This is a genomic window from Conservatibacter flavescens (genome assembly GCF_002795425.1).
Lineage (GTDB): Bacteria > Pseudomonadota > Gammaproteobacteria > Enterobacterales > Pasteurellaceae > Conservatibacter > Conservatibacter flavescens.
The window spans coordinates 1-48179 of the sequence record NZ_PHHA01000032.1 but is presented as its reverse complement, the minus strand read 5'-3'; the positions used below and the strand labels follow the sequence as shown (position 1 = coordinate 48179).

At 37.9% G+C, this 48179-nt stretch carries 43 protein-coding genes and 4 pseudogenes; 26 read left to right on the top strand and 21 right to left on the bottom strand.

Translation table 11 applies throughout. The annotated features are described in order from the left end of the window. Positions 1 to 115 precede the first annotated feature (115 nt). Positions 116 to 880, bottom strand: coding sequence for a DeoR/GlpR family DNA-binding transcription regulator (locus tag CVP05_RS11450; RefSeq protein ID WP_100289698.1), 765 nt, complete (start codon positions 878 to 880; stop codon positions 116 to 118). A gap of 195 nt (positions 881 to 1075) precedes the next feature. Here CVP05_RS11450 and pdxA point away from each other — a divergent pair, with 195 nt between their 5' ends. From pdxA to tkt, 20 genes are all read left to right on the top strand, one after another. Next, positions 1076 to 2086: a 4-hydroxythreonine-4-phosphate dehydrogenase PdxA gene (gene pdxA / locus CVP05_RS11445; protein WP_100289697.1), complete on the top strand. Its 1011-nt coding sequence runs from the start codon at positions 1076 to 1078 to the stop codon at positions 2084 to 2086. Positions 2087 to 2103: 17 nt separating this feature from the next. Next, the gene (locus CVP05_RS11440) at positions 2104 to 3462 is read left to right on the top strand and encodes a four-carbon acid sugar kinase family protein (protein ID WP_100289696.1); all 1359 of its coding nucleotides are present in this window, start codon (positions 2104 to 2106) and stop codon (positions 3460 to 3462) included. Between the two features lie 89 nt (positions 3463 to 3551). Continuing rightward, entirely contained in the window at positions 3552 to 4592 is a 1041-nt protein-coding gene (locus tag CVP05_RS11435) for a 2-keto-3-deoxygluconate permease (protein WP_100289695.1), read from the top strand. Positions 4593 to 4873: 281 nt separating this feature from the next. Further along, the gene (locus CVP05_RS11430) at positions 4874 to 5887 is read left to right on the top strand and encodes a 4-hydroxythreonine-4-phosphate dehydrogenase PdxA (RefSeq protein WP_100289694.1); all 1014 of its coding nucleotides are present in this window, start codon (positions 4874 to 4876) and stop codon (positions 5885 to 5887) included. Between the two features lie 18 nt (positions 5888 to 5905). Continuing rightward, entirely contained in the window at positions 5906 to 6910 is a 1005-nt protein-coding gene (locus CVP05_RS11425) for a dihydroxyacetone kinase subunit DhaK (RefSeq protein ID WP_100289693.1), read from the top strand. 7 nt (positions 6911 to 6917) lie between these two features. Continuing rightward, positions 6918 to 7544 (top strand): dihydroxyacetone kinase subunit DhaL, encoded by a 627-nt coding sequence (gene dhaL / locus CVP05_RS11420; protein ID WP_100289701.1) that lies wholly within the window; start codon positions 6918 to 6920, stop codon positions 7542 to 7544. 182 nt (positions 7545 to 7726) lie between these two features. Continuing rightward, complete coding sequence (locus CVP05_RS11415) at positions 7727 to 8719, top strand: TRAP transporter substrate-binding protein (RefSeq protein WP_100289692.1); 993 nt, start codon at positions 7727 to 7729, stop codon at positions 8717 to 8719. Positions 8720 to 8743: 24 nt separating this feature from the next. Next, entirely contained in the window at positions 8744 to 9304 is a 561-nt protein-coding gene (locus CVP05_RS11410) for a TRAP transporter small permease (protein WP_100289691.1), read from the top strand. Further along, entirely contained in the window at positions 9301 to 10581 is a 1281-nt protein-coding gene (locus tag CVP05_RS11405; RefSeq protein ID WP_100289690.1) for a TRAP transporter large permease, read from the top strand. Before CVP05_RS11410 ends, CVP05_RS11405 begins: the two co-directional genes overlap by 4 nt. A 12-nt stretch (positions 10582 to 10593) precedes the next feature. After that, complete coding sequence (locus CVP05_RS11400) at positions 10594 to 11865, top strand: MFS transporter (RefSeq protein WP_100289689.1); 1272 nt, start codon at positions 10594 to 10596, stop codon at positions 11863 to 11865. A gap of 10 nt (positions 11866 to 11875) precedes the next feature. Beyond that, positions 11876 to 12796: an amidohydrolase family protein gene (locus tag CVP05_RS11395; protein WP_100289688.1), complete on the top strand. Its 921-nt coding sequence runs from the start codon at positions 11876 to 11878 to the stop codon at positions 12794 to 12796. 28 nt (positions 12797 to 12824) lie between these two features. Next, complete coding sequence (locus CVP05_RS11390; protein ID WP_100289687.1) at positions 12825 to 13661, top strand: sugar phosphate isomerase/epimerase family protein; 837 nt, start codon at positions 12825 to 12827, stop codon at positions 13659 to 13661. Positions 13662 to 13679: 18 nt separating this feature from the next. Continuing rightward, on the top strand, positions 13680 to 14633 hold the full coding sequence (locus CVP05_RS11385) for a sugar-binding transcriptional regulator (RefSeq protein WP_243389244.1): 954 nt from the start codon (positions 13680 to 13682) through the stop codon (positions 14631 to 14633). Positions 14634 to 14647: 14 nt separating this feature from the next. After that, positions 14648 to 15100: a ribose 5-phosphate isomerase B gene (gene rpiB, locus CVP05_RS11380; protein WP_100289685.1), complete on the top strand. Its 453-nt coding sequence runs from the start codon at positions 14648 to 14650 to the stop codon at positions 15098 to 15100. Positions 15101 to 15147: 47 nt separating this feature from the next. Next, positions 15148 to 16122, top strand: coding sequence for a TRAP transporter substrate-binding protein (locus CVP05_RS11375; RefSeq protein ID WP_100289684.1), 975 nt, complete (start codon positions 15148 to 15150; stop codon positions 16120 to 16122). 31 nt (positions 16123 to 16153) lie between these two features. Next, positions 16154 to 16630 carry a TRAP transporter small permease gene (locus CVP05_RS11370; RefSeq protein ID WP_100289683.1) on the top strand — a complete coding sequence of 159 codons (477 nt, stop codon included), beginning with the start codon at positions 16154 to 16156 and terminating at the stop codon, positions 16628 to 16630. After that, positions 16630 to 17922, top strand: a complete 1293-nt coding sequence (locus tag CVP05_RS11365) for a TRAP transporter large permease (protein ID WP_100289682.1) — start codon at positions 16630 to 16632, stop codon at positions 17920 to 17922. The genes CVP05_RS11370 and CVP05_RS11365 overlap by 1 nt, the downstream gene beginning before the upstream one ends. A 10-nt stretch (positions 17923 to 17932) precedes the next feature. Next, positions 17933 to 18877, top strand: a complete 945-nt coding sequence (locus tag CVP05_RS12850) for a cyclase family protein (RefSeq protein WP_279324789.1) — start codon at positions 17933 to 17935, stop codon at positions 18875 to 18877. 60 nt (positions 18878 to 18937) lie between these two features. After that, positions 18938 to 19729 (top strand): triose-phosphate isomerase, encoded by a 792-nt coding sequence (gene tpiA, locus CVP05_RS11350; RefSeq protein WP_100289681.1) that lies wholly within the window; start codon positions 18938 to 18940, stop codon positions 19727 to 19729. Between the two features lie 101 nt (positions 19730 to 19830). Next, positions 19831 to 21837, top strand: coding sequence for a transketolase (gene tkt, locus CVP05_RS11345; protein WP_100289680.1), 2007 nt, complete (start codon positions 19831 to 19833; stop codon positions 21835 to 21837). 109 nt (positions 21838 to 21946) lie between these two features. Here tkt and cpdB read toward each other — a convergent pair whose 3' ends face one another. Beyond that, on the bottom strand, positions 21947 to 23920 hold the full coding sequence (cpdB, locus tag CVP05_RS11340) for a 2',3'-cyclic-nucleotide 2'-phosphodiesterase (RefSeq protein ID WP_243389243.1): 1974 nt from the start codon (positions 23918 to 23920) through the stop codon (positions 21947 to 21949). A 142-nt stretch (positions 23921 to 24062) separates the two neighbouring features. Here cpdB and CVP05_RS11335 point away from each other — a divergent pair, with 142 nt between their 5' ends. Beyond that, positions 24063 to 24536: a low molecular weight protein-tyrosine-phosphatase gene (locus tag CVP05_RS11335; RefSeq protein WP_100289679.1), complete on the top strand. Its 474-nt coding sequence runs from the start codon at positions 24063 to 24065 to the stop codon at positions 24534 to 24536. A gap of 23 nt (positions 24537 to 24559) precedes the next feature. Here CVP05_RS11335 and udp read toward each other — a convergent pair whose 3' ends face one another. Beyond that, entirely contained in the window at positions 24560 to 25321 is a 762-nt protein-coding gene (gene udp, locus CVP05_RS11330; protein WP_100289678.1) for a uridine phosphorylase, read from the bottom strand. Between the two features lie 18 nt (positions 25322 to 25339). After that, complete coding sequence (asnC, locus tag CVP05_RS11325; protein ID WP_100289677.1) at positions 25340 to 25792, bottom strand: transcriptional regulator AsnC; 453 nt, start codon at positions 25790 to 25792, stop codon at positions 25340 to 25342. Positions 25793 to 25963: 171 nt separating this feature from the next. Here asnC and asnA point away from each other — a divergent pair, with 171 nt between their 5' ends. Next, positions 25964 to 26956 (top strand): aspartate--ammonia ligase, encoded by a 993-nt coding sequence (asnA, locus tag CVP05_RS11320; protein ID WP_100289676.1) that lies wholly within the window; start codon positions 25964 to 25966, stop codon positions 26954 to 26956. Positions 26957 to 27013: 57 nt separating this feature from the next. On the opposite strand, the gene CVP05_RS11315 is transcribed toward asnA, so the two are convergent. The 12 genes from CVP05_RS11315 to CVP05_RS11260 all read right to left on the bottom strand — a co-directional run bounded on the left by CVP05_RS11315 (position 27014) and on the right by CVP05_RS11260 (position 39020). Then, a complete protein-coding gene (locus CVP05_RS11315; RefSeq protein ID WP_100289675.1) occupies positions 27014 to 27769 on the bottom strand; it encodes a DeoR/GlpR family DNA-binding transcription regulator in 756 nt (251 codons plus the stop codon). Between the two features lie 5 nt (positions 27770 to 27774). Beyond that, on the bottom strand, positions 27775 to 28767 hold the full coding sequence (locus tag CVP05_RS11310) for a nucleotidyl transferase AbiEii/AbiGii toxin family protein (protein ID WP_100289674.1): 993 nt from the start codon (positions 28765 to 28767) through the stop codon (positions 27775 to 27777). Next, positions 28764 to 29492 (bottom strand): type IV toxin-antitoxin system AbiEi family antitoxin domain-containing protein, encoded by a 729-nt coding sequence (locus tag CVP05_RS11305; RefSeq protein WP_100289673.1) that lies wholly within the window; start codon positions 29490 to 29492, stop codon positions 28764 to 28766. The genes CVP05_RS11310 and CVP05_RS11305 overlap by 4 nt, the downstream gene beginning before the upstream one ends. A gap of 152 nt (positions 29493 to 29644) precedes the next feature. Beyond that, on the bottom strand, positions 29645 to 30616 hold the full coding sequence (locus tag CVP05_RS11300) for a calcium/sodium antiporter (RefSeq protein WP_100289672.1): 972 nt from the start codon (positions 30614 to 30616) through the stop codon (positions 29645 to 29647). Positions 30617 to 30716: 100 nt separating this feature from the next. Then, positions 30717 to 31184, bottom strand: a complete 468-nt coding sequence (locus tag CVP05_RS11295) for a NanQ anomerase/TabA/YiaL family protein (protein WP_243389242.1) — start codon at positions 31182 to 31184, stop codon at positions 30717 to 30719. Between the two features lie 46 nt (positions 31185 to 31230). After that, a complete protein-coding gene (locus CVP05_RS11290) occupies positions 31231 to 32418 on the bottom strand; it encodes a sialidase family protein (protein ID WP_100289670.1) in 1188 nt (395 codons plus the stop codon). 13 nt (positions 32419 to 32431) lie between these two features. Continuing rightward, positions 32432 to 33709 (bottom strand): SLC13 family permease, encoded by a 1278-nt coding sequence (locus CVP05_RS11285; RefSeq protein WP_100289669.1) that lies wholly within the window; start codon positions 33707 to 33709, stop codon positions 32432 to 32434. Positions 33710 to 33843: 134 nt separating this feature from the next. After that, positions 33844 to 34827 carry a tripartite tricarboxylate transporter substrate binding protein gene (locus tag CVP05_RS11280; protein WP_100289668.1) on the bottom strand — a complete coding sequence of 328 codons (984 nt, stop codon included), beginning with the start codon at positions 34825 to 34827 and terminating at the stop codon, positions 33844 to 33846. 20 nt (positions 34828 to 34847) lie between these two features. After that, positions 34848 to 36344, bottom strand: a complete 1497-nt coding sequence (locus CVP05_RS11275) for a tripartite tricarboxylate transporter permease (protein WP_100289667.1) — start codon at positions 36342 to 36344, stop codon at positions 34848 to 34850. Between the two features lie 8 nt (positions 36345 to 36352). Continuing rightward, complete coding sequence (locus tag CVP05_RS11270) at positions 36353 to 36829, bottom strand: tripartite tricarboxylate transporter TctB family protein (protein WP_100289666.1); 477 nt, start codon at positions 36827 to 36829, stop codon at positions 36353 to 36355. 31 nt (positions 36830 to 36860) lie between these two features. Beyond that, positions 36861 to 38021, bottom strand: coding sequence for an iron-containing alcohol dehydrogenase (locus CVP05_RS11265; RefSeq protein ID WP_100289665.1), 1161 nt, complete (start codon positions 38019 to 38021; stop codon positions 36861 to 36863). Positions 38022 to 38042: 21 nt separating this feature from the next. Further along, positions 38043 to 39020, bottom strand: a complete 978-nt coding sequence (locus tag CVP05_RS11260) for a hydroxyacid dehydrogenase (RefSeq protein ID WP_100289664.1) — start codon at positions 39018 to 39020, stop codon at positions 38043 to 38045. Positions 39021 to 39163: 143 nt separating this feature from the next. Here CVP05_RS11260 and CVP05_RS11255 point away from each other — a divergent pair, with 143 nt between their 5' ends. Further along, positions 39164 to 39637: a hypothetical protein gene (locus CVP05_RS11255; protein WP_100289663.1), complete on the top strand. Its 474-nt coding sequence runs from the start codon at positions 39164 to 39166 to the stop codon at positions 39635 to 39637. Here the strand turns inward: CVP05_RS11255 and CVP05_RS11250 are convergent. Then, positions 39580 to 40163: pseudogene (locus CVP05_RS11250) on the bottom strand (helix-turn-helix domain-containing protein); the annotation flags it as partial. The gene CVP05_RS11255 and the pseudogene CVP05_RS11250 overlap by 58 nt on opposite strands. 83 nt (positions 40164 to 40246) lie before the next feature. Continuing rightward, positions 40247 to 41361, bottom strand: a pseudogene (gene asd, locus CVP05_RS11245) (aspartate-semialdehyde dehydrogenase). Between the two features lie 78 nt (positions 41362 to 41439). On the opposite strand from asd, the pseudogene CVP05_RS11240 reads away from it, so the two are divergent. The 3 genes and pseudogenes from CVP05_RS11240 to sodC all read left to right on the top strand — a co-directional run bounded on the left by CVP05_RS11240 (position 41440) and on the right by sodC (position 43569). Next, positions 41440 to 42066: pseudogene (locus tag CVP05_RS11240) on the top strand (IS1595 family transposase). Positions 42067 to 42193: 127 nt separating this feature from the next. Next, positions 42194 to 42854 (top strand): annotated as a pseudogene (locus tag CVP05_RS11235) (IS5 family transposase). A 151-nt stretch (positions 42855 to 43005) separates the two neighbouring features. Then, entirely contained in the window at positions 43006 to 43569 is a 564-nt protein-coding gene (gene sodC / locus CVP05_RS11230) for a superoxide dismutase family protein (RefSeq protein WP_100289661.1), read from the top strand. A gap of 150 nt (positions 43570 to 43719) precedes the next feature. On the opposite strand, the gene CVP05_RS11225 is transcribed toward sodC, so the two are convergent. The 3 genes from CVP05_RS11225 to CVP05_RS11215 form a co-directional block, all read right to left on the bottom strand. Next, positions 43720 to 44226 (bottom strand): hypothetical protein, encoded by a 507-nt coding sequence (locus CVP05_RS11225; RefSeq protein ID WP_100289660.1) that lies wholly within the window; start codon positions 44224 to 44226, stop codon positions 43720 to 43722. 53 nt (positions 44227 to 44279) lie between these two features. Then, positions 44280 to 45320 carry an IS1595 family transposase gene (locus tag CVP05_RS11220; RefSeq protein WP_100289659.1) on the bottom strand — a complete coding sequence of 347 codons (1041 nt, stop codon included), beginning with the start codon at positions 45318 to 45320 and terminating at the stop codon, positions 44280 to 44282. 356 nt (positions 45321 to 45676) lie between these two features. Next, positions 45677 to 48109: an N-6 DNA methylase gene (locus CVP05_RS11215; RefSeq protein WP_100289658.1), complete on the bottom strand. Its 2433-nt coding sequence runs from the start codon at positions 48107 to 48109 to the stop codon at positions 45677 to 45679. Between the last annotated feature and the right edge of the window lie 70 nt (positions 48110 to 48179).

The following is a 48179-nucleotide window of genomic DNA, read 5'->3' as shown; positions in this document are numbered from 1 at the left end:
ATGCCGATGGTAGTGTGGGGTTTCCCCATGTGAGAGTAGGTCACCGCCAGGTTATTATTTAGGAGCCCTGACTTTGGTCGGGGCTTTTTTGTTTTTGTAGGATTGAGATTTTCATTTACACTGTCTCAATGAATGTTTTATTTTGTAGTTCCCTTTTATATTCAGGAAGTAGTTTTTTATCTGTAATAACTTTATAGATACTCGATATAGGTGTAGAAACGAGTAAATGGCTGTGGCTAAATTTGTTGCTACAGGCTAGAACAAATACTTTTTGAGTAATTTCAAAAATTAATTTTTTAATTTGCATTTGGCTATTGCCAATGGAAGTAATCCCCACTTCTGGATTGATGCCGTGAACACCAATAAATGCTTTATTCGCTTTAAACTTGGCTAGCATTTCTGTTGCGTAGTCTCCCATTGTCGAAGAAGGTGACCCACTCAATAACCCCCCAATCATAATGACTGTAACGGTATGGCAATGGCTTAATTCTGCTGCAGCAACGAGAGAAGTGGTGATGACAGTGATGTCTTTTTTATCATATTTTTTTATGATTGTAGCAAGGTAAAAACTATTTGAAGAATCATCAAGAATAATAGTATCTCTATCATCGATTTCTTTATAGGCTTTTTCAGCTATTCGTATTTTATCTTTATGACTTTTAAAAATATTGCCGGATTTCAGCATGACGCTAATGCTACTGGTTGGATTTTTTACTCCTCCGTGAGTTCTGAGTAGCATGCCTTTCTTTTCTAAATTAGTGACCGTACTTCTGACAGTAACTAAGGAGCAGCCGAGTGAGGAGCTTAATGTGACATTATCGATATAATCTTGCTTTTTTAGCATATCAATAATTTTTTGTTCTTTTTCATTGAAGTTCATACATATCCATATTTCTAGGTGAATAGTATAAATATTATATACAAATTTAGAGAAGTTCTTTTATTTCTTAATGGAAAATGATCATTATTTTGTGATCTTTCTCTCATAATCAGAAATTTAATGTAGACATTCAAAATAAAACTCATATTATTAATTTCGATTTATTTCAAACGAAGAAAAACGAAAGGTTATTTTATGAGAAAACAACCTATCATTGCTTTAACACTAGGTGATCCAGCAGGTATTGGGCCTGAAATTACAATTGACACAATGTTGTCAAAAGAAATTAATGAAATATGTAAACCCTTTGTTATCGGAAGCATTGCAATTCTTGAACGGGCAGCAAAGGTTCGAGGTGTTTCCCCAAAATTTAATCGCATTGAGGATCCTGCTGAGGCTCGATATGAGTTTGGTGTAATTGATGTGCTTGAAACCGATGAATATGATACAGACTCTATTCAATGGGGAGAGGTTCAGGCATTAGCTGGACAAATGGCTTATGACTGGATTATTAAATCTATAGAATTGGGCATGGCTAAAAAAATAGATGCCGTTTCTACTGCACCAATTCATAAAGGCGCAATCAAATTAATTGGTGTTCAAGAACCGGGACATACTGAAATCTATCAGAATAAAACCCATTCGCCTTATGGGTTAACAATGTTTAATTGTCATAAATTGCGGGTGTTTTTTGTTAGCCGCCATATGTCAGTGATTGATGCCTGCAAATATGCTACAAAAGAACGGGTGCTAGAAGACGTTAAAAATATTGATCGTGAATTACGTAATATTGGTATTGAAAATCCATTAATAGCAGTTGCAGCATTGAACCCACATGGCGGTGATAATGGATTATTTGGTCGAGAAGAGATAGATGAGTTAATTCCTGCTGTGGAGGCCGCGAAAGCTTTGGGTATTAATGTGACGGGCCCTGTACCAGCTGATTCAGTATTTCATATAGGAAAATCAGGTAAATATGACGCTATTTTGTCGCTATATCATGATCAAGGACATATAGCTTGTAAAACTTATGATTTTGAAAAATCGGTAACAATCACCTTTGGTTTACCATTTATGCGAGGCTCCGTTGATCATGGAACTGCATTTGATATAGCCGGTAAAAATTTAGCCAATGGGATCAGTATGATTGAATCAACTAAAGTATTAGCTGAGTACACATCAAAATATGTCAATAAGCAAGCGTAATTATCAGGAGGTATTCTATGCCTTTAATTGGAGTTGTTGCAGATGATTTAACGGGAGCGACCACAATGGGAGTGTTATTGGCTCGCTCAGGTTCAAAAACGACGGTGTGTTTTCATACTGAAGCTGCTCAAAAATTGGAATTAGAGAATAGTTCTGAATCTTTATTAATTAGTACGAGTAGCCGGCCACTATTAAAACATGAGGCTTATAGTCAAGTTGAAAAAGCGACTAAGGCGTTGAAAAGCATGGGAGTGCAATATTTTACTAAACGTATTGATACAACCATGCGTGGTGGGATTGGTGTAGAAATTGACGCGATGCTTGATCAGCTCTCCGAAAACACAATAGCGATAGTTGTTCCTGCGATGCCACAATCTAAGCGTATTTTAGTTGGAGGTTATTCCATGATAGATGGTGTGGCGTTAACGAATACCCCTGTAGCACAAGATGTTAGAACGCCAGTTAAGGAGGTTTATATTCCTAAATTGTTACAGAGTCAAACTCATCGTGCGGTCGGAACGGTTAGTTTAGGTGATGTAATGCTAGGCATTTATGATATTAAAGTTGCACTTCTAGAGCAAATTAAGCAAGGAAAACAAGTTATCGTGGTTGATGCCGTGACTCTGGAAGATGTATCTAATATTGCTCATGCCTGCTTATTATTGGAAAACAATATATTAGCAGTCGATCCAGGTCCTTTTACTGCAGCATTAGGCTTTCATAGAGGCATTATTCACAAGGAAGAATCAAATGTTCCTCGAGGGAATGATGATTGCGCCAAAAATAAAACAGCTCTAGTGATAGCTGGTAGTGCAACACCAATTACTAAATTACAAATGGATGTGTTATGTCGAGATGAACGTAACGAACATATATCTGTTGATCCATTACTATTAATTCAGGGGGGAGAAATTGCCGATAAGGAAGCGAAGCGTGTAGTTAATCGAGTAAAAGATTTTATGAGTCGTAAAATTCGACCTAGAGCGATTTTATTAGAAACTGCTTTACATGGCCCTTTATTAGATTTGAATGAACAGGATGAAAAACGTGGTTACATTCATGGGGAAAGTGCGGAGCGAATTAATGCTGGATTAGGCATGATTGTGGCAGATATTTTTGCTCAGATTGGATCCGAAAATATTGCAGGTATTTATGCAACAGGTGGAGACACGATGGTTAATGTGTGTAATCAACTGAATGTTGCAGCGATTGAAGTAATTGATTATGTGATTCCTCAAGCTGATGTTGGGCGTTTAGTGGGTAATTATGATGGAATGCCAATTATAGGAAAAGGTGGGTTAACAGGAGATGAAAACACGGCATGTAAAATAGTGGACAGGTTATTTTTAGAAGTTTGTCGTGAAGTTAACCATTAATAAAGAAAGGGTTAAGTAAGCATTTTTGATGAAAATATCACCCAAAATGATATTGCTTGTAACTAGGATTTTTATGTGGAGATAGATGTATGATGAAATTTAAACGCACAACAGATGGCCATATCGATCTCGGTTTAATGGATAAAATGATGAAAATTCCAGGTGGGTTAGTGATTATCCCCTTATTATTAGCCGTTGGAATTAAGACATTTTTCCCCTCTTTTTTTGAAATAGGCGGATTTACTTCAGGCTTGTTTAAAAATGGGCAGCCAGCACTTATGGGGCTTTTTCTTATTCTATGCGGAGCATCTATTAATGTAAGACAAGTTGGTATGCCACTATATAAAGGAGTCGTATTAACAAGCTCGAAGTTTTTTCTTGGTGTTGCAATTGGTTTGGCTGTTGGAACGTATTTTGGACCAGAAGGCATATGGGGCTTATCTCCAATCGTATTAATTGCAGCAATTACAAATTCTAATAGTTCATTATATATCTCTCTATCTTCTCAATTTGGTAATTCAACTGACACAGGTGCTATTTCAATTTTATCGTTAAATGATGGACCATTTTTTACACTAGTTGCTTTAGGTGCCAGCGGTCTAGCAAATGTTCCATTCATGGCTGTAGTGGCGACCTTAATTCCGCTATTAATCGGATTTATTTGGGGGAATCTGGACAGCACATTCCGCAAATTGTGCAGCAAAGCTCAACCAGTGATTATTTTTATTATGACTATTGCTATCGGTTCAAATACGAATATTGATACTATCTTAGTGGCAGGGGCTTCCGGTATTATCTTAGGGTTGTTATCTACCCTAACAGCAGCAGTGTTTTTCTATATATTTAATATTTTTTTACCGAAACGTGAACGTAACGCAATGGGAGCCGCAATCGGTACTACGGCATTAAATTCAGCTATGACACCAGCAGCAGTAGCCGATGCAGATCCTACATTTGCACCACATGTTCCGTTAGCAACAGCACAATGCGCAACCGCGTCTATTATCACTTTATTCTTATGCCCATTTATTGTCGCTTTTTTTGATAGACAAATGCGTAAAAACAAATTAGGCATTTATTCACCTGAAGGCTGGGCGGGTCAAAAGCTTGCTGCCGAACAGCGAAGTTAATCATATATTAGCTACTCAAATACCCTCATCATAACTAATAGGTGGTGAGGGTATTTTTTTACCCCTAAATAATTAACTCGTAGGTTGTAATTTTATGGAATTGAATTTTGATATAGATACATATAACTGTGATAGTGATCACAGAATAGAAAAAAATTATTAACAATTTTTTAAACCGTGATCTTGGTCACATTTTTTTCTTAGAAAAAATGCTTAAATCCACCAAACATAAGTTACACATGTTAACTTTTGATCACTTAAATGTTAATGAGGAATTTATCATGCAAAAACCAACAGTAGCTATGGTATTAGGCGATCCAGCAGGAATTGGCCCTGAATTAGTTGCAAAATTGTTAATTCAAGATGAACAAAGACAAAAAGCGAATATTTTACTTATCGCAGATAAAAGAGAATTAGATAAGGGAATGGAAATTGCTCAAATTCAGTTTGAGTATGATGAGGTCGATTTAAAAGATTTAGCTAACTATTCATTTAAGCCTGGTATCCCGGCGCTAATTGACCATAGATGTTCTCATCCCTTGCCGTTTGAGTATGGTAAAGCTACAGAACAAAGTGGCGTATATATTTTAGAAACGTTGAAAAAAGCTGTTGATTTAGCTCAAGAAGGGTATGTGCATTCTATCTGTTTTGCTCCACTAAATAAGCAAGCTATGCATAAAGGTGGATTGCAATATCGCGATGAATTACATTGGTTCGCAGATCAAACAAATTATCATGGTTTCGTTTGTGAATTAAATGTTGTTGATCATATTTGGGCTGGACGCGTGACATCGCATATTCCATTCAAAGATATTGTACCAAATCTTTCTATTGAGGCGGTTAAAGATGGGGTTTTATTGTTACATAAAGCGTTAATTCAAGCAGGTGTGCAAAATCCAAAAATTGCAGTGCAAGCATTAAATCCTCATGGTGGTGAGGGCGGTGTATTTGGTGATGAAGAAATTACGATTATTACACCAGGTATAGAAAAAGCACGGGAACAAGGGATTGATGTATATGGACCTTTCCCTGGCGATACCACAATGCGTGAAGTAGAACGTTTAAAAATTGATGGTGTGTTATCTATGTATCACGATCAGTTTTCAACGGCATTAAAAATTCTTGGTTTTGAGCGTGGCGTGACGGTTCAAGGGGGGATTCCTATTCCAATTACTACTGCAAATCATGGAACAGCATTTGATCTATATGGCAAGAATGTTGCGATTCCAACTGCGTTTGAAGCGGCTTTTGATATTGCGGTGCGCATGGGTACTGGAGTATTAAATAATCAATGATTATAAGAGGATAAATTGATGAGTAGAAAACCTAAGAAGTTATTGAATAACCCTAACGACGTGCCAGCCGAACAATTAGAAGGATTACTTTATGCAAGTGGTGGCAAATTAATTAAGGTCGATGGTTATAGTGGTGTATATCGCCATGATATTGCGAATGATCAAGTGGTAGTCGTGACTGGTGGTGGTAGTGGTCATGAACCGATGTTTGCTGGTTATGTTGGGCAAGGCTTAGCTGATGCGGCAGCGTTAGGTGAAATATTCGCTTCTCCTTCTCCTGATATTATTATTGAAACGACAAAGGCAATGCATAAAGGTAAAGGCGTGCTATTCGTTTACGGTAATTATGCTGGCGATAACATGAACTTTGATATTGCTGCAGAATTATTAGAAGAAGAGGGCATTCAAGTTAAAACTGTACGTGTTACAGATGATATTTCAGCCGCACCTCTGTCTAAAATGAGTGATCGTCGTGGTGTAGCTGGTGATATGTACGTGTTGAAAATTGCTGGGGCAGCAGTTGCTTCTGGCTATGATTTAGAACGTGTACATGAGGTGACAGCAAAAGCTAATTTCAATACCAGAACAATGGGTGTTGCACTTGGTGCATGCTCTATTCCACAAACAGGCAAATTCAATTTTGAGTTAGCGGAAGATGAACTTGAATTAGGTATGGGCATTCATGGTGAGCCAGGTGTGAGAAGACAGAAGTTAACATCGGCCGATGAAATTAATGGGGAGATTGTTGAGCGTTTATGTGAAGACATTGAGTTACAGTCAGGTGATCGAGTGTGTGTCACAGTGAATAACTTAGGTGCTTCAACATACACAGAGTTATTGATTGCCTATCGTAAAGTCCATCAAGAATTACAAGGAAGAGGGATTCAAATTCATGATGTTTTAATTGGTAATTATTGTACTTCACAGGAAATGGCAGGGTATTCCATTACCATTTTCCGTTTAGATGATGAATTACAAGGGCTATATGATATGCCTTGTGACAGCTTTGCTTGGAGAAAATAATATGAGTATGAATTTAGCAGAAACCAGAGCATTACTACTTTATACCGCTGAAAAAATGATAGAAAGTGAACCGCACTTAACAGAGTTGGATTTAAAAATTGGCGATGGTGATCATGGTTTAGGCATGCAGCGTGGCTTTACTGCAGTACGTGACTTATTGAAAACAGAAACATTTCAACCAAAAGATGTTGGAGAATTATTTTTAACTTCAGGTACGAAAATGATGTCCAGTATGGGAGGTGCATCTGGCGCTATTTTTGGTACTTTGTTTCGCGCTGGCGGAAAAGCAATCGCAGGTCAAGAGAGTTTTAATGCAGATGTATTGGCGGTATTTCTAGTTGCGGGTTCTAAAGCTGTTTTTGAAAGAGGCGGGGCGAAACCTGGAGATAAAACTATGATTGATGCCTTGGTTGCCGCAGAGAAACAAGCTGAATTAGTAAAAGCCCTACCTTTAAAAGAAGCTATTGTGAGCATTGCAAAGGCTGCTGAAGAAGGGGCTGAAAGCACTCGAAATCAAGTCGCAGTATTTGGACGCGCTAAAAGTTTAGGAGAGCGTTCTTTGGGATATGTTGATCCTGGTGCTGTGTCTATGTCATTGATTTTAAAATATATGTCTGAATATTTAAATCAATAGAATTGACTAAAATAAATAAGGCGTAATTTTGGGGTGCAGATCATTTTTACGCCTTTTAAAAATCGTTATTTATGCCAAACAATCATGTTGTCAATATTTTCTGAGTTATTTTTATATTAGATTCTGGCTAATAATAATTTAAATCATTATTTCATAAGTAATAACTTTAAGGAGATTTAATTATGAGCTCTGCGAGATTAAAAAAATTATTTATAGCATCAATACTTTCTTTAGGTTTTATGAGTTCTTCTTTACAAGCAAAAGAATTAATTGTGTCTACAACTGCAAGTTTAGGATCTTTGCAATATGACACTACTAAACATTTTGTTGATACAGCCAATGAAAAATTAGAAAAAGCTCAACTAGATTATCAACTCAAATTTTTTGGTTCTGGTCAATTAGGTTCTGATAAAGATACACAACAAAAATTAAAATTAGGCACTATTGATATTGCGTTGCTTTCTTCTACGTTAGCGACAAATATTCCACAGCTAGCGATTTTTGAATTACCATTTTTAATTACAAATCGACAACAATTAGCAAAAGTAGAAACAGAAGTATTCTATCCTTATATCGCGCCAGAAGCAGAGAAAAAAGGATATAAAATTATTAGCTTATGGGAAAACGGTTTCAGAAATATCACTAATAGCACACGTCCAATAAACAAACCAGAAGATCTCAAAGGTTTAAAAATTCGCACCCCAAATAGTTCTTGGCGTTTAAAAATGTTTAAAGCTTGGGGAGCAAATCCAACACCAATTCCATTCGGTGATGTCTTTATTGGCTTAAGAACAGGGGTTATTGATGGACAAGAGAACCCATTAACCAATATTTATGCGGCAAAATTACAAGAGGTGCAAAAATATCTTAGCATCACAAATCATGTCTATTCGCCTTCCTATTTAACTGTCGGCTTAAGATCTTATAAAAAACTTCCACAAGAAGTGAAAGATATTTTAGAACAATCAGCTAAAGAATCTCAAATTTGGGGATATCAACAAGCAGAAAAAGCTGAGCTTGAATTAGAGAAAAAGTTAGTTGAAAGTGGTATGCAATTAAATCATGCAGATATTCCTGCATTTATTGAAGCAAGTAAGCCAATTTATGATGAGTTTGTTTCCTCTGTTAAAGATGGAAAGATGTTATTAGAAAAAACTCAAGCAGCAATTAAATAGAAAAGACTGAATGGAGATCATCTTATGGATGTCTTATTTAATATAGTTAAAAAGCTTTTGACTATTATATCCGTTTTAATTTTATCCGCATTGACATTAATTATTATTGTTTCTATTTTTGCGCGTTTTATGGGTATGTCATTGTATTGGTATGATGAAATATCAGCGATATTACTCGCATGGTTAACATTTTATGGTGCCGCATTATGTGCGTTAAATCGCAGCCATATGGGTTTTGGTAATTTAGTCGCATCATTGCCTTTGCATTTAAAAAAGATCGTGTTTGTTTGTAATGAAGTTTTAGTCATTGGCTTCTTTGCTATCTTAGCATGGGCTGGTTTTTATATCCTTGCTATCTTTGGGGAAGAAACATTAACGAGTTTAGATTTTATTCCATTGGCCGTCAGTCAGTCAGCATTACCCATTGGCTGTGTCTTATTTATTATCGCAGAAATTCTGTCTATGCCTAAAGCGTTTAAAGCGGTTTTAGATGGAAAAACGCAAGATGATGAGGAGATTGAACAGGCTTTAAAAGATGTGAATGAAAATGCTGATATGCAAATGGCTAAGGAGAAACTACTATGATCGCTTTCTTAGTTTTAGTGGGATTAATTTTACTTGTCATGATTAATGTGCCAATTGCTGTCGCGATTGGGGTGGTTTCTCTACTTGGAATGTTAGCCACAGGAAGCTTTGATTCAGTTTACAATATGGCATTATCGGTGTTTGATGGTGCATCAAACTTCTCATTATTAGCGATTCCACTATTTATTTTAGCGGGTGCGTTAATGAATACGGGAGGCATTTCCGTTCGATTAATTAACTTCGTAAATGCATTAATTGGCTTTGTACGAGGTGGGTTAGCAATGGTAAATGTCGGCGTGTCTATGATATTTGCTGAAATTTCCGGCTCTTCGGTTGCTGATGTTGCAGCTCTTGGTTCTATCTTAATTCCAGCGATGAAGAAACGTAAATATACAGCGGCATTTTCTGCTGCGGTCACTTCATCGTCCGCCTCTTTAGCCGTTATTATTCCCCCATCTTTGCCAATGATTATTTATGGTGCAATGGCGGATGTGTCTATTTCAAAGCTCTTTATTGCAGGCCTTGCAGCGGGAGGAATAGCTTCTATAGGAATGTTTATTGTGTGTTATTACTACGCAGTCAAATATAACTTACCGAGAGAGGAAGCATTTAGTTTACGTAAATTATGCTCATCATTTAAAGAAGCATTTTGGGCATTAACATTACCAGCGATTATTTTAGGTGGCATTATTTCTGGGTTTACAACGCCAACAGAGGCAGCAGGGTTAGCGGTGTTACTTGCCTTGTTAATTGGATTCTTTATTTATAAAGAGTTAAGTTTTTCTGCGTTGTATAAAGCGTTAGTAGAGAGCGTAAACGGCACCTCTGTAGTGATGTTATTGGTTGCCACTTCTGCAGTGTTGGGTCTTTTTTTAACGGAACAAGAAGTCCCACAACAAATGGCATCCGCAATTTTAGGGGTATCTGATAACAAATATATCGTGCTAATGATGTTGAATGTGATGCTGTTTGTGATTGGTATGTTTTTACATGGCGCTGCAGCTATTATTTTGGTTGTGCCGATTGTGATGCCACTTATTACTCAGTTAGGTATCGATCCAATTCACTTTGGTATTATCTTAACGTTAAATATTGCGATTGGGCAGCAAACCCCTCCAGTTGCGAGTGTATTAATTACAGCTTCATCAATTGCTAAAAAAGATATCTGGAGTGTTACAAAAGATAATGTCTGGTTTATTTTCGTCTTATTTATCACGCTAATGGCAGTGACTTATATACCTGCACTTACAGTTGGCATGGTGGATTTACTGTATTAATGGAGGAATAAGATGATGAAAACTAAAGCTTCAAATGTACGTTGGGTAGTATTCTGTATCATTTTCTTGTTGGTAGTGGTGAATTTAATTGATCGAATTTCCCTTTCGATTGCGATGCCGACTATTGCTGCAGAATTTGATTTATCTCCTACTATGCAAGGAATTATTCTCAGTAGTTTTTTCTGGGCTTATGCCTTATTGCAAATTCCAGGTGGCTGGCTAATTGATAAATTTGGTCCACGAAAAATTGTAACGGGTTCAACGGTATTATGGGGATTATTTCAAACGTTAGCCGCATTTTCTACCGGAGGGATTTCCTTACTGTTATCTCGTTTTATGCTAGGCGCCGGTGAAGCGCCGCTATTCCCGGCTGGTGGTAAACTCAATGCAACCTGGCTTTCTTCGAAAGAGCGTGGTCGTGGCGCAGTGATTATGGACTGTGGCGGCCCATTGGGCGCTGCGCTTGGTGGTATCATTATCGCTTATATGATTGCCGAAATTGGTTCTTGGCGAATTGTGTTTGCCATTATTGGTATTATCACGATGTTATTAGGCGTTGTGACTTGGAAATATTTACGTGATATTCCCCAAGAACATGCTTCCGTTAATGCAGCTGAGCTTAACCTGATTACCGAAGGTAGATCTGAAGAGCCAAAAAGTGCGGTCAATTCTGAGCAAGTTTCTCGTGGAATTGGTATCTCAAAAATCTCATTAACGGCTATTTTATTTGGTCGGGCAGCTTGGGCGATGATGTTTTTCGGCTTGCTCACTTGGGGGCCAAGTTATCTCGCGCAAGCACGTGGTTTTGATATTAAAGGTGTAGGTAGTGCGACATTCATTATTTTTCTCTGTGGTGCTTTGGGCTCCCTTTGTGGCGGTTTCTTTTCCGATTTTCTTGTAAAACGTGGTCTCGCGCAGCGTATCGCCATTAAGAGTGTATTAACTATTTCAGGATTGAGTACATTAGCTGCATTTTATTTATTACCAACAATGAATGATGCCATAGTCGCGATTTCAATTTTATCAATTGCTGCCTTTTTCTTAATGTGGGGAAGTTTATATTGGAGTTTCCCTGCATTACTTGCTCCTAAAGAGAAAGTTGGGATTGTGGGCGGCATTATGAATATGGCAGGTAGTATTGGTGGCATTGTTGTGCCGATCTTAGTTGGGTTTATTTTACAACAAACTAATGACTACAATAACGTACTATTCTTTTTTGCCGGTTGTTCGATTGTTTATATTCTTGGTACGTTAAGTATTCAGTTAAGCAAACAAAACAGATAGGAGACGCATTATGGAAGCTAAATTATATGATGGACCTATGATTGATGCGCATCAACATTTTTGGCAGCCGCAAATTAATCCGCACCCTTGGTTGGCTCCAGATGTTTTAATTCCTTTTAGATACGGTGATTATTCTGCTATTAAACGGGAATACTTGCCACCGGATTATTTAAAAGATGCCACACCAAAACATAATGTCGTTGCAACGGTTTATGTGGATGCTGAATGGGATCCTAAAGATCCAATGGGGGAAACCAAATACATTCATACGGTGGCAGAAAAATATGGCATGCCGAATGCTGTTGTTGCGCAGGCTTGGTTACACGCCGATGATGTAGAGGCTGTGTTAAAGGCGCAATCACAGTATCCTTTAGTCAGAAGTGTACGACATAAACCAGCCGGTGCATTATCTCCTGCAGAGGCGCAGTCTGGCATTAGAACCTTAATGAGTGATGAAAAATGGCGCCAGGGTTATGCGCTTTTGGCCAAATTTGGGCTGAATTTTGATTTGCAAACGCCTTGGTGGAACTTGCATGAAGCAAAACGACTGGCATTAGATTTTCCTGATACATTGATTATCTTAAACCATACGGGACTTCCTTATGATCGTTCTGCTGAAGGATTGAAAGAATGGCATAAGGCAATGTCATTATTGTCCGATATTCCTAATATTGTGGTTAAAATTTCTGGTATTGGTTTGCCGGATAAAAAATGGGATATCAATGACAATCGCTGGATTGTGCAAGAGACTGTTCAAATTTTTGGTACAGATCGAGCGATGTTTGCGAGTAATTTCCCTGTGGATAGTTTATGCGGTGATTTAGAAACCATTTTTACCGGTTTTAAAGAGGCGGTAAAAGATTATAGCCCTGAAGATCAACATAAATTATTTTTTGCTAATGCCAAAAAATATTACAAAATGAAGATATAACGTTTATCAATAAATAATGGGGAAGAAAATGAGCAATAACCTTAAGTTAGCAGTAAATACTTCTATCTATGATGGATATGATTTGGATACCACACTTGCATCAATCAAAAAATGTGGTTTTGATTATTTTGAATTGGCCTATAACCAAGGCTATGTTGGCAATCTAAATCAAGATCTATTCAGTGTTGAAAATGCGAATTTAGTGAATCAATTGAAAGAAAAATATGCATTATCCACATTGGCTTTAGGTTGCACGATGGATTTATCTACGGAAGGATTAGCCGACATTTTCTTACCTCGTTTACGTTTTGCTCAACTCATTGGGGCAAAATATATTAATGTCTGTACCACTAAACTCGAAAATAAAACAAAGTTAATTGAAAACTTAAAATCACTGAGATCTACTTTAGAAGAAACCGGTTGTATCTTATGTTTGGAAAATGCAGGGGATTATAACTTTAATGCTTTTGTTACCTTAGAAGATGGTGTTGAATTGCTTAATGAGGTGGGTACGGATTGCTACGCCATGAATTTCGATCCGGGCAATATGGTTACTTACGATAAACAACTTGATGTCGTTCAACAATCTTTAGCATCGTTAGAATATTGCCAGCATTTTCATATTAAAGATGTCAGCATTCTCGAGAATCAATTCCGCTTTGTTCCGCTTGGTGAAGGAATGATTGATTATACGCAGGTCATTTCTGCATTAAAACAAAAAGCCATTCCTTGTAGCTTTGAAATTCCTTTAAGAATTTATCGTGAATTAGATTCTACACCTAAACGGTTTGAACAAGCGGTTGATTTATCTGTGATTGAAGCAACATTGATTCAATCCAAAGGATATATTGATAGTTTGATTTAGGTTTGTGAGGTAATGAACGTGGATTTAAAAGAAGAAAGTTTATTGACTGAAATTGCCATTGCTTATTATGAGCATGAATTAACTCAAGAAGAAATTGCACAGAAATTTAATATTTCCAGAATTAAAGTCGGGCGTTTATTAAGAAAAGCAAGGCAAGAAGGTGTTGTTGAAATTAATGTTCGCTATCATCCGGTTTTTACTTCGCAATTAGAAAAAAGATTAATCGATGAATTTGGGATTCAGCGGGCATTAATTGCGATTGATGAACATAATGAAAATGATCAGCGAAAACAAGTGGCTGCTTTGGTAAGCAGTTATTTATCCAATACCTTAAAAGATGGCATGACAGTTGCGATTGGGCAAGGGCGTAACGTTGCTGCGGTAGGGGAACATGTTGGTATTTTCCCAGATAAGCAATGCAAGTTTATTTGTGGGATTGGCGGAGTACAGCGTAATGGTGAGCCAGTTGATGCCGATCATACTTGCCGTAATTTAGCGCGTAAGTTTAATGGTATCAATGAAACACTTTATGCGCCGGCGTATTTAGAGGATAAATCATTCCGTGATGTATTTATGCAAAACGGTGTAATTAAAGAAACCCTTGATCGCGCTCGAAAAGCGGATATTGCGTTGGTGGGTATTGGTGATATGAATGAAAACAGTTACATGGTGCAGTTAGGGTGGTTTACGCCCCAGGAAGTGACAGAAGCCAAAATTCATCAAGGCGCAATCGGTGATATTGCTGGTTATGGCTTTTTTAACTTACAGGGTGAACCTATTGATACCGTCATGAATAATCGTGTGATTGGTTTGAGTTTGGAAGATCTGCGTGCTATTCCCTGTGTTATCGGCATTGCTTCTGAAAGCACAAAAGCGATGGCAATTTTAGGTGCGTTGAGAACAGGCATTATCAATATTATTGCAACGAGTGCAAGTAACGTGAATACCATTTTGAATTTATCGAAAGTATAGCTAAGGAGAAAAAAATGAAAATTGCAATTGGATGTGATGAAGCAGCTTATAACTTAAAAGTGGAGCTGATGAAATATTTGGATACATTAGGTATTGAGTATGATGACTTTGGTGCCGGTGCTGGCGATGTTGTGCTATATCCTGATGTGGCGGAGGCTGTCGCATTGGCTGTGGCAGATGGAAAATATGATCGTGCAATTCTAACTTGTGGAACGGGTATCGGCATGTCGATTACGGCAAATAAAGTACCAGGCGTGCGCGCAGCAGTTTGTCATGATGTTTTTTCAGCAGAGCGAGCAAGAAAAAGTAATGATGCGCAGGTAATTTGTTTTGGTGAGCGAGTTATCGGCGTGGAATTGGCCAAATCCTTATTAAAAGTATGGTTAGAGTGTGATTTTGCTGGCGGAGGTTCTGCCCCGAAAGTCGCTAAAATTAATGAAATTGATAAGAAATATCATAGCCGTTAATGTTTTGAACATTCTTTATGATTGACAGTAAATACAAAGGTGTAATTATGAAAAAGCGTAATATTCTTTCAGCAACAGCATTATTAATGTTTTCAGCATCGGTTTTCGCTGCAGGTGAACATACACTAGCATTAAGCCACTATGGTTCACCAAATGATACCATAACAAAAGCAACGGAATTCATGGCGAAACGTGCTCATGAGTTATCTAACGGGCGTATTACCATTAAATTACACCCAAATAGTGAATTAGGTCCTTCTGGAACACAAATTGACGGAACTCGAATGGGAACCATTGATATTGTTGTTGTGGGAAACCCGTATTACACCACGTTTAATGAAGAGCTAAATTTACTTGACCTGCCTTTTTTATTTAGAGACGAAGCCCATGTAGAAAAAGTATTGAATAGTGAAGTGGGTGATAATTTATTGAAATCACTTGAAAAATCAGGTCTAAAAGGATTGGCGTTTTATGAAATTGGCTTCCGAGATATTACTAATAGCAAAAAGCCGATTAAAAATGCCTCTGACTTAGCGGGATTAAAATTACGCACCACCCCGAATCCTGCACATATCGCTGCTTTTAAAGAATGGGGCGCGAATCCAACACCAATGCCGTTTAATGAAGTGTATTTCTCATTAAAAACCGGTGTGATTGATGGACAAGAAAATCCCGTTCACCACATCTATAACAACAATCTGCAGGAAGTGCAAAAATATCTTTCTTTAACTCATCATGCTTATACGGCTGCGCCAATGGCGATGAATTTGGATCGTTTCAATTATTTGGACAAAGAAGATCAGGAAATTTTATTACAGGCTGCGAGAGAGGGCGCTGAATTAGAGAAAAAACTGAATCTTGAGGAAAATAAAATTTATCTTGAAAAGCTTAAAGAACAAGGTATGGAAGTGGAAGCTTCACCAGATATTGCTTCTTTCCAAGATGGAGCGAAAAAAGCTTGGAATGATTATGCCAAGAAATTTGGTAATGAGTTAATTAATCAAGTGACAGAAACAAAATAATATATTTTAAACCTAGAAAGGGGCTGCTTTTATGATTGAAAAGTATGAGAATTTTATAAATAAGACGTTTCTATCATTAGGAAGCCTCTTTTTTCTCATTATTGTATTGATGACGTTTGTGCAAGTCATTACGCGTTATGTGATCAATGTATCGTTTCCTTGGGCCGAAGAGTTCTTACGGTTTTGTTATACCTATATGATCTTATTCGGTATTTTGACGACAACACAAATTCAAGTGCCATTATTACGCATTATGATTTTTGAGCGGTTTAAATACGGCTGGTTGCTCTCTTCATTGCTTTATATTGTGATGTTGTTCTGTCTATTTTTATTAGTAAAAGGTGGACTGAAATTATATGAGATGAATATCAACAGCTATTATTCTGCGTTTAAAATTTCTATTTCTTGGGTGTATGTGCCGTTTATTGTGTGCTTATCCTTAGAAATGGTTCGTATCGTCATTGCATTTATATCATTGGCAAAAACTAAAGTGGTAGGAGAATTATAATGTCATTTATTGTGTTGCTTGGAGTGATGTTTGTACTAACTGTATTAGGACTACCGCTCTTTTATAGTATTATTTTTGCCTCTATTGTTACATTATTTTGGTTTTTGCCATATGTGCCTGTCACAATTGTGGCACAACAGGTTATGCAAGGGCTTGATACCAATGCATTACAAGCGCTCGCCTTTTTCTTTCTAGCCGGAGAATTAATGAGTGTCGGGGGAATTACCAGTCGTATTATTCGCTTTGTCACATCAATTATTGGGCGCTGGAAAGGTTCTTTGGCCTATATCAATATTTTCTCCAGTTTATTTTTCGGTTCTATCAGTGGTTCTGCAGTTGCATCAACAGCTGCAATCGGTAGTTCACTTATTCCTGCTATGAAGAAAAGCGGATATCCTGCGCCTTTTGCAGCGGCACTTACTCAATCCGCTTCAATTATTGGGCCGATTATTCCGCCAAGTGTTCCAATGATTGTATTTGCTGCGTTAGCTGGGGCTGGCGTTTCTGTTGGAAAAATGTTTATGTCGGGAATTATTCCGGGATTAATGATCGCCTTAACACTTATTCTCGTCACATTCGTGCTAAGTAAAATTTATAAGTATGGTAATCAAGCGACAGAATTTAAATGGAGTGAAGTCAAGGACAGTGCTAAAGATGCTATCTGGGCATTACTTTGTCCAATTATTATTCTCTACGGTATTATCTCAGGTATTTTTACTGCGACAGAAGCAGGAGCAGTATCAGTCGTTTATGCGTATTTGGTTGGCACATTCGTTTATAAAGAACTGAGTTTTGAACGATTGAAAAAAGCGCTTATTTCTTCATTGAAAGGAACAATTACGGTGATGTTAATTGTGGGTGCTTCGTCTATTTTTGCTTGGATGATCGCTAGACTTCAAATCAGTCATCAAGTGGCAAGTTGGGTTGCCTCTGTATGTGATAGCCCTCTTGAAGCGTTATTACTGATTAATTTGATTGTATTGTTTATCGGTATGGTAATGGATCCGACAGCAGCGTTGACTATTCTTGTGCCAGTATTTATGCCGATTGTGAACCAATTTGGGATCGATCCTATTCACTTTGGTTTGGTGGTTATTTTAAATCTTATGATCGGTTTAGTCACACCGCCAGTGGGATATTTGATCTTCCTTTCAGCAAATATCGCAGAATGCGAACCGATAAAAGTGTTAAAAGAAAGTATTCCTTATTTACTTTCCTTACTTGGGTTACTGATTTTGCTCATCATGGTACCTGAATTCAGTACATTTTTACCAAATTTATTATTTCAGTAAGGGATAAACTATGAATAAATGGATTGATTTATCAATGCCGATTTCAACCAATCATGTCCGTTGGCAAAGTGCGGTAGAAAAAAAAGGAAATTTTGAACAAGGTGATCTATTTGAGGCTACGCAATTACAAGTCTCCTGTCATGCTTTCACTCATATGGATGCATTAAGTCATATTCAAAAAGGCGCGTATAATATATTAGATATCGCCCCTGAAGTTTTTATCGGTGAGTTTCATGTTTTAGATCTCGCTGACATGATTACCGATAATTTTGCCATCACCGCTGAAGTCCTAGCTGGCATTTGGCCAGCTACGCAAAAGTACCGAAAATTTATCTTTAAAACTTGTTGGGATAGCCATTACAGCTATAACTCAAAAGCGTTTTGGGGAAATTCACCGTATATTACTGATGATGGCGCTGCCTATTTAGCCACAAAAGATATTGAAATTATCGCGTTCGATTTTCCGCAAGATTATCCAATTCGCGGTTGGCTGACCGGTACAATGGAAAAGCCGTTAAGTAAGCATGTGACACATCATCATTTATTGATGAAGGGAGTCACATTAGTGGAATATATTTGCAATACCGATAAAATTATCAGTTCGGAAATTGATGCATTGATGATCCCGATTGCCATTGAAAATACTGACGGGGCGCCTTGTCGAGTGCTTATTAAAAACAAGCCAGATCATGCTGATGGAATGGATTATGCGCTGATTGCGAAAACCTTGATTGAGCATTTAGGGGGCAAAGAAAATATTACCGCACTTACCCATTGTGCCACAAGAATACGCGTTGTACCTAATGATGAAGAAAAGATTAATAAAGCACAGATTGAGAAAATCGCGAGTGTCAAAGGGTTATTTTCTATGACTAGACAATACCAAATTATTTTTGGTGTTGGGGTCGTCAATAAAGTGTATAACGCGTTGCTAGCACAATTAAATGAAAATTAGAGCGAAACGATGAAATAGGTGGGGAAATCGCCCACCTTTTGTTATTTAAGGATATCAGTTATGAAAGCAAAAAAAATTTATTTTGGCACGAATTTAAAAATGTATAAAGGTAATGCTGATGTTGTGAATTACCTGTCAGATCTTAGCTGTTTAGTGAATACATTTCCCGCAGAAAACTCCCTTGAGTTTTTCGTTATTCCCTCGTACACCACATTAAAAGATGCCATCGAGACCGTTAAATCTCATGGGGGAAATCATGGAATTTGCATTGGCGCACAGAATATGAATCCAAATGATAATGGGCAATTTACCGGTGAAATTTCTCCAATAATGTTAAAAGAACTCGGGGTCGAGTTGGTCATGATCGGGCATTCTGAACGTCGTCATATCATGAAAGAGACTGATCAGGAAGAAAATGAAAAAGTACTTTCAGCATTAAAACACCAGTTTAAAACCTTATTATGCGTGGGTGAAACCCTTGAGCAGAAAAATTATAATATTTCAGATGAAGTTCTCCGTACACAATTAAAAATCGGTTTGCACGGGGTAACAGCAGAGCAACTGCCATTATTGCGTATTGCCTATGAGCCTGTTTGGGCAATTGGCACTGCCGGTATTCCGGCATCGCCTGAATATGCCAATGAAAAACACGCGGTGATTAAACAATGTTTATTGGAATTATTTGGAGAAGAAAGTAAAAAAATTCCAGTATTGTATGGCGGTAGTGTGAACCCTCAAAATGCGAATTTATTGATTGTACAATCACATATTGACGGGCTATTTGTTGGACGTAGTGCGTGGGAGGCTAATGCATTTTATCATCTCATAAAAGATGCGTTATCACATGCTTAAAGTATTTTATTTAAAAATACACAAATAAATGGCTACTTTTTAGATTAAGTAGTGTAGAATCTAGCAAGATCATTTAAAGAAAACTAAAACTAGGAGCAAATATGACAAATCGTCGAGAGTTAGCCAATGCTATCCGTTTTTTAAGTATGGATGCAGTGCAAAAAGCCAAATCAGGACATCCTGGTGCACCGATGGGCATGGCAGATATTGCGGAAGTATTATGGCGTGATTTCTTAAAACACAACCCGACCAACCCAACTTGGGCAGATCGTGACCGTTTCGTATTGTCTAACGGGCATGGTTCAATGCTGATTTATAGTCTACTTCACCTTTCTGGTTATGATCTTTCTATTGAAGACTTAAAACAATTCCGTCAATTACATTCTAAAACACCCGGACACCCTGAATATGGTTATGCACCGGGCGTAGAGACTACGACAGGTCCATTAGGTCAAGGTATTACCAATGCTGTGGGTATGGCGATTGCGGAAAAAACCTTAGCCGGTCAATTTAACCGTCCGGGTCATGACATTGTGGATCACTATACTTATGTGTTCTTGGGTGATGGTTGCTTAATGGAAGGGATTTCTCACGAAGCTTGTTCATTAGCTGGAACGCTAGGTTTAGGCAAATTAATTGCGTTTTACGACGATAATAACATTTCTATTGATGGTCATGTTGAAGGCTGGTTTACTGACGATACGCAAAAACGCTTTGAATCTTATGGTTGGCAAGTGATTCCGGCAATTGACGGACATGACAGCGAAGCCATTGCTAATGCAGTTAAACAGGCGCAAGCTGAAACCAATAAACCGACTTTAATTATTTGTAAAACCATTATCGGTTATGGTTCTCCGAATAAATCAAACTCTCATGACTGTCATGGTGCGCCATTAGGTGATGAAGAAATTGCATTAACTCGTAAAGCGTTAAACTGGGATTATGCACCTTTTGAAATTCCTGAAAATATTTATGCTGAATGGGATGCTAAAACCAAAGGCCAAGCGGCTGAAAAATCATGGGAAGAAAAATTTGCGGCTTATGCTAAAGCACACCCTGAATTAGCGGCAGAGTTTAAACGTCGTGTAGCAGGCGACTTGCCGGTAAATTGGGCGCAAGAAAGCCAAGCCTTTATTGAAAAATTACAAGCAAATCCAGCAAGCATTGCAAGCCGTAAAGCCTCACAAAATGCCATTGAAGCTTATGCCCATTTATTACCTGAGTTTTTAGGTGGCTCTGCGGATTTAGCAAGTTCTAACTTAACCTTATGGTCAGGCTCTAAACCGATTCGCGCAACTGAAAATGTAGATGGTAACTATATTAACTATGGCGTACGTGAATTTGGTATGAGCGCGATTATGAACGGTATCGCATTACATGGTGGATTTATCCCTTATGGTGCAACTTTCTTAATGTTCATGGAATATGCACACAATGCCGTTCGTATGGCTGCTTTAATGAAACAGCGCGCTTTATTTGTGTATACTCACGATTCAATTGGCTTAGGTGAAGATGGCCCAACCCATCAACCAGTTGAGCAAACCGCAGCACTTCGCTTAATTCCGAATTTGGAAACTTGGCGCCCAGCGGATCAAGTGGAATCTGCAGTTGCATGGAAAGCCGCAGTAGAGCGTAAAGATGGTCCGAGTGCATTAATTTTCACTCGTCAAAACTTAGCGCAACAAGACCGCACTTCTGAGCAGTTGGCGAATATTGCACGCGGGGGTTATATCTTACGTGAATGCTGTGAAAAAGGCGATTGCCCAGATCTCATCTTAATTGCGACAGGTTCTGAAGTAGAATTAGCCATGAAAGCTGCTGATGTGTTAGCCGCAGAAGGCAAAAAAGTACGTGTCGTATCAATGCCAAGCACCAATGTGTTCGACAAACAAGATGCGGCATACCGCGAAAAAGTGTTGCCAAGCAATGTGACCAAACGTGTTGCCATTGAAGCGCAAATCTCTGATTTCTGGTATAAATATGTTGGTTTAAATGGCCGTGTTGTTGGCATGAACAGCTTTGGTGAATCCGCACCTGCAGATTTATTATTCAAAGAGTTCGGCTTCACTGTGGAAAACGTAGTGGCAAAAGCGAAAGAAATTTTGTAATTTTGACCGCACTTTAAGTGAGTTAAAAGGAAAGGCATTGACCTTTCCTTTTGTGTTTACAATGCCCCAAATTAAAAGGGCTGAACTCTGTGCAATAGTAAACTACCGATTATTGACTTAAATCTACTTGATAGATAGCAAAGCCTGTTTCATCTTTATCAATCAATTTCATTGGATATTGCGCATTTTCTTGAATAAAAGCTGTTGCTTTTTCCGTTGGTGATGTTTCCACGCGAATATCTAACTTCACTTCAGAATTAATCGGCGCAATACGCCAATTATGATCAGCAGCAGGGCTAATATGACCATGTAATTTACTTTGTTCTGCAATAAAATTAGCTAAAATCTGACGGTTTTCATCAGGTGCAGCAAAGACAATATGATCATCACCCGTGCCAGGAAATTTATTGCCATAGGCGCGATAATTATTGGTTGCAATAATAAATTCATCGCTTGGTTTGACCGGAGTGTCATTAAATGTAAGATTTATGACACGATGCGCGGTTGGATTAATTAAATTGCATTCACCATCATAACGAGCCGGCTGGGTAACATCAAATTGATATTTTACACCATCAATCACATCAAAATTATAGGTACGGAACCCGTCCCAATTCAGTAAACTTTGTGGTTTATCTAACGTAGGATTGATTTGATTAAACATACCTGCACTACATTCAAGCCATTCTTTTAATTCTTCACCTGTCACTTTTACCATCACTAAAGTATTTGGATAAAGATATAAATCCGCAGCATTACGGAAAGTGAGTTGGCCTTTATGGACTTCAGTGTAGCTTGATGGATCATTCTTACGCCCACCGGTTTTAAATGGCGCGCCTGCGCTCAATACGGGCAAGTGTGCCAGTTCTGGTAGGGATTGTGCAATATTTTCAGCATAAGCTTTTTGCGCTTGATTAATAATTTGAATAGTCGGATCGTCTTGTATTAAGGCCAAATAGCTGAACATATCTGCTGTGGCATTGCCAATGGGTTGGGCGACGAATTGGCGAGTGGCTTCATGTACGGGCTGTAAAAGTGCGGTAAGTTCAGGGTGAGTTTTTACATTCGCTTTCTTTTGTGCAGCATCGTAAATAGGACGTAATGCCGCCTCACCACTGACCACAACCCATTTATCGTCTTGTGCCGCAAGATTCAGATCGATAACGCTAATATGATTTCCCCAATAACCTGCCATACTCGCTGGAACCTGATTGATTGTGCCTTTATCTAAATTGATATGACGGCTTTCAAATTCTTTATGAGGGAATAAGCCGTGGGCATGACCAAATATCACCGCATCAATTCCCTCTACGTCAGCAAGATAAAAAGCTGCATTTTCAGCACCTTCTTGGTAAGGGGCGAGGGAAGGACCAGTGTGGGCTAAGGCAATGATAATATCAGCACCGTGTTCCTTAAGTATCGGAACGTATTTTTGCGCAGTTTTAACAATATCACGCGTTTCGACCTTGCCTTGCAAATGTGCCTTATCCCAAACCATGATTTGTGGCGGAACAAAACCGATATAACCAATTTTGATTGTTTTTTGCTCATTATTATTATTATCAACAATCTGTTTTTCCTGAATAAAATAAGGCTGGAAAAGCGGGGTTTCCGTTCCCTCTTTGACAACGTTTGCATTAATCATAGGGAAAGTCGCTTCTTTGATAATTTTGTGCAGGTTGTCGAGACCATAATTAAACTCATGATTGCCCAATGTGCCGACATCATAATGTAATGCATTTAATGCTTGAATTGCCGGATTGGGGTTTCCAGCTTTCATACCTACAGCCATTTGATAGTCTGCGATGGGATTCCCTTGAATCAAGTCACCATTATCCACTAATACACTATTTTTAACTTCTTTCCGAGCTTGCTCTATTAGGCTTGCTGCGCGCGTAAAACCAAATTTTTCCGTAGGCGCATCTTTGTAATAGTCGAAATCGGTTAAAAAGCTATGTAGATCTGTGGTGGCAATCACACGCAATTGAGCTTGTGTGGTGGCTGTTGTTGAGAAGCTATAAGCGGGCATACCGAGAATTAACATTGCTCCGGTACTTAATTGAATAAATCGACGTCTATCCATGTGTTTTCTCCTGATTAGTGAATAAGTTATTGTAAAGAAATATGGATAGTGTCTCAATGGATTGAATAAGGGAAATTGATTTTTTTCAAAAAGATGTCATATTTATTGAGTATTTAAAATGAGAAAGAAAAGGAATGTGCATATGCGCCAAATAAAAGTATTGTTTGTCTGTTTAGGTAATATTTGTCGTTCACCGATGGCTGAGTATTTAATGCGAGATAAAGTTGAAAAAGCGAATTTATCTCATGCTATTTATGTGGAAAGTGCAGGCACATCAGGTGAAAATGATGGTGATGGTATGCACTGTGGTACAGCAGATGTACTGGATCGTCTGAAAATTAGAAGTAATGATTTTGTGAGTCGAAAAGTGCGGTTAAAAGATTGGGAGAATTTTGATTATCTTGTTGTAATGGACAACAGTAACTTGCGTGATCTAGAGCGCATATTTGGCAAACATCCAAAAAAATTATTTAAAATTACCGCGCTTTGCCCGGATCTTGGTTATGATCATATTCCTGATCCTTGGTATACTCATCGTTTTGAGGAAACCCATCGCTTATTGGATTGCTGTTGTGAGGCTTTGTTAGATAAATTAAAACAAGAGTTGAAAGGATAATTCGGGACGAGGCCCGAATTAGATTAGACAAGAAGCTTTTCAGCCGCTTTAACCACCACTTCAACCGCATTTTGTTCAATATGTTTGAGCTGCGATTCATCTGGAATTTCTTGTTGAGTGCGGTTAACAATCGCACCGGCAATCATACCTGCTCGTAAGCCTAAAGCCGAACACATCGTAAATAACGTGGCAGATTCCATTTCAAAATTCATCACATTGAGATCTTGCCATTGCTTTAGTGAACCTTGAAACTTCCGCCAAATTTTACCGCTATAAGTGTCATAACGTTCTTGTCCAGGATAAAAGGTATCAGAAGACGCAGTAATACCAACATGAACAGCTTGACTGGCATGAGCTTGTGCTGCTTGATAAAGTGCCGTTGTACATTGAAAATCTGCAACGGCAGGATATTCCATTGGTGCGAAATGTGAACTTGCACCGTCAAGGCGCACCGCACCGGTAGTAATTAAAAGATCACCTACATTGATATGTGGTTGAATCGCACCGGTTGTACCGATTCGTAAAAAAGTTCTTACGCCAAGTTGAGCGAGTTCTTCAACCGCGATAGATACCGAAGGGCCGCCAATACCCGTAGAACATACTACCACCGCTTGTTGATTAATATAACCAAGCCATGAAGTAAACTCACGGGTTGAGGCTAGAAATTTTGGGTTATCTAATAAACGAGCGATACGCTCTACCCGTTCTGGTGCGCCAGGTACAATAGCAAGGCTTGCCCCGTCAAGCATGGATTGAGTTAACCCAAGATGAAAAACTTCTGACATATGATCTCCTTTTAATTTTTATGGTTTAATGTCACGCAAAATAGGATTTTGCATGGAAATAAGCGTTTCAGTCGACTGAATTTCATCAATTAATTGAATTTTAGTGACTAAAACCGAATGTAATTCTTCAATAGTGCGAGTCATCACTTTAATAAAAATAGAATAGTTACCTGTCGTATAATACGCCTCAACTACTTCATCAAAGGCTTCAAGTTTGCTAATAACTTTTTCATAATCTTTAGCACTTTTTAAGATAATACCGATAAAGCAACAAACATCATAACCTAGCTTACGCTCATTAATGCGAATCTTTGTACCTTCAATAATTTTTGCTTGGCGCATTTTTTCTACCCGAACATGAATAGTTCCAGGACTGACACCAAAATTCTTTGCCATTTCAGCATAAGGAGTACGTGCATCTTTGGTTAATACACGGAGAATTTGTTGATCTAAGTTATCAATTTGGTACATATTTCGCTCCGTTTTAGTTTTTATTTAAAAAATGACCCTAATTATTATGTTTTTTATATCAGGTCCATTAAATTTTAATAAAAGAGTTGAATTGTTGTCTAGTGTTATTAAATAATATGCAAGACGAAAATGTACTAAGTACATGCTATTTAAGAACGAAAAGGCAACAAAATGAAAAAGTCATTTATTTTACAACAACAAGAAATTAGCTTTGTTAAAAACACATTTACTGAGCAGCTAATAAAACACTTAGGTATTATTGAAGTTCAAGGCCCAATCTTAAGCCAAGTTGGTAACGGGATTCAAGATAATCTCTCTGGTACAGAGAAAGCGGTGCAAGTAAATGTGAAGCAGATCACAGATGCAACCTTTGAGGTCGTACATTCTTTAGCCAAATGGAAACGTCATACCCTAGCGCGTTTTGGATTTAAACCGAGCGAAGGGTTATTCGTCCATATGAAAGCGTTACGCCCTGACGAAGATTCGTTAGATCAAACACATTCAGTTTATGTTGATCAATGGGACTGGGAACGTGTTATGCCAGAGGGAAGCCGTAATTTAGCGTATTTAAAAGAAACCGTGAATTCTATTTATTCCGCTATCTTAGAAACTCAAATGGCCCTTGAAAAGCAATTTGGCTTAAACGCATTTTTACCAAAAGAGATTACCTTTGTACATAGCGAAGATTTAGTGAAACGTTATCCAAATATGAACGATAAAGAGCGTGAAAATGCGATTTGTAAAGAATATGGCGCAGTTTTCCTCATCGGGATTGGCGGAGAGTTATCAGATGGAAAACCACATGATGCACGTGCACCAGATTATGATGATTGGACTACGCCATCAGAAGGGGAATATAAAGGACTAAACGGTGATATCTTAGTTTGGAACCCCGTGTTAGAGCGCGCTTTTGAACTCTCTTCAATGGGAATCCGAGTTGATGAAGCAGCATTACGTCGCCAATTAGCGATCAAAGGAGATGAAGAGCGTTTGCAATTTGATTGGCACCAAGACTTAATCAACGGTCGTTTGCCTCAATCAATTGGTGGCGGAATAGGGCAATCACGTTTAACAATGTTGTTATTACAAAAACGCCATATTGGAGAAGTTCAATCAAGCGTATGGCCGAAAGCCGTAATGGAAGAGTTTGAAAATATTTTGTAATCTATACATCTGAAAAAGCGAACGTCCGTTCGCTTTTTTATTACACCCGCTTTAAAATCACACCAACACCAAATTAAACGAATGATCTGATATTTCGTTTCGTTGTTTATCAGATAATCCATTGTCACTAATAATATCAGAAAAGTCCGTTAACGAAGAAACATTGAACAATGAGTATTTGCCATATTTACTGCTATCGGCAACCAAAACCTTACGTTGAGCATTAATTGATAAACGATTTTTCAAATAAGCTTTTTCTTCCGTAGGTGCTGTGACCCCTCTTGTTATATCCCAAGAATTACAGCTCACAAATGCGATATCAGGATTCACATTTTGCAGTAACGTCACACCATGCGCCCCAATACAAGATTGACTACTATGATCAATACGCCCACCCGTCATTATCACATCAATTTGCTTATATTCCGACAGCAACAACGCAATATGGAGATCGGTTGTAATCACGCGTAACGACATATGAGCAATTTTTTTAGCGATCATCAAGGTTGTTGTACCCGCATCTAACACAATAGAATTACCAGGTGATACTAATGAAGCTGCATACTCTGCAATGCGATCTTTTTCAGCGATCTGCTTATGAGATTTTTCATGAGTAGTTGGCTGATGGGGAATAAACTGATTCAAACTCACTCCACCATGGGTTCGTAAAATGGTTCCCTCTTTCCCTAATTTAATTAAATCTCGCCGAACTGTTGCTGGTGATGAATTGGTCACTTTCACTAATTGTTCAACGGTTGCAATAGAGTGGTTTTTAAGATAGAGAAGGATTTGTTCCAGGCGGTTTTCTGACATAAATTTTACTCCTGTATAAGAGAGTGAATTTCCCAGTTAATTTTTCTTAATCTGTCGGATACATTTTGTAATGTTTGCAGAATTATTTCATTATTGGGTAATTCACCAAAAACGATATGCTTAAATATGGTTTGGTAGGTATTTTTAATTGCCGCCCAAGAATCTTGAATATCTTTAAACATAAAAGAGTCAGCGGGATGATGTTTTAACCATTTGTTATTATTTTTAAAACTTAACATATCATCATTGGCGACTTTAAGCAACATGCTCTCAAAATCTTCTGATTCAAAAAAAGACATGATTTTGGGCGAAGATAACAGCTGATGAATATCATAAATATGTCTGACTTTGAGATTTAAATCTTCAATATATCTCGGTGTATAGGAAAAACGGACTAAGCTCATTATTTTTTCGCATAATGTGCGTATTGGTTCTAGTACATTAACTTCAAAAGGAAGTAAATCATATTCCTCTGCTAATTTTTCCTGACCGTTATCTAAGAGTATCTGTCCGATAAATGAAATAATAGGGCGTTTAGTATAGGGTTCAAAATAACCTAGCCAAGTGGCTTCAAGAATAATGTGTTCTCTTACTTGTTCATAATTGCCATCGAATAAATGCAGATAAATATGTGCTGTTTTTCGGATATTGCCTTTCTTATTTGTAATTTGGGGGATCTCATGTTCTTGCAGTTTATCCGATGCTAATCTTGTTATTTTCTTCAATTTATTTTTTAATTGATTATCGGTTTCGTAGCTATCTTTTAATATTACTAGATCAATATCTTCAGAAAATCGTTGAATATAGTTATAGCATTTTAATAATGATGTTCCTCCTTTGAAAACTGTCGAATGAGCAACATCACTGTTACTAAAAATAGTATGGAGAATTAAAGTCACCCAATAATCTTTTTCAATATAAATAGGCGAGATATCTAATTTTTCTGCAGTATAAACAATAGCTTCTCTGAATAATTGATCATTTTCATGCAAGTTCATAATTTAAACCCCCATTTTTTTGCTAGAGGAAGTATTTCAGTTATACCAGATAGGCGATATTTTGTTGCTGGATTAAGTGATGATTTTAATGCTATGAGTTTTAAATTTGGCCTCAATGTTTCCAGTATAGTACCTAATAATGCTCTCGTAGATGGTGGATATTTTTCAGATAATTCAATCAAACATTTATATTTCGCATTATTTAGCTGACTCATAAGATCAAGTAACCGATTAATGACATCATTTAATTCCGAATCAGGTATTTTCTTTATATTTTTTATAACATCAAGTAATTGTAATAAGTAGATATTTTCTTTTGTAATGGCATTTTTTTGTATTACAAATGAAATTCTATAGTTTTTCCTTTTTAGTGGTGATTTAAAGTGATTTCTTCCAATTTCAATTATATTGCTAAGCTGGGTCGTAAGACCTAACTTTAAGTAGAGCTGCAATCCGGTTAGATAACCGATAGGCTCGTTATTTTTCCAAAGTAAATCTTTGACAATTTCATCTTGCATTGGTAATAAATTGCCAAAAATAGAAGTTTCCGGTTTGTAATATTTACCTTTAGATAACTTTGCCAGCTGTCCTTTTTGAACCATTCTGTTTAGTGCTTTAATTGTTGCTTCTATTTTCTGATCATCGGTAAGAACATCGTGAAAGGTAAATACCATGCCCTGTGTTAAATTCTCGACAAGCTGATTAACTTGTTTTGCTATATTCATGCTCCCTCCCCTTTTTTAGTACTATATCTGAATTGTTTATTTTGTCCAGTTTTTATGATAAAAAACCGGACAAAATAATCATTTGTGAAATACATAAAAAGCCGTTCGGCATCCCAAACGGCTTTAAAAGTGCGGTGGATATTTGACAAATTTTATGGAGCTAAAATCGCCGTTTTAAACAGATAGAAGTTGTAACCGATATAGGCAAGTAAGAAAATTAATCCTTTAAAGCGGTTAATTTCCCCTTTTTTACCTAAGCCAAAAATCAACAATAATACCGTTAATACCGACATCACAAGCATATCGCGGGTAAAAATTTCCTGTCCTGCCTGCATGGGTGAGATAGCTCCTGCAATACCAACGACGGCGAGCGTATTAAATAGGTTTGAACCAATAATATTACCCACTGCCAAATCGACTTCATTTTTGCGGGCAGCTGCAATTGACGAAGCCAATTCAGGTAATGATGTACCGACTGCCACGATGGTTAAGCCGACCACTAAATCACTTACGCCGAAGTAATGGGCGATTTCGACTGCTCCCCACACCAGTAACTGCGAGCTTCCCATTAATAACGCCAAGCCAATGACAACCCACATCAGTGCTTTGCCGAGTGACATATAGGCTTGCTCCTGTAATTCTTCTTTTACATCATCAGCCAGACTATCCTCCCGATTATGTAAGCCGGTCCAAATCGTCCAAGCCATATAAACGAAAAATACACCAAGCAAAATCCAAGCATCTAGGCGAGTAATATTGCCGTCATAAACCAAAAAAGCAGAAAGTGCGGTCACTAAAATCAGAATAGGTAATTCCAATTTTAACACCTGTGAATTTACCGCTAACGGCAATATTAATGCGGTTAAACCCAAAATGAGAGCGATGTTGGTGATATTTGAGCCATAGGCATTACCCAGTGCAATGCCCGGATTGCCGTTAATGGCAGAAAGAGCCGACACGATCATTTCCGGTGCAGATGTCCCAAAACCGATAATCACAATTCCGATTAACAACTGCGGCATACCGAAATGACGAGCCGTCGCTGCCGCACCGTCTACAAAGCGATCGGCGGCCCAAATTAAAAGTAATAAACCGCCAATGACGGCAATAACAGGTAATAACATTATATCCCTCTAAAGTATTTTGATAAAACAAATGCGTTGATTGAGGTGTTTGTTCATCGCATTACAAATAAAACGTCAGCCATTAACAGACGTTTAACGGTTATATGATTTCTTTGGGTACTTTAAAGACGGCTTTTCTCACCACCGCGGGTTCGTTTACCATACAGAGCGCTTGATGTGGCTCACCGGGATAAAATGTGACAAAATCCCCCTCGCGTAGCAAAATACCGTTGGTCAGCATCGGATTGTCCAAAATATATAAATCGGGCTTTTTTTCGACCGCACTTTGTCCGATAGCATTGGTTAAACTGTAGTTGATAATTTCTTCCCCCTTCAAAATTAATTGAATATCCAAGTAATCTTCGTGAAATTCCGTATGACGGGTTTCAGCGGGTGAAGTTTGAGAATCACCGACATTGCAAAACCAGCTTGCCCCTTCAATTTGGTATTTACCGTCCGATAAGGATTGTAATTTTTCCAAACTGAATTTAGGATGAGATAAGATTTCATAAAGCGATTTTGGCAATGTCGCTAAGGTTAAATGTTTCATATTTCCGGCAATCATCATATTCTCCTCTAAGAGAATGCCACCCTTGCGAATGGCATTTCTATCATTAAGCGTTTTTAACCCAAGATTCATCTACGCAGACATATTTAATTGCCATACGATAGAAAGTATAAGCAATATGTAATTTACCGTCCACCCCTTGTTTAATGCTCGGGTAAGACAGTTCGCGGTTGAGCTGTTCTCTTGAATTATTGGACATACAGTAGCCGTCACCTTCATCTAAGTTACGAATATAAGGCCAAGTCATACCGTTATCGGTGGAAATTGCAAGCGACATCGGTGCTCTAGGCGCACCCCAAAACGCATTGTGTTGTCCTTCAACCAGTTCCGCTTCTTTTTTCTGTTCTTGGCTTTCATCTTCAATTTCATCATAAAGCGAAAGACGACGTTCTTTAGCATCTTTTGCACTTGAATGATTAAATACTAAAGCAATATCACCATTATCCAGCACATCGGCTTGAATCGAGGCGTTATTATTGGGCAACGAGAGTGCTTTAGGTGCCGACCAAGTTTCACCGTTATCGGTAGAACGACTTTCATAGATATAATCCGCCCAGCGGCTACGATAAAGCGCATACAAACTACCGTCTTTTAGTTTGAGTATATTCATATGGACACACCCGATACTGTTTGGCACATCCACAGAACGCCATGTTTTGCCTTTATCGCTTGAAATCATCACCGCACTGGTATCATAACTTCCAACCCATTTTTCGCCCGGGCGGGCAATGCAGTAGAACACCGGAAGCAACCAATTGCCATTATCCAATACCACAATCGGTTGACGAATAAAGATCCCCTTATTCGGGTCTTCAAGCAAGACTTTAATCGGCCCCCAAGTTTCGCCAAAATTGGTTGACTTTCGATAACGCACGATGGCGGTGTCTTGATTTCCCGAGATTTGAGCCGTATATAAAATCCACAAGACATTATCCGGATCTAAGAAAAATACCGGGTTTTGTTCCGAGCGGGTCGGGTCATCAGAAAGTTTTACCGCGGGAGTCCAAGTATCAGAGCCTTTTTTCAAACGAGAGAAATAAGCCGAAATATCCGAGATCCCTTCCTGCGTGCCGCCAAACCAAGTACAAAGCAAATCTCCGTTTGGTAAAGGAAATAAATTCGCCGCGTGATTTTGTACGCATTCTGTCGGCAGATAGGCATCTTTGCGGGTAGCATCATCGGGATTGATGACAACTTTGCCCGATAAGTCTAATTTAATCGTTTCTTCAGTCATGTTATTTCTCCTGTTAAACCGGGAATAGAATAAGTGCGCCTGCGGTCAGGGCAAGTAAGCGAATAAAGTATTGCGGGACGGTGAATTTCCAGAACTCAATCATCGTATATTTTCCCGTCCCCATAATTAACGCCGGCATACCGTCCACCGGGAGGAAGTGACCGCACCAGCCGGAAATAACAATTGCGGTTGCCGCTGCAATCGGATTGAAGCCAAGTTGTAAACAGGTTGCAATAGCGAGCGGTGCAAAGACATATACGGTACCGATCGTTGAACCTGTTAAGGTTGCCAATAAACTGGTTAAAATGCAGAATGTAAAAACTAACAAAAACGGATTAACATCAGAGCCGAGCATTTCAGCCACAGATTTACCTACCATTTCGGTCAATCCTGTGCTGCCTAATGCATCGGCTACTCCGATTACACCGGCCGACATCAAAATAATCGGCGCACTAATTGCCATTCTGATTTCATTAAAATCCAACACTCGAGCTAAAAAGATTGGTAACACCGCAAGACCGGTAATCGCATAGCCGGCATCACCAATATAGCTTTGTGCAATCATACCGGCAACAGCAAGAGCAAAAGACAGATATGTCACCAACTCTTGATTCTTAGTGAGTGCCGATTCAGTTTGGGCAAGTGGATTGTCATCAGTTGTTGCTGAAGCAATAGGATGTTCCGGGAGCATTTTATAAGATGCCAAACACCAAGCAAGAAAACCTAATGAAACAATTAATTGAACAATGGAGAAGCTGACCAAATCAATACTTGTTGCAGCACCTGCGGCTTCCAATACCGCGACGGTCACACCATATTGCAATGCCGTATTAAAGGGCGCAATCGGGTGGTTGGCGGCAAAACCTGCCGGCATCAGCACCTTAGACGGTGCAAGTGCTTTGCTGTCCGGTAGAGCGGATAAAAGCCCGATAACCAACACATAATAAGCCGTTGAGCCCATACCGAAAAAGCTCGTTCCCACCATCACAACGACGATTAAAAGGGTATAGGCTTTGAAACCGCCTTTTTTAGCCATATTAAATATCGCCGCTTTAAATGTCGTGATAAAACTTGTCTTTTGTAATGCTGCGATGATCGCCATAAACGCAGCAAGCATCATAATGGTTGAGTTGGCAAAACCGCCAAAAGCCAATTTGATATCAGCAACACCCGTTACTACCAGTAAAAGACAAGCAATAAGCGGTGGCACGCCGAAAGGAAGTTTATCTCTCATGATTAAAATAATCATGAATACCGTAATTGCTAATGCAATAATCATTTGAGTTGTCATAAATAGCCTCCATGGTGATGCTATTGAATGAATGAAAAAAGATTAGGTTTGACAAATAAGCGCAAAATAATCCCCTAGCCTTATCGTCAAAGACGATAAGGCTTAATAAATAATGTAAGTTCGATTGAAATCGGTTAGTTATTCACGAGATTTTTGTTTTTCTCAAACTCGGCCAAACTTTTATCAAGATGTTCTTTTAGTGCTTGAGTACCGACAAAAGTTGGGGACACGCTATACGCTTCCTCTGTTTTTTTGCGAAATTCCGGATTTTCCGTTACCACTTTCATTGCATTTGCCATTTTATTGACAATCGCTTCATCTGTGCCTTTCGGGAAACTGAGGAAATAATATCTTTCCGCTTCCCAATCAATACCTTGTTCTTTTGCAGTCGGTACATCTGGAAATAATGCGTTACGATTTTTGTTGATCACGGCTAAAGGCAAGAAATCTTTGGAATCAAAATAAGATTTCATTACGCCGTAAGGATTAACGTTAATATCAATTTTACCGGCTAATAAGGCGGCATTTCGGTCTGTACCACCGCCGGCATCGACAATATTAAAATCAATTCCGGCTAATTCCTCCAGCACTCGACCAAGATAGTAGGAATATCCCCCAACAGATGAAGCATAGAGTAAATTACCCGGGTTTTCTTTGGCTTTATTAATGAGATCGGTTAAATTTTTCATACCACTTTTTGCATTTACGGCAATAACATAAGAATTATCAACGATTGTTGCTGCAACCGGTGCGAGTTCTTCATGAGCTTGAGTAGAAATGCCCACCACTTTATTCGTTAGCATGGATTCGTGAAAAAACAATGCGGTGTAACCATCCGGTTTTGCTCGTAAGACTTGTCGCATTCCGGCATTTCCGTTTGCACCGGACACATTATTCACAATAATTTTTGTCCCCAGTTCTTTTTCCAAATAAGCCGCTAAATTACGGGCATGGAAATCCGTGTCACCACCGGCACCAAACGGTACGACTATAGTAATGGTTTGATTAGGATAATTTTCCGAATTTTTGACCGCACTTTTATTGTCGGATTTATCATTACACCCCATCACAGATAAACCTAGCACTGCAGCTGCGACATAAGAAAGATACTTTTTCATATAAACTCCTTAACGATAAATTAACTGGAACGTTTTTTTAATTGGGAACGTACTGCAAATAAAATGACGATTGCAGTCATTACAAAAAATACTACGGCAATCGGTGCTCTGAAAAACTCTGTAAAATCACCTTTTGAGAACATTAAACCGCGTCTTAAATTCAATTCGGCTAATGGTCCGATAATAAAACCGAGAATAAACGGCGCGGCAGGAATGGAGAGTTTAAAGAACGTGAAACCCAGTAAACCGAATAAAACCGTTGCCCATACATCAAAGAAATTATTTCTTACACCAAATGCGCCAATAATGCAGAATAAGAAAATTGCCGGTAATAAGAAATGTTTCGGAATGGATAAGATCTTGGTGAAAATACGTAAGCCGTAAAACTCCATTAAGAACATCACGATTGCCCCCACAAACATTGCAGAGAAAATGATGTAAACCGTACTGACATTTTCAGTGAACATTAACGGGCCGGGAATAATGCCATGCAAGGTTAATCCGCCTAATAAAATCGCCGTTACGGTATCGCCAGGAATCCCTAAAGCAAGTAACGGAACTAAGGCGCCACCAATCGCGGCATTATTTGAGGCTTCTGAGGCAACAACGCCGTCAATAATCCCGGTTCCGTATTTTTCCGGATATTTAGAAGTCGATTTTGATACGGTATAAGCCATGACGTTAGCTGCTCCGCCGCCAATGCCCGGTAAAATACCGATAGCCGTACCTAGAGATGATGACATAATAAAGTTCTTGGTTTGACCGAAGAATTCTTTAACCGAAAAACCTAATCCTTTCACCATCTTAATTGCGGTAATCACCCCAAGGTTATTATGTTCGGTTTTCACCGTATCTGCTTTAGCAATAATTTCATTAATGGCAAATAAACCGATTAAAACAGGCAATACATCAAAGCCGTAAGCAATTTCCTCTGATCCCATTGTAAATCGGGCAACAGATGAAATAGCATCCATACCGACAGTGGCAAACATACAGCCCATTAAGCCGGAAATCAGTCCTTTCCAAATATTATCACCGGATAATCCCACCAACATACTGAGTGAAAACAAGGCCACAGCAAAATATTCATAAGCGCCGAAGTTGATTGCAATTTTTGCTAAATACGGAGAAAGAAAGACCAAAACGATAGTGGAGAAAATCGTCCCTAAAAATGAAAACGTTACCCCAACCCCTAATGCTTTGAACGGTTGTCCTTTTTTGGTCATCGGATAACCGTCGAAACAAGTGGCGATAGATGAGGGTGTACCCGGAATACCGGTTAAAATAGCCGTAATCAAGCCACCTGAAATTCCGCCGATATACAATGCGATTAATAACACCACCGCATAATTCGGATCCATCGCATAAGTAATTGGCAAAAATAGTGCTAATGCCATTGTGGCAGATAATCCGGGGACTGAACCGAAGATAATCCCGATAAATACGCCACCCAGAATACAGAGCATACCTGTAACAGTAAAGAGTGAAGCAAAGCCTTGAAGTAATAATTCACCCATATATCCTCCTAAAAGAAGATGCCTGATGGCATAGTTAAGCTGAGATAATAGCTAAACAAGAAATACGCAATGACAGGCAATATCACCGAAAATACGGCATAAATCCAATAGACTTTTTTCACATAATCAGGCGTTAGAAGTAGCGATAAACAGAATAAGAATGGAATAGACACCAGGATAAAACCTAAATATTCCATTGAAAGCACATAGACGAAAATTAAACCAAGCACTGCAAAAATGCGTTTCCAGTCAGTTGCTGCTTTTTCCACATTTTCTTTTTTCGTTCTCAATTTCAAATAAGATGAAATCAACAATACGCTAGATGAAATAAGCAACAATGTTCCGTAGATCTTAGGCATAAAATCCGCTTCAACACTGACCAAACCTTTAGTTTCGATCAAAAAAGCATTAGCCAAATAAAATAGCGAAATGAAAAGAAAGATAAATCCCGCCATAAAATTTTTATCAGACAAATATTTTTTCATATATTCCTCCGCACAGTGTGACAGACCTTGCTTAAATGATTTTCTGATAAATGGCTTTAATATCTGCTTTCGTCATTTCACGTGGATTGTTATCCAGTAAACGACGGACTTTGAAAGCCGAATCGACCAATTCATCTAAAATTTCTTCCGAAATTCCCACCGCACTTAGATCACATTTAATCTCTAAATCACGAATTAACGCATAGAGTTCCTCGATCATTTTTTCAGCGGCTTGTTGTTCGCTGCAACCCTGCACATCTAAGCCCATTGCACGAGCCACATTGGCAAATTTTTCCACACAAACCGGTAAATTAAATTGCATAACATCAGCTAATAAAATGGCATTGGATAAACCGTGCGGAATATGATATTTACCCCCTAACGGATAAGATAATGCATGTACCGCGACAGTGCTGGAAGTCGCAATACAAGCGCCGCCCAAGAATGAACCGAGCAACATATTTTCACGCGCTTTGATGTCTGAACCGTTATTGAATGCCGTGCGAATATTTGTCGCAATTAATTCCACCGCTTTGAGTGCAAACATATCGCTAAACGGGCTGGATTTTTTAGAAATGTAACATTCGATAGCATGACATAAGGCATCAATCCCCGTGTTTGCAGTAATATGTTTGGGCAGGCTGAGCGTTAAGTTCGCATCTAAAATCACGCTACTTGCAACTAATTTTTCATCCACAATTCCTACTTTTAGTTCTTGTTCCGAATCTAACACGATAGAGTTTTGGGTTGCTTCGGAACCCGTGCCGGATGTTGTAGGAATCATTAAGGTTGGCAAACTGCGTTGTGTGAATTTTTTCTGTCCGGAAGTCACCTCTTGTAATGGAATATTTCGGTTAGTCAACATTAATGCCACTAATTTAGCCGTATCCATTGCACTACCACCACCAATACCAATGACCATATCGGCTTTAAATTTTATTGCTTCATCAAAAATATGATTAACTGCCGATATCGGCGGCTCAGGCGGCACATCGGAAATAATTTGAACAACAATACCGGCTTGTTCTAAAATTTGTTGCGGCTTAGCAACAAGTCCGGCGTTAAATACCCCCGTATCGGTAATTAACAATACATTTTTCGCGTTATACCCTACCACGACATCGGCAATTTGTGCGATAGAACCGGCACCACCAATCACTTTGCCTGGATTAAACAAAGAATACACTGACATGATTTTTCTCTCCCAACTAATTTATTTTTGCCATCTCGGATGATTATACACTTCCGGATTACAAACATTTTCCCAACGTTCACCACTCATTACCGCAAGTACACCTTCTGCTGCCATGCTTGCTACACCTGACGCGGCTTCTTTGGTTTGCCCTGCCATATGTGGCGAAACAATCACATTATCCAAGGCAAACAATGGTGAATTTACATCAATCGGTTCAACCGCAAATACGTCTAAACCGGCACTATGAATCACATTATTTTGTAATGCTTTAACTAAGGCTTCTTCATCAATCACACCACCACGCGCACAGTTAATTAAAATCGTATTTGGTGACATTAACCCCAATTCATGCTCACCAATTAAATGACGTGTTTTTTCGGTTAGTGGTACATGAATAGAAATGACATCAGACTCCTTAATGACTTCATCAAGCTCGACACAGTAGGTATAACCTTGCTCAATGATGGTTTCAGGTGTGACAAAAGGATCGTAAACTTTTATGTTCATGCCGATAGCTTTTGACATTTGAGCTAAAATTGAACCAATTCGACCATAGCCGATTAACGCCAATGTTTTATGATTCAGCTCATATGCTTTATAACTGCTTCGGATAGCAAAATTATCTTTACGGGTTTCTTTATCTGAACGAACCAGATCTTTGGCACAAGCAAACATTAAGGCAAAGGCATGTTCTGCAACAGAACGGGTATTGGCACCCGGTGCAATCACTACCGGAATACCTAATTCAGTGGCGGTTTTAACATCCACATCATCTACGCCTACGCCCGGTCTGCCAATCACTTTTAAATTTTTGCATTGCAGTAGTGTTTCACGATCAATCGCACCGATACGGATAATTAAACCTTCCGCATCAAGCAACTCAGGCAACATAGCCTTTGGTGAACCGTCATTGGTAATCGCGATTTGTACATTTCCTCGTTCTAAAACCGCCATACCGTCATCATGTAATCGGTGAGAAATTACCACTTTTTTCATGTTATTCTCCACATACTTATGGTTAGAAAGTGCGGTAGTTTTTTACAAAATTTTGCGGTATTATGTAGCAGTTGCACAAAGACCTAACCGCTTGAAAATACTAGAATCTCCATTGAAAGTTTAAATCAATGGAGATTTTTATTATGGCAGAATCCCACCTTATTTCTCAACTTACCAAATTAATCGAAAGTAGCTATAAAGAAAAAGCAATTCTTGAACATCAGCTTACTCGGTTGGAACAACAGAAATCAGATTTAGAAGATAAAATACTTTGTTTTGAGAATACTTTGATATACATTGAACCCAATTTCGATTTAAGGCAAATCAAAACACACTTTAATGTTTCAAGGCTAATAAAACCTCGATTGTTTAAGCAAAATCTTCAATTGTTGGTTGCAAGAGTATTAAAGCAAAGTGATAGTTGGAAAACATTATACTTTATTACAGATGCGGCGTTGGAATTAGACACTGGCAAAAATTATCCTCTACCCCAAATAGAACATGAATTAGCTGTTGCTCGCGTATTGAAAGAACTGTATAAGAAAGGAATTATTGAACGGAAAGAAGTTGAATTACATAAACGGACACTAATGCGAAGGAGTATTGGCAAAGGATAGTTTACTCTTAACGCTTGGATAACTTCCGCTGCCTTTGCTCTTCCTCCCGTATCAGCTCGTCCAACTTTTTTAGATAAGCATTCTCCGCTTCAAGCTCTAAAATTCGCAGCTTCAAACGTTCTTCTTCTGTCTTGGGTTTGGGCGGCATTTTGGCGTATTTGGGTTTCATTGACGGTCTTCCTTTCGGTTTGGGTTTTAACCCTTTTATACCTTCTTTCTTGAAAGCTTTCAACCATTGGCTGATGATACCCGAATTGCTGAGACCAAACTGAAGTGTTGCTTGTTCAGCAGAATAAATGCCATTTATAACCGCTTGTATGACTTGATATTTAAATTCGGCAGGATATTTTTGCTTGGTGCGCAAGACAGCAAGCCCATTGCTGCCTGAGTATTGATATTGTGCTATCCAGCGGCTAAGTGTTTGACTAGGGAGTTGGAAATGCTTTCTCGTTAATGATTGGTTGTGGTGATTTTCAAGGTAAAAATCAATAACTTGCTGTTTAAAGGCTTGGGTATATTTAGTCATAAAAAAATCTGCACCTTATTAAGTTGAATATATCGTCCAACTTTTGGGGTGCAGATCATTAAAGCAACTCTTTTTATATGGGATTACTTGGTTAATTGTACCAAAATACGGCGAACAGGCTCTGCTGCACCCCATAATAATTGGTCGCCTACGGTAAATGCGGCTAAGTATTCCCCACCCATTGCGAGTTTACGCAAACGTCCAACAGGAATGCTTAATGTGCCAGTAACTTTAGCTGGTGTGAGTTCACGCAAGGTTGTTTCCTTGTCATTTGGAATCACTTTCACCCATTCATTGTGAGCTGCAATGATTTGTTCGATTTCAGCTAATGGAAGATCTTTTTTCAGCTTGATGGTAAATGCTTGGCTGTGGCAACGTAATGCACCGATGCGTACACATAAACCATCAACAGGGATTGGGTTATCGCTTAACCCTAAAATTTTATTTGTTTCTGCGTAACCTTTCCACTCTTCTTTGGTTTGTCCTGTTTCTGGTAATAATTTATCAATCCAAGGGATCAATGAGCCACCAAGTGCTGCACCAAAGTTCTCGGTTGGGAAATCATCTGCACGCATTTTAGCGGTTACTTTACGCTCAATTTCTAAAATTGACGTTGCTGGGTTAGCTAATTCCGCTTTCACTGCGTCTTCTAATTGTCCCATTTGTGAGAGCAATTCACGCATATTTTTTGCACCTGCACCTGATGCCGCTTGATAGGTTGCAACCGATACCCATTCAACCAAATCTTTCTCAAATAAGCCACCGATTGCCATTAACATTAAGCTTACGGTACAGTTTCCACCTACGAAGGTTTTTACGCCATTTTTTAAGCCTTCTGAAATCACATTCTGATTTACTGGGTCAAGTACGATGATCGCGTCTTTTTCCATACGCAATGCTGAAGCGGTATCAATCTAATAGCCATTCCAGCCCGTAGCGCGTAATTTAGGATAGACTTCATTGGTGTAATCACCACCTTGGCAGGTGACGATGATGTCTAATTTTTTGAGTTCATCAATATCGAATGCCTTTTTAAGATCGCCTGCATCTTTACCTGCAAAAACAGGGGCTTTTTGACCCGCTTGTGAGGTTGTGAAAAAATAGGGTTAATGTTCGCGAAGTCTTGTTCTTGTACCATTCTATCCATTAAGACAGAATCAACCATACCACGCCAACCGATAAAACCGACATTTTGCATTTTCTGCTCCTAGAAGTTGTGTTTGAATTTAAAAGATAAGGGGCTGAAGTAGATTAGCAAGTATGTTAGTCTATGAAAATGAAGATAACTCATTGTAAATTAAAGAAATCTATACAAAAAGACTGCTTGAATTTTTTGTGCTAGAAGTGACCGCTCGTTCAGCTGCTAATATTCTTGATATTCAACCTAACTCGGCTATTTTGTTTTACCCATTTATCCCTTGAAGCGGATGAAATTTTTGAGGGAAAAATTGAGTTAGATGAAAGCTATTTTGGTGGGCATCGTAAAGGAAAACGTGGTCGAGGTGCAGCAGGTAAGGTCGCTGTTTTTGGTATTTTAAAACGACAAGGAAGGGTGTTTACAGTCGTTGTTGAAAATACTAAGAGTGAAACGTTACTCCCTGTTATTAAAAGGAAAATTAAGCCTGATAGTTGGGTTTATACGGATACTTATCGTAGCTATGATGCCCTAGATATCTGTGAATTTCACCACGAGCGAATTAACCATTCTGAGATATTTGCCGAGCGAGAAAATCCCATTAACGGGATTGAAAATTTTTGGAGCCAAGCAAAGCGAGTACTTCGAAAATATAATGGAATAAACCGAAAAAACTTTCCTTTATTCTTGAAGGAATGTGAATTTCGGTTTAATGTTGGGACACCTAAAATGCAGCTTAAGACCTTGCGAAAATGGTGTGAAATTTAGGGCTAATCTACTTCAGCCCCAAAGATAATTAAAAATAGTTGATAAATACTAGGGCGTGTTGATAATTCATAAAAAAGAAGCGAGAAAGTAAAATGTTTATCGCCAAACAAACCAATTACTTCTCGCAATGCCTCGAACACTACTTGATAAGCACTGGACGAAACTAAAGCCTATTTTGCTTGATTTAGGCTTCTATGACAAATCAAATTTAAAATTAACGCTTGAAGGCATTCTGTTCCGCCTTAAAACTGGCTGTCAATGGCGTGATATTCCCGAATACTTTGGTAAGTCAAACACACTCTACCGTAACTTCCGTTATTGGGTGAAAACTGGAAAAATTGACTTGCTGTTTAATCGCTTACGCAATGAACCCGATTGGGAGTGGCTGTTTATTGATGGTTCACATATCCGTGTTCACCAACACGGAACGGGGATTATCGGTCAAGGTATCGGTAAGACGAAAGGCGGTAATACGACTAAAATTCATTTGGTAGTGGATGCCGTTGGAAGAGGTAAAGGTGATTTCAGCAGACAAAGGTTATGACGCTGAGTCTCTGCGGGAGATGATTAAGACGGTAGGCGTAAAAAGCAATATACCAAGAAAGAGGAACAGTCGAAAAGGAAATGGGACGATGGATTGGTATCTCTATAAATTGCGTCATTTAGTCGAAAATGCATTTGCCCGTTTGAAACATTTTCGAGGGATAGCGACAAGGTATGACAAGCTAAAAGCACATTTTCGGGCTTTTGTACTTTTAGCTTGTTGCTTGGTTTGGCTTCCATTGTAAATTATCAACAGACCCTAGATTTTAGCTAAAAAAGCAAACATTTTTCGCTATTTGGTAAAATTTGTCAAAAATATGACCGCTTGTTGATCAATTTTGCTAACGAGTGTTATACTCCAAGTGAGGCATTTCACTCACAACAAAAGGAAACAGTATGAAATTGACATTAAAATCTTCTCTTATTGCTTTAGGCTTAGCAGGAATGAGCAGTGTAGCATTTGCGGATGCAGCTAAAACAGAAACGCCTGTGGAGAAAATTGTTGTACAAGTACAGCAACTTGATCCTGAAAAAGGGAATAAAGATGTTGGTACAGTGGAAATCACAGAGTCAGCTTATGGCTTAGTTTTCACCCCGAATTTACAAGGTTTAACAAGTGGTGTACACGGTTTTCATATTCACCAAAACCCAAGCTGTGAACCAAAAGAAAAAGACGGTAAACTTACCGCAGGTTTAGCGGCTGGTGGTCACTGGGATCCAAAAGAAACAAAAGCTCACGGCTTCCCGTGGTCTGATCAAGCTCATTTAGGTGATTTACCTGTATTAGTTGTATTAGAAGATGGTACAGCAACAACACCTGTACTTGCTCCACGTTTACAAAAATTAGCAGACGTGAAAGAGCGTGCGTTAATGATCCACGCAGGGGGTGATAACCACTCTGACCACCCAACAGCCCTTGGCGGCGGCGGTGCTAGAATGGCATGTGGTGTGATTAAGTAAGAATATATAGATGGGAAAGAGCGTAATCATACGCTCTTTTTCGGTATTATGTAGCAGTTGTACAAAGTCAAAAATCAACCACTTAGCGATAAAAAACACCTTTAGTTCATATAAACTAAAGGTGTTTTTCATTCATCTGTATGAACAATTTTACAATTCTATTGCGTCCTCAAAAAGCAATCTTTTATCTTCTTCACTTAGATTGAGTTTAGCTACTCTTTTTTCTCGTTCTTTTTCCCACAACAAATCTTCCATAATTTGCGGATAGGCTTTTTCAGCTTGGGCAACATAATCTGTTTGTGTAAGATATTCTCTTACTTGAGCTGGACATTGTAAATTACGTTCATCTTCTGCAAAGCTGACCTCAACAATCGTCATATTGGGGGCGGTATCACTATGCATAGGTGCATCAAGGTTTATTCTAAAAACCGCCACAACTACTTGATTATCTGCGATTTCATACGCCCCATAAAAGGTGAAAAAGTCTTGCGGTAGGCGTTCAACGTGTTTAGCGAGTGTTTTTAAATCCTTGAACAAGGACATATAATTGCCATTGCTATTTACGTCTGAATAAAGTTGGGCAAAACCCCGCATAACTTCTTGAAATTGCTCATAAGACATTTTGCTTAAATCGGCATTAAGTATAGATTGTGTCATTGGGTATTCCTCTCTATATTGAAGTGAAATGGATGTTTTATTTCAGATTTTATTTAAATAGTTTCCGTCAGGCTTGCCAAACCAAATACAGCTTCACCTTTCTTGTTACCTTGCCAATATCCAGTAAAATCTCGTGAAGGCAAGGCATTTAAGCAACAGTTTAGTAGTTGCTCAAATTTCTCTTTTACGCTTTTTCGTCTATTATCTTCACGCCAAGCCATCTCATTAGCGTAGTACATCAGATATTTATTTTTCATCTTATGGTAAATGCCTGTAATCGCTCGTCTTAGTCTTGCGAAAAAGGATTCTGCAAGGTTGTTGGTAATACCTTCTATTGAACAGTATTCCTGTGAATGATTGACACGCCATAGGTCATAATGGAATGTCAGGCTGTCATACGCAGGATTTTCATCAGCGTAAATCGTGCTTTGGGGCTTGACTAAGCGTTGAGTTAAGTCGAGTATATCTTGCGTATTTTCCTCTTTTATTAACGCAACAATAGTACGGTCAGCCCCTTTCATTACCGCTTGATTGGCGGCACGTTGACGAAATACCAATACACAAGACTTATCTTCACGCTGATAACGTTTCTTCCGTCTATCTATCCGCTTGTGACGGAAGTTTTTAGGACGGATATAGTAATTCGTATAAGCCCCATCAATATGTACTTCACCCTTGAGCGGTGTTAAATCTTTGGCTTTATCTAAACCTTCTCGAAATTTATGCAGTAGTACCCAAGCTGTTTTATATTGCACATTCAACTTATGAGAAAGTGAAATAGCGGATAATCCCTTACTTTCTGTTGTAAACAGCAAAATGGCAATAAGGATTTGTCGCAACGATAATTTATGATACTGAAAGATTGTGCCTGTGGTTATCGAAAAACGATATTGGCAATGTTTACATTGCCATTGTTGGCGAGTTTTAATGAAGTAAGCACTATGGCGAGTATGGCAACGAGGGCAAATTTGTTCGTCATCTGAAAACCAACGAGCATGTTTGAGTAAAGCCAGTATTGCTGAATCAGATAGCCCAACCACTTGTTCAATAGACAAGTGGCGAGCTTTTGCTGATAACAGAAAATGCTGTGCCATAGAAACAAAAATCCCTTCATTAGAACTCTACTTTTTTAAACCTTTTTTGGCTTAAAAGATGAAAGTTATAATGAAGGGACTATTCTCTGTGGGCAAAAAGATATTATTTTATAGGGTGCTTGTCAAGCACTTTCTTTTGTCAAGCATTTTTTGAGATTTTTTGCATTTTCAATAAAAGTCAGTTTGAATAAGGGGTGAATCTTGTCAAGAGAAATTTTTTAATGCGTTTAATTGATTGTATTTTAAACAATATAAGGAGGCGTTTTTCGAAATTTGATGTACACCAAAAGCAACCAACTATAAAGGTAGGTTGCTTCTGATTATCATAAATAAGATTTATTGTATGGCTTTTTAAGCTAAATAATATTTCCATTAGGAAGAGAGCGTATATAATCCTCCATAAATTCCCAATCTATACTGCCATTATCTTTACAAGGTAAATATAATTTAGTTTGATCAAATCTCTGTCCAGTCCAACTTCTACCAAAAGAATATTTGTAGCGTTGCTTATCTAAGATAGTTATTAAAAATAAAGCATTATATTGATTAAGGTAATCCGAATAGCCAACAGATGTTTTTCCATTCATACCAATAAAACGCTCTGCTTGATACACTGAGTATCCTCCACTTCCATCCCCTAAATTAATAAACACAATACCATTACCATCAGATATATACTCTTCATTTCCATCTTCAGATACAAAATAATCAAATCCATTATTTTTCTTTTTAGCTGCTATATAAGGGATTTCATTACCTTCAGTTAAATCATAAGTTGTAGTGCCTCTTGTAGATTCAATTCTGTCAAAAACATCCCTAATTTTGAAATATTCCCATTTTCTATTTTTATCAAATAGTTCTAAGTTAGTTTTACATTGATATTTAGGATTTATTTTGTTTTTTTCTAAAATATAACTAGATAAAACATTAATCATTTCAAACTCTGTTTTATCTTCTTCAAGAAGACCTAATTCCTTTTTACTTTGATAGATGACGTAATCATTAATAGTATTACAGAAATCTTGAGAATTTAATTTACTATAATCAGGTTGAGAATGTGCGTAAATATTCCATTCATCATTTTTTTTGATTCTAGCTCTAGAAATAACAATATCGTCAGACTTAGAGCCATTTAAAATTTCGTCTAGCAATTCAGATTCTATAAAATTCCACTTGTTATATATATCTGTACGTCCTTTATTTTTAGAAAGGATGAAACCATCATCTTGCAAATCATAAAAAACTACATCTTCATCAAAATTGTGAGATACATAAGTTTCAAAAACCGCAATAGCTGTACTAGTAGATGCATTGGGTTGAAAGAGATCTTTAGGCATATTAATAACATATTTTAATGTATGTTTTTCTAAGATCTTTTTTCTTACTTCAGTATCTTTAAAGTACATCGATAAAGGAGCTATAATAATCCCATATCTTGAACAACTATCTAACATTTTTTTTAGAAAGGTGATTTCTTTTGGTGTTGGATCTTCTTTATTTTCCTTACCTGAATATGGTGGATTTATAAATCCAATTGTAGGAGCTGATTCACTAATTATTTTATTAACTTTATCATCATTAATAGAGTCCATATTATAGATCTTAGATTTGCCATCCCCTCTAAATAGCATATTTGATATTGCACAAATGTACATTGTTGGGTTAATTTCAAATCCTAATAATTGGTTAGATTTAACATTTTGAACATCTATACCTTTTAAACTTAGTAATTTATTCATTCCCGCAATTAAAAATGCGCCAGTACCACAACATAGATCCAAGATTTTATCATTTTTCTTAAATGGAATTAATTTAGTAAATAAAGTTGCTATATGTCTTGGAGTGAGAACAATTCCTTTTTTTACATTTGAAACTCCAGCAAATCTTAAGAACTCTTCATAAAATTTTCCCATTATGTCATAATTTGATGTGGTAGAGAAAGTATCATTAAATAATGGGATTATGTTTTCATCAAGTTCTTTTAATATTTCTTTCAATATATTTGTGTTTTTTAATGATGGATCTTGATTTATTGAATTAAGCTCTAGCTCCAAAGATTTCAATTTTTCTTCAGGTATATCTTCTGCCGTTAAAATATTTTTTACTGTTGGGTAAATGTTGTTTAATATTTGCTCTGAGGTATAGTTCTCATAAATATCAGGAAAATTATTATCATATTTTTCAGATCTATATAAACTTATCATTAAAGCAGCTAATATAATTGGTCTTTTTTGAGAATCAATTGAACGCAATAGTTTATTAATTTTCTTGCTAACCTTAGTTACTTTTGATATAGCTTTCTCTTCATCAATATTATTAAATAAAGCTATAAATTCATTTTCTTTTAAAAAATCATTTACATTTTCAGCCAAACTTATTTTTTGCTTATCTATAAGAAAACAACTAAATTTATGTTTATATTGATCAGATAAATCTCCACTAACTGCAATTCCAATAATTTTCCAAGAAGAAAATTTTTCTGATAGAAATTGTTTTAAATACCACTTTAATCCAGCAATACATCCAGATTTTATACTTTCTATATTGTGTTCTTGCATTGTTGGTTTTTCTTCAACAAGAATTAATAGCTTCTTTTTCTTATTACAATAAATCCTATCAGGATAACCTTCATTACCATTCTCAGATTTAGATGCTTTTTTTAATACCGTAATAATTTCATCTGTTAATTTAGAAGTAGTTTTACTATCATCCCAATCAGCAACGTTATATCCTAAACTTTGTAATTTCTGAGTAACACTAGGAGTTACAATTTTATCTTTCCTAGCCATTAGCAACCTCCCAAAATAAATTTGCAAGGTTGATATTTAGAGAATAAGCTACTTGTAGGCTTGTAGGCTT

Excerpts from the sequence above, each read along its gene's own strand:
- dhaL (WP_100289701.1), top strand. The coding sequence starts at position 6,918 with ATGAATTTAGCAGAAACCAGAGCATTACTACTTTATACCGCTGAAAAA.
- CVP05_RS11370 (WP_100289683.1), top strand. The coding sequence starts at position 16,154 with ATGATTGAAAAGTATGAGAATTTTATAAATAAGACGTTTCTATCATTA.
- CVP05_RS11260 (WP_100289664.1), bottom strand. The coding sequence starts at position 39,020 with ATGAAAAAAGTGGTAATTTCTCACCGATTACATGATGACGGTATGGCG.
- asnC (WP_100289677.1), bottom strand. The coding sequence starts at position 25,792 with ATGTACCAAATTGATAACTTAGATCAACAAATTCTCCGTGTATTAACC.
- CVP05_RS12850 (WP_279324789.1), top strand. The coding sequence starts at position 17,933 with ATGAATAAATGGATTGATTTATCAATGCCGATTTCAACCAATCATGTC.
- CVP05_RS11435 (WP_100289695.1), top strand. The coding sequence starts at position 3,552 with ATGATGAAATTTAAACGCACAACAGATGGCCATATCGATCTCGGTTTA.
- tkt (WP_100289680.1), top strand. The coding sequence starts at position 19,831 with ATGACAAATCGTCGAGAGTTAGCCAATGCTATCCGTTTTTTAAGTATG.
- CVP05_RS11390 (WP_100289687.1), top strand. The coding sequence starts at position 12,825 with ATGAGCAATAACCTTAAGTTAGCAGTAAATACTTCTATCTATGATGGA.
- CVP05_RS11215 (WP_100289658.1), bottom strand. The coding sequence starts at position 48,109 with ATGGCTAGGAAAGATAAAATTGTAACTCCTAGTGTTACTCAGAAATTA.
- CVP05_RS11315 (WP_100289675.1), bottom strand. The coding sequence starts at position 27,769 with ATGTCAGAAAACCGCCTGGAACAAATCCTTCTCTATCTTAAAAACCAC.
- CVP05_RS11335 (WP_100289679.1), top strand. The coding sequence starts at position 24,063 with ATGCGCCAAATAAAAGTATTGTTTGTCTGTTTAGGTAATATTTGTCGT.
- CVP05_RS11285 (WP_100289669.1), bottom strand. The coding sequence starts at position 33,709 with ATGACAACTCAAATGATTATTGCATTAGCAATTACGGTATTCATGATT.
- pdxA (WP_100289697.1), top strand. The coding sequence starts at position 1,076 with ATGAGAAAACAACCTATCATTGCTTTAACACTAGGTGATCCAGCAGGT.
- CVP05_RS11220 (WP_100289659.1), bottom strand. The coding sequence starts at position 45,320 with ATGGCACAGCATTTTCTGTTATCAGCAAAAGCTCGCCACTTGTCTATT.
- CVP05_RS11225 (WP_100289660.1), bottom strand. The coding sequence starts at position 44,226 with ATGACACAATCTATACTTAATGCCGATTTAAGCAAAATGTCTTATGAG.
- CVP05_RS11275 (WP_100289667.1), bottom strand. The coding sequence starts at position 36,344 with ATGGGTGAATTATTACTTCAAGGCTTTGCTTCACTCTTTACTGTTACA.
- sodC (WP_100289661.1), top strand. The coding sequence starts at position 43,006 with ATGAAATTGACATTAAAATCTTCTCTTATTGCTTTAGGCTTAGCAGGA.
- CVP05_RS11255 (WP_100289663.1), top strand. The coding sequence starts at position 39,164 with ATGGCAGAATCCCACCTTATTTCTCAACTTACCAAATTAATCGAAAGT.
- CVP05_RS11430 (WP_100289694.1), top strand. The coding sequence starts at position 4,874 with ATGCAAAAACCAACAGTAGCTATGGTATTAGGCGATCCAGCAGGAATT.
- rpiB (WP_100289685.1), top strand. The coding sequence starts at position 14,648 with ATGAAAATTGCAATTGGATGTGATGAAGCAGCTTATAACTTAAAAGTG.
- CVP05_RS11410 (WP_100289691.1), top strand. The coding sequence starts at position 8,744 with ATGGATGTCTTATTTAATATAGTTAAAAAGCTTTTGACTATTATATCC.
- CVP05_RS11310 (WP_100289674.1), bottom strand. The coding sequence starts at position 28,767 with ATGAACTTGCATGAAAATGATCAATTATTCAGAGAAGCTATTGTTTAT.
- asnA (WP_100289676.1), top strand. The coding sequence starts at position 25,964 with ATGAAAAAGTCATTTATTTTACAACAACAAGAAATTAGCTTTGTTAAA.
- CVP05_RS11270 (WP_100289666.1), bottom strand. The coding sequence starts at position 36,829 with ATGAAAAAATATTTGTCTGATAAAAATTTTATGGCGGGATTTATCTTT.
- CVP05_RS11280 (WP_100289668.1), bottom strand. The coding sequence starts at position 34,827 with ATGAAAAAGTATCTTTCTTATGTCGCAGCTGCAGTGCTAGGTTTATCT.
- CVP05_RS11365 (WP_100289682.1), top strand. The coding sequence starts at position 16,630 with ATGTCATTTATTGTGTTGCTTGGAGTGATGTTTGTACTAACTGTATTA.
- CVP05_RS11450 (WP_100289698.1), bottom strand. The coding sequence starts at position 880 with ATGAACTTCAATGAAAAAGAACAAAAAATTATTGATATGCTAAAAAAG.
- udp (WP_100289678.1), bottom strand. The coding sequence starts at position 25,321 with ATGTCAGAAGTTTTTCATCTTGGGTTAACTCAATCCATGCTTGACGGG.
- CVP05_RS11425 (WP_100289693.1), top strand. The coding sequence starts at position 5,906 with ATGAGTAGAAAACCTAAGAAGTTATTGAATAACCCTAACGACGTGCCA.
- CVP05_RS11415 (WP_100289692.1), top strand. The coding sequence starts at position 7,727 with ATGAGCTCTGCGAGATTAAAAAAATTATTTATAGCATCAATACTTTCT.
- CVP05_RS11265 (WP_100289665.1), bottom strand. The coding sequence starts at position 38,021 with ATGTCAGTGTATTCTTTGTTTAATCCAGGCAAAGTGATTGGTGGTGCC.
- cpdB (WP_243389243.1), bottom strand. The coding sequence starts at position 23,920 with ATGGATAGACGTCGATTTATTCAATTAAGTACCGGAGCAATGTTAATT.
- CVP05_RS11400 (WP_100289689.1), top strand. The coding sequence starts at position 10,594 with ATGATGAAAACTAAAGCTTCAAATGTACGTTGGGTAGTATTCTGTATC.
- tpiA (WP_100289681.1), top strand. The coding sequence starts at position 18,938 with ATGAAAGCAAAAAAAATTTATTTTGGCACGAATTTAAAAATGTATAAA.
- CVP05_RS11440 (WP_100289696.1), top strand. The coding sequence starts at position 2,104 with ATGCCTTTAATTGGAGTTGTTGCAGATGATTTAACGGGAGCGACCACA.
- CVP05_RS11290 (WP_100289670.1), bottom strand. The coding sequence starts at position 32,418 with ATGACTGAAGAAACGATTAAATTAGACTTATCGGGCAAAGTTGTCATC.
- CVP05_RS11375 (WP_100289684.1), top strand. The coding sequence starts at position 15,148 with ATGAAAAAGCGTAATATTCTTTCAGCAACAGCATTATTAATGTTTTCA.
- CVP05_RS11305 (WP_100289673.1), bottom strand. The coding sequence starts at position 29,492 with ATGAATATAGCAAAACAAGTTAATCAGCTTGTCGAGAATTTAACACAG.
- CVP05_RS11395 (WP_100289688.1), top strand. The coding sequence starts at position 11,876 with ATGGAAGCTAAATTATATGATGGACCTATGATTGATGCGCATCAACAT.
- CVP05_RS11405 (WP_100289690.1), top strand. The coding sequence starts at position 9,301 with ATGATCGCTTTCTTAGTTTTAGTGGGATTAATTTTACTTGTCATGATT.
- CVP05_RS11295 (WP_243389242.1), bottom strand. The coding sequence starts at position 31,184 with ATGATGATTGCCGGAAATATGAAACATTTAACCTTAGCGACATTGCCA.
- CVP05_RS11300 (WP_100289672.1), bottom strand. The coding sequence starts at position 30,616 with ATGTTATTACCTGTTATTGCCGTCATTGGCGGTTTATTACTTTTAATT.